At 71.6% G+C, this 56,619-nt stretch carries 50 protein-coding genes and 7 tRNA genes (1 of these 57 running past the window's edge); 14 read left to right on the top strand and 43 right to left on the bottom strand.

The window, feature by feature from the left end; translation table 11 throughout:
• The 12 genes from secD to pgsA all read right to left on the bottom strand — a co-directional run.
• Positions 1-1,299 carry the 5' portion of a protein translocase subunit SecD gene (gene secD / locus ACIQMX_RS27210; protein WP_363072387.1) on the bottom strand. It extends 459 nt beyond the left edge of the window, so 1,299 of the gene's 1,758 nt are visible here — the first part of the coding sequence; its start codon is at positions 1,297-1,299; its stop codon lies beyond the left edge, outside the window.
• A 146-nt stretch (positions 1,300-1,445) separates the two neighbouring features.
• Entirely contained in the window at positions 1,446-1,916 is a 471-nt protein-coding gene (gene yajC, locus ACIQMX_RS27205) for a preprotein translocase subunit YajC (RefSeq protein ID WP_363072385.1), read from the bottom strand.
• Between the two features lie 165 nt (positions 1,917-2,081).
• The gene (gene ruvB, locus ACIQMX_RS27200; RefSeq protein WP_402481866.1) at positions 2,082-3,155 is read right to left on the bottom strand and encodes a Holliday junction branch migration DNA helicase RuvB; all 1,074 of its coding nucleotides are present in this window, start codon (positions 3,153-3,155) and stop codon (positions 2,082-2,084) included.
• 81 nt (positions 3,156-3,236) lie between these two features.
• Positions 3,237-3,863: a Holliday junction branch migration protein RuvA gene (gene ruvA, locus ACIQMX_RS27195; protein ID WP_363072381.1), complete on the bottom strand. Its 627-nt coding sequence runs from the start codon at positions 3,861-3,863 to the stop codon at positions 3,237-3,239.
• Positions 3,860-4,435: a crossover junction endodeoxyribonuclease RuvC gene (gene ruvC / locus ACIQMX_RS27190; RefSeq protein WP_363072379.1), complete on the bottom strand. Its 576-nt coding sequence runs from the start codon at positions 4,433-4,435 to the stop codon at positions 3,860-3,862. The genes ruvA and ruvC overlap by 4 nt, the downstream gene beginning before the upstream one ends.
• Before the next feature lie 134 nt (positions 4,436-4,569).
• Entirely contained in the window at positions 4,570-5,322 is a 753-nt protein-coding gene (locus tag ACIQMX_RS27185) for a YebC/PmpR family DNA-binding transcriptional regulator (RefSeq protein WP_363072377.1), read from the bottom strand.
• A 61-nt stretch (positions 5,323-5,383) separates the two neighbouring features.
• Entirely contained in the window at positions 5,384-5,977 is a 594-nt protein-coding gene (gene pdxT, locus ACIQMX_RS27180; protein WP_363072375.1) for a pyridoxal 5'-phosphate synthase glutaminase subunit PdxT, read from the bottom strand.
• 6 nt (positions 5,978-5,983) lie between these two features.
• Complete coding sequence (gene pdxS, locus ACIQMX_RS27175) at positions 5,984-6,904, bottom strand: pyridoxal 5'-phosphate synthase lyase subunit PdxS (RefSeq protein ID WP_363072373.1); 921 nt, start codon at positions 6,902-6,904, stop codon at positions 5,984-5,986.
• Between the two features lie 296 nt (positions 6,905-7,200).
• Positions 7,201-7,746 (bottom strand): hypothetical protein, encoded by a 546-nt coding sequence (locus ACIQMX_RS27170; RefSeq protein ID WP_363072371.1) that lies wholly within the window; start codon positions 7,744-7,746, stop codon positions 7,201-7,203.
• Between the two features lie 74 nt (positions 7,747-7,820).
• Positions 7,821-8,981, bottom strand: coding sequence for a glycosyltransferase family 4 protein (locus tag ACIQMX_RS27165; RefSeq protein WP_402481862.1), 1,161 nt, complete (start codon positions 8,979-8,981; stop codon positions 7,821-7,823).
• Positions 8,978-9,913, bottom strand: coding sequence for a phosphatidylinositol mannoside acyltransferase (locus ACIQMX_RS27160; RefSeq protein ID WP_363072367.1), 936 nt, complete (start codon positions 9,911-9,913; stop codon positions 8,978-8,980). Before ACIQMX_RS27160 ends, ACIQMX_RS27165 begins: the two co-directional genes overlap by 4 nt.
• Complete coding sequence (gene pgsA / locus ACIQMX_RS27155) at positions 9,910-10,590, bottom strand: phosphatidylinositol phosphate synthase (protein WP_219570313.1); 681 nt, start codon at positions 10,588-10,590, stop codon at positions 9,910-9,912. Before pgsA ends, ACIQMX_RS27160 begins: the two co-directional genes overlap by 4 nt.
• Before the next feature lie 303 nt (positions 10,591-10,893).
• Here pgsA and ACIQMX_RS27150 point away from each other — a divergent pair, with 303 nt between their 5' ends.
• Together ACIQMX_RS27150 and ACIQMX_RS27145 are read left to right on the top strand one after the other, a co-directional pair.
• Entirely contained in the window at positions 10,894-13,119 is a 2,226-nt protein-coding gene (locus tag ACIQMX_RS27150; protein WP_402481859.1) for an elongation factor G-like protein EF-G2, read from the top strand.
• A gap of 159 nt (positions 13,120-13,278) precedes the next feature.
• A complete protein-coding gene (locus ACIQMX_RS27145) occupies positions 13,279-14,949 on the top strand; it encodes a hypothetical protein (protein ID WP_363072363.1) in 1,671 nt (556 codons plus the stop codon).
• A 264-nt stretch (positions 14,950-15,213) separates the two neighbouring features.
• Here the strand turns inward: ACIQMX_RS27145 and ACIQMX_RS27140 are convergent, their stop codons facing one another.
• Positions 15,214-15,777, bottom strand: a complete 564-nt coding sequence (locus ACIQMX_RS27140; protein ID WP_402481856.1) for an HIT family protein — start codon at positions 15,775-15,777, stop codon at positions 15,214-15,216.
• A gap of 66 nt (positions 15,778-15,843) precedes the next feature.
• Between ACIQMX_RS27140 and ACIQMX_RS27135 the strand changes: the two genes are divergently transcribed.
• Entirely contained in the window at positions 15,844-16,521 is a 678-nt protein-coding gene (locus tag ACIQMX_RS27135) for a potassium channel family protein (RefSeq protein ID WP_363072361.1), read from the top strand.
• Positions 16,522-16,548: 27 nt separating this feature from the next.
• On the opposite strand, the gene thrS is transcribed toward ACIQMX_RS27135, so the two are convergent.
• The 3 genes from thrS to ACIQMX_RS27120 form a co-directional block, all read right to left on the bottom strand.
• The gene (gene thrS / locus ACIQMX_RS27130) at positions 16,549-18,525 is read right to left on the bottom strand and encodes a threonine--tRNA ligase (protein ID WP_363072359.1); all 1,977 of its coding nucleotides are present in this window, start codon (positions 18,523-18,525) and stop codon (positions 16,549-16,551) included.
• Positions 18,526-18,630: 105 nt separating this feature from the next.
• Positions 18,631-19,893, bottom strand: a complete 1,263-nt coding sequence (locus tag ACIQMX_RS27125) for a hypothetical protein (protein ID WP_363072357.1) — start codon at positions 19,891-19,893, stop codon at positions 18,631-18,633.
• Positions 19,893-20,459, bottom strand: coding sequence for a DUF4365 domain-containing protein (locus ACIQMX_RS27120; RefSeq protein WP_363072356.1), 567 nt, complete (start codon positions 20,457-20,459; stop codon positions 19,893-19,895). Before ACIQMX_RS27120 ends, ACIQMX_RS27125 begins: the two co-directional genes overlap by 1 nt.
• Positions 20,460-20,648: 189 nt before the next feature.
• Between ACIQMX_RS27120 and ACIQMX_RS27115 the strand changes: the two genes are divergently transcribed.
• Positions 20,649-21,374, top strand: a complete 726-nt coding sequence (locus tag ACIQMX_RS27115) for a 3'-5' exonuclease (protein ID WP_363072354.1) — start codon at positions 20,649-20,651, stop codon at positions 21,372-21,374.
• 178 nt (positions 21,375-21,552) lie between these two features.
• Here the strand turns inward: ACIQMX_RS27115 and ACIQMX_RS27110 are convergent.
• A tRNA-Val gene (locus tag ACIQMX_RS27110) sits at positions 21,553-21,624 on the bottom strand.
• Between the two features lie 215 nt (positions 21,625-21,839).
• Between ACIQMX_RS27110 and ACIQMX_RS27105 the strand changes: the two genes are divergently transcribed.
• Positions 21,840-24,380 (top strand): SCO7613 C-terminal domain-containing membrane protein, encoded by a 2,541-nt coding sequence (locus ACIQMX_RS27105; RefSeq protein ID WP_402481850.1) that lies wholly within the window; start codon positions 21,840-21,842, stop codon positions 24,378-24,380.
• Between the two features lie 33 nt (positions 24,381-24,413).
• Here the strand turns inward: ACIQMX_RS27105 and ACIQMX_RS27100 are convergent, their stop codons facing one another.
• The 7 genes from ACIQMX_RS27100 to ACIQMX_RS27070 form a co-directional block, all read right to left on the bottom strand.
• Positions 24,414-27,158 (bottom strand): Tat pathway signal sequence domain protein, encoded by a 2,745-nt coding sequence (locus ACIQMX_RS27100; protein WP_402481847.1) that lies wholly within the window; start codon positions 27,156-27,158, stop codon positions 24,414-24,416.
• Positions 27,159-27,248: 90 nt separating this feature from the next.
• On the bottom strand, positions 27,249-27,830 hold the full coding sequence (locus ACIQMX_RS27095; RefSeq protein WP_363072348.1) for a hypothetical protein: 582 nt from the start codon (positions 27,828-27,830) through the stop codon (positions 27,249-27,251).
• A 7-nt stretch (positions 27,831-27,837) separates the two neighbouring features.
• Positions 27,838-28,701, bottom strand: coding sequence for a carbohydrate ABC transporter permease (locus ACIQMX_RS27090; RefSeq protein WP_363072346.1), 864 nt, complete (start codon positions 28,699-28,701; stop codon positions 27,838-27,840).
• Positions 28,698-29,630 (bottom strand): sugar ABC transporter permease, encoded by a 933-nt coding sequence (locus ACIQMX_RS27085; protein WP_326666774.1) that lies wholly within the window; start codon positions 29,628-29,630, stop codon positions 28,698-28,700. The genes ACIQMX_RS27090 and ACIQMX_RS27085 overlap by 4 nt, the downstream gene beginning before the upstream one ends.
• A 70-nt stretch (positions 29,631-29,700) precedes the next feature.
• Positions 29,701-30,984: an extracellular solute-binding protein gene (locus ACIQMX_RS27080; RefSeq protein WP_363072344.1), complete on the bottom strand. Its 1,284-nt coding sequence runs from the start codon at positions 30,982-30,984 to the stop codon at positions 29,701-29,703.
• 176 nt (positions 30,985-31,160) lie between these two features.
• A tRNA-Val gene (locus ACIQMX_RS27075) sits at positions 31,161-31,232 on the bottom strand.
• Between the two features lie 54 nt (positions 31,233-31,286).
• Positions 31,287-31,778 carry a TIGR02611 family protein gene (locus tag ACIQMX_RS27070; RefSeq protein WP_402481843.1) on the bottom strand — a complete coding sequence of 164 codons (492 nt, stop codon included), beginning with the start codon at positions 31,776-31,778 and terminating at the stop codon, positions 31,287-31,289.
• A gap of 190 nt (positions 31,779-31,968) precedes the next feature.
• Between ACIQMX_RS27070 and ACIQMX_RS27065 the strand changes: the two genes are divergently transcribed.
• Both ACIQMX_RS27065 and ACIQMX_RS27060 read left to right on the top strand, forming a co-directional pair.
• The gene (locus ACIQMX_RS27065) at positions 31,969-32,382 is read left to right on the top strand and encodes an SsgA family sporulation/cell division regulator (RefSeq protein WP_003959770.1); all 414 of its coding nucleotides are present in this window, start codon (positions 31,969-31,971) and stop codon (positions 32,380-32,382) included.
• Between the two features lie 353 nt (positions 32,383-32,735).
• Positions 32,736-33,311, top strand: coding sequence for a CGNR zinc finger domain-containing protein (locus tag ACIQMX_RS27060; protein ID WP_363072340.1), 576 nt, complete (start codon positions 32,736-32,738; stop codon positions 33,309-33,311).
• 4 nt (positions 33,312-33,315) lie between these two features.
• On the opposite strand, the gene ACIQMX_RS27055 is transcribed toward ACIQMX_RS27060, so the two are convergent.
• From ACIQMX_RS27055 to ACIQMX_RS27040, 4 genes are all read right to left on the bottom strand, one after another.
• Complete coding sequence (locus ACIQMX_RS27055) at positions 33,316-33,540, bottom strand: hypothetical protein (RefSeq protein ID WP_363072402.1); 225 nt, start codon at positions 33,538-33,540, stop codon at positions 33,316-33,318.
• Positions 33,541-33,684: 144 nt separating this feature from the next.
• Positions 33,685-34,656, bottom strand: a complete 972-nt coding sequence (locus ACIQMX_RS27050; RefSeq protein ID WP_402481840.1) for an acetylxylan esterase — start codon at positions 34,654-34,656, stop codon at positions 33,685-33,687.
• A gap of 100 nt (positions 34,657-34,756) precedes the next feature.
• Positions 34,757-35,776, bottom strand: a complete 1,020-nt coding sequence (locus tag ACIQMX_RS27045) for a LacI family DNA-binding transcriptional regulator (protein ID WP_402481838.1) — start codon at positions 35,774-35,776, stop codon at positions 34,757-34,759.
• 380 nt (positions 35,777-36,156) lie between these two features.
• A complete protein-coding gene (locus ACIQMX_RS27040; RefSeq protein ID WP_363072335.1) occupies positions 36,157-36,612 on the bottom strand; it encodes a hypothetical protein in 456 nt (151 codons plus the stop codon).
• A gap of 201 nt (positions 36,613-36,813) precedes the next feature.
• Between ACIQMX_RS27040 and ACIQMX_RS27035 the strand changes: the two genes are divergently transcribed.
• Positions 36,814-37,329, top strand: a complete 516-nt coding sequence (locus ACIQMX_RS27035; RefSeq protein WP_402481836.1) for a DsbA family protein — start codon at positions 36,814-36,816, stop codon at positions 37,327-37,329.
• A gap of 319 nt (positions 37,330-37,648) precedes the next feature.
• Here ACIQMX_RS27035 and ACIQMX_RS27030 read toward each other — a convergent pair whose 3' ends face one another.
• The 3 genes from ACIQMX_RS27030 to ACIQMX_RS27020 form a co-directional block, all read right to left on the bottom strand.
• Positions 37,649-38,485 carry a GNAT family N-acetyltransferase gene (locus tag ACIQMX_RS27030; protein ID WP_402481833.1) on the bottom strand — a complete coding sequence of 279 codons (837 nt, stop codon included), beginning with the start codon at positions 38,483-38,485 and terminating at the stop codon, positions 37,649-37,651.
• Between the two features lie 74 nt (positions 38,486-38,559).
• On the bottom strand, positions 38,560-39,381 hold the full coding sequence (locus tag ACIQMX_RS27025) for an aminodeoxychorismate lyase (RefSeq protein ID WP_363072329.1): 822 nt from the start codon (positions 39,379-39,381) through the stop codon (positions 38,560-38,562).
• Entirely contained in the window at positions 39,378-40,415 is a 1,038-nt protein-coding gene (locus tag ACIQMX_RS27020) for a chorismate-binding protein (RefSeq protein WP_402481936.1), read from the bottom strand. The genes ACIQMX_RS27025 and ACIQMX_RS27020 overlap by 4 nt, the downstream gene beginning before the upstream one ends.
• A gap of 163 nt (positions 40,416-40,578) precedes the next feature.
• On the opposite strand from ACIQMX_RS27020, the gene ACIQMX_RS27015 reads away from it, so the two are divergent.
• From ACIQMX_RS27015 to ACIQMX_RS26995, 5 genes are all read left to right on the top strand, one after another.
• Positions 40,579-40,651: transfer RNA gene (locus tag ACIQMX_RS27015), tRNA-Gly, on the top strand.
• A gap of 38 nt (positions 40,652-40,689) precedes the next feature.
• A tRNA-Cys gene (locus tag ACIQMX_RS27010) sits at positions 40,690-40,763 on the top strand.
• A 1-nt stretch (position 40,764) separates the two neighbouring features.
• Positions 40,765-40,836 (top strand) — tRNA-Val (locus tag ACIQMX_RS27005).
• A 19-nt stretch (positions 40,837-40,855) separates the two neighbouring features.
• Positions 40,856-40,927: transfer RNA gene (locus tag ACIQMX_RS27000), tRNA-Val, on the top strand.
• Positions 40,928-40,950: 23 nt separating this feature from the next.
• Positions 40,951-41,022 (top strand) — tRNA-Val (locus ACIQMX_RS26995).
• A gap of 109 nt (positions 41,023-41,131) precedes the next feature.
• Here the strand turns inward: ACIQMX_RS26995 and ACIQMX_RS26990 are convergent.
• From ACIQMX_RS26990 to ACIQMX_RS26975, 4 genes are all read right to left on the bottom strand, one after another.
• The gene (locus tag ACIQMX_RS26990) at positions 41,132-41,416 is read right to left on the bottom strand and encodes a zf-TFIIB domain-containing protein (protein ID WP_402481831.1); all 285 of its coding nucleotides are present in this window, start codon (positions 41,414-41,416) and stop codon (positions 41,132-41,134) included.
• 68 nt (positions 41,417-41,484) lie between these two features.
• Positions 41,485-42,549, bottom strand: a complete 1,065-nt coding sequence (locus ACIQMX_RS26985; RefSeq protein ID WP_402481828.1) for a phosphotransferase — start codon at positions 42,547-42,549, stop codon at positions 41,485-41,487.
• A 236-nt stretch (positions 42,550-42,785) separates the two neighbouring features.
• Positions 42,786-42,995 (bottom strand): hypothetical protein, encoded by a 210-nt coding sequence (locus ACIQMX_RS26980; RefSeq protein ID WP_363072324.1) that lies wholly within the window; start codon positions 42,993-42,995, stop codon positions 42,786-42,788.
• Between the two features lie 186 nt (positions 42,996-43,181).
• A complete protein-coding gene (locus tag ACIQMX_RS26975; RefSeq protein WP_148016263.1) occupies positions 43,182-43,442 on the bottom strand; it encodes a hypothetical protein in 261 nt (86 codons plus the stop codon).
• A 205-nt stretch (positions 43,443-43,647) separates the two neighbouring features.
• Between ACIQMX_RS26975 and ACIQMX_RS26970 the strand changes: the two genes are divergently transcribed.
• Positions 43,648-44,952 carry a protein kinase gene (locus ACIQMX_RS26970; RefSeq protein WP_402481825.1) on the top strand — a complete coding sequence of 435 codons (1,305 nt, stop codon included), beginning with the start codon at positions 43,648-43,650 and terminating at the stop codon, positions 44,950-44,952.
• A gap of 81 nt (positions 44,953-45,033) precedes the next feature.
• Here ACIQMX_RS26970 and ACIQMX_RS26965 read toward each other — a convergent pair whose 3' ends face one another.
• The 8 genes from ACIQMX_RS26965 to ACIQMX_RS26930 form a co-directional block, all read right to left on the bottom strand.
• Positions 45,034-45,852 (bottom strand): RNA methyltransferase, encoded by an 819-nt coding sequence (locus ACIQMX_RS26965; RefSeq protein WP_363072320.1) that lies wholly within the window; start codon positions 45,850-45,852, stop codon positions 45,034-45,036.
• 64 nt (positions 45,853-45,916) lie between these two features.
• On the bottom strand, positions 45,917-47,170 hold the full coding sequence (cobA, locus tag ACIQMX_RS26960) for a uroporphyrinogen-III C-methyltransferase (RefSeq protein WP_363072318.1): 1,254 nt from the start codon (positions 47,168-47,170) through the stop codon (positions 45,917-45,919).
• 280 nt (positions 47,171-47,450) lie between these two features.
• Complete coding sequence (gene cobT, locus ACIQMX_RS26955; protein ID WP_402481821.1) at positions 47,451-51,002, bottom strand: nicotinate-nucleotide--dimethylbenzimidazole phosphoribosyltransferase; 3,552 nt, start codon at positions 51,000-51,002, stop codon at positions 47,451-47,453.
• Positions 51,003-51,335: 333 nt separating this feature from the next.
• The gene (gene cbiE / locus ACIQMX_RS26950; protein ID WP_363072314.1) at positions 51,336-52,574 is read right to left on the bottom strand and encodes a precorrin-6y C5,15-methyltransferase (decarboxylating) subunit CbiE; all 1,239 of its coding nucleotides are present in this window, start codon (positions 52,572-52,574) and stop codon (positions 51,336-51,338) included.
• 131 nt (positions 52,575-52,705) lie between these two features.
• Positions 52,706-53,383, bottom strand: coding sequence for a GNAT family N-acetyltransferase (locus ACIQMX_RS26945; protein ID WP_363072312.1), 678 nt, complete (start codon positions 53,381-53,383; stop codon positions 52,706-52,708).
• A 101-nt stretch (positions 53,384-53,484) separates the two neighbouring features.
• Positions 53,485-54,351: a MetQ/NlpA family ABC transporter substrate-binding protein gene (locus tag ACIQMX_RS26940; RefSeq protein ID WP_363072310.1), complete on the bottom strand. Its 867-nt coding sequence runs from the start codon at positions 54,349-54,351 to the stop codon at positions 53,485-53,487.
• A 70-nt stretch (positions 54,352-54,421) separates the two neighbouring features.
• Positions 54,422-55,090 carry a methionine ABC transporter permease gene (locus ACIQMX_RS26935; RefSeq protein WP_363072308.1) on the bottom strand — a complete coding sequence of 223 codons (669 nt, stop codon included), beginning with the start codon at positions 55,088-55,090 and terminating at the stop codon, positions 54,422-54,424.
• Positions 55,087-56,145, bottom strand: a complete 1,059-nt coding sequence (locus ACIQMX_RS26930) for a methionine ABC transporter ATP-binding protein (protein ID WP_402481816.1) — start codon at positions 56,143-56,145, stop codon at positions 55,087-55,089. The genes ACIQMX_RS26935 and ACIQMX_RS26930 overlap by 4 nt, the downstream gene beginning before the upstream one ends.
• Positions 56,146-56,619 lie beyond the last annotated feature (474 nt).

Below are 56,619 nucleotides of genomic sequence, written 5' to 3'. Positions count from 1 at the left end.
GAGCGACATGATCGTGTAGGTCAGGATGCCGGAGACCAGGAGGCTGAGCAGCGCGATGAACGCCAGTCCGCGGTAGTAGGCCACCAGGTAGATGACGACCAGGGCCAGGCCGATGGCACCGGCGATGAGGCCGGCTCGGAGCTGCTCGCCACCGAGGGCGGCCGTGACGGTGGTGACGCTCTGCTCCTGGAAGGAGAGCGGCAGCGCGCCGTACGAGAGCACGTTGGCCAGTTCCTCGGCGGACTGCTGGTTGAAGCTGCCGGAGATCTCGGCGTTGGCGCTGAGCGCCTGGCTCACGGAAGGCGCCGAGACGACCTCTCCGTCGAGCGCGATGGCGAACTGGTTCTGCGGCTGCTGCTGCTGGGCCAGCTTGCCGGTGGTCTTCTTGAACTTCTTGGCGCCGCCGTCCGTGAACTCCATCTGGACGATCCACTGACCGGTCTGCTGGTTGATCGCGGCCTTGGCGCTGTCGACGTCCGTGCCGTCGACCTCGGCCGGGCCGAGGACGTACTTGGCGCTGCCGTCCTGCTCACAGGCGACGACCGTGTCGGTGGCCTTGGAACCCTGGCTCGCCTTGGAGCGGGATGCCTTGGTGGAGCAGTCCAGCGCCTCGAACTTCTTCTGCAGATCGGCGGCGGCTGCCTGCTCCTCGGCCGAGGCGGTCGGGGTGGCGCTCGCCTCCGGCGTGGTGCTTGCCTTCGGCGTGGTGCTGGCCGTCGGCGAGGGCGTGGGGTCCGCCTTCAGGGCGCCGGTGACCGCGCGGCCCTGGGTGGTGGCGCCGGCGCTGGGCTTCGCGGACGAGCTCGCCTTGTCCGAGGCCTTGGTGCTCGGCTCGGCGGACGGGCTGGCCTTGTCCGTGGACGAGGCGCTCGGCGCGGGCGTCGGCGTTCCCTGGGCGACGGTCAGCACCGGCCGGAAGTAGAGCTTGGCGGTCGTACCGACCTGCTCACGGGCCTGGGCGGAGTTCGTGCCCTTGGGGATGTTGACGATGATGTTGCTCTCGCCCTGGGTCTGAACCTCGGCCTCGGAGACACCAAGACCGTTGACGCGGCGTTCCATGATCTGGACCGCCGTGTCCATGTTGGTCTTGTTGATCGCCGACTCCTGGCCGGGCTCGGCCTTCGCCTCCAGCGTGATGGACGTGCCACCGGCCAGGTCGATGCCGAGTCGCGGCGTCGGCTGGTCGGCGAGGAACATCCCGCCGGTGAGAGCGACCATGGCGATCAGGATCAGAGCCAGGGAACGCCCCGGCCTGCCCTGACCGCCGGCCGGTCCTCGGCCCTTCTTCGGTGCTGCCACCTTCTCGTTTCTCCCTGTCCAACCGCCCCGCGCCGGGTACGCGCCCGAGCGGCCACGAAGTTTAGTGGGGACCCGCCCCCGCAGAAGACCGCACGGTCCGGGGATGGCTGGATGCCTGTGGGCTCACCGCATCCCCGGGTCGTGTGCTACTTAGCGTCGGCCTCGCCGTCGGCCTTGCCGTCGGACTTCTTGTCGGCCTTGTCGTCGGCCGGCTCCGCGTCGTCCGCCTCGGTCTTCTTGACCAGGTCGGTCTTCGCGTCGTCCGCGTCATCGGCCTCGGTGAGCGAGGAGGCGTCGTCCGGCACGACCGCGCCGTCGACGTCGAGCTCCTCGGTGTCGCCGTGGACGATGCGGTTGTACTCCGCGTCGTCGAGGACGGCGCCGATGGCGTTCTTCGCGTAGATCGCGTGGACGCCGGGGGCGACCTCAAGGAGGACCGTGTCGTCGTGAAGCTCCTTGACGGTGGCGTACATGCCCCCGATCGTCCGGACGCCGGTGCCGGGCTGCATTTCATTGCGCATGGTCGCAGCCGCCGCCTGCTTCTTCTTGGCGGACCGCGTCATCAGGAACATGGCCCCGATGAGCACGATGAAGGGGAGGAGAGTCACGGGATTCACGGGACGATTTTCCTTCGCACGACCGCGCTGGAAGGCGGCCTGGTCTACGGGGGTGGGTACACCGACCCTTTAAGGGCGGCATCGGCGGAGTCTAAGCGAGTCCGCATCGATGGAACAACGCCCAGCATGGCACCGTGGTTCCTCTGTGGGTCAACCTGTGACGCATCACGCCCCGAACAGGCCCTGTTGTCCCTTTCCGCCATGCTGCGGAGGAACGAGTCCGAGGTGGGCCCAGGCCGCCGGCGTCGCGACCCGCCCCCGCGGCGTCCTGGCCAGCAGTCCTTCCCGTACGAGGAAGGGTTCCGCGACCTCCTCGACCGTTTCGCGCTCCTCGCCCACGGCGACCGCGAGCGTGGACAGGCCCACCGGGCCGCCGCCGAAGAGTTTCAGCAGGGCGCCGAGCACGGCCCGGTCCAGCCGGTCCAGGCCCCTGGCGTCGACCTCGTAGACCCGCAGAGCGGCGGCGGCGATCTCCCGGTCGATCTGGCCCTCGGCCTTGACCTGGGCGTAGTCCCGGACGCGGCGCAGCAGCCGGTTGGCGATGCGGGGCGTGCCGCGGGAGCGCCCGGCGATCTCGGCGGCGCCCTCGACGTCTATCGCGACGTCCAGGAGGCCCGCCGAGCGGTGGATCACCCGTTCCAGTTCGGTGGGGGCGTAGAACTCCATGTGCCCGGTGAAGCCGAAGCGGTCGCGCAGCGGGGGCGGCAGCAGCCCGGCCCGGGTGGTCGCGCCGACCAGGGTGAAGGGAGGCAGCTCCAGCGGGATGGCGGTGGCGCCGGGGCCCTTGCCGACGATCACGTCGACCCGGAAGTCCTCCATGGCCATGTAGAGCATCTCCTCGGCGGGCCGGGACATGCGGTGGATCTCGTCGAGGAAGAGGACCTCGCCCTCCTGGAGCGAGGACAGGATCGCGGCCAGGTCCCCCGCGTGCTGGATGGCGGGGCCGGAGGTGATCCGGATCGGTGCGTTCATCTCCGCTGCGATGATCATGGAGAGGGTGGTCTTGCCCAGGCCCGGAGCGCCGGAGAGCAGCACGTGGTCGGCGGTGGCGCCGCGGGCGCGGGCCGCCTTGAGGACCAGGTCGAGCTGTTCGCGCACCTTCTCCTGGCCGACGAACTCGTCGAGGTCCTTGGGGCGCAGCGCCGCCTCGACCGCGGTGTCCTCGCCGTCCGCGCCGGCGTCGACGAGCCGCTCGTCGAGAAGCTCGTCGGTGTCGGGTCCGGTCTCGTCCCAGTTCATCTCGTCAGTCCCGCCTCGGGTGTTTCGGTGCCGTGCCGTGGGATGCCAGGCCGGGCGTCAGGGGTGGTGTCCCGGGTCCGCTCAGCGCGCGCGGTTGAGGGTCTGCAGGGCGGCGCGCAGCAGCTGCGGAACGGGCGGCTGGGCGCCCTCCGCAAGGGCCGCCTCCGCCTGCGGTGCCACGGCGGACACCGCTTCGTCCGCCTCGCGGGTGGCGTAGCCGAGACCGATCAGGGCGGCCTGGAGCTGGTCGCGCCAGGACGAGGTGACCGCGGTGCCGATGCCCTGCTGGCCGATGTGGGCGCCGACGGGCTCGCCGAGTCTGTCCTTCAGTTCGAGCAGGAGCTTCTGGGCGCCCTTCTTGCCGATGCCGGAGACGGCGGTGAGCGCCTTCTCGTCGCCGGTGGCCACGGCGATGCGCAGGGCGTCCGGGCTGTGTGTGGCGAGCATGGCCTGGGCGAGCCGGGGCCCGACTCCGCTGGCGGTCTGGAGGAGCTCGAAGACCTGCCGTTCGTCGTCGTCGGCGAAGCCGTAGAGCGTCAGCGAGTCCTCCCGTACGACGAGGGAGGTCGCGAGCCTGGCCTCCTTGCCGGTACGGAGGCCGGCGAGGGTGTTCGGTGCGCACTGGACGGCCATGCCGATGCCGCCGACCTCGATCACGGCCGTGGTCGGGGTGAGCGCGGCGACGGGGCCGCTGACGAAGGCGATCATCGGGGGACCTTCCGGACGGGGGCTGCTGCGGTGCGCGGGACGCGCGGGATGCGGGCAGCCGCTGCGGCCGCCGCGTGCGCCTGCTGGAGGCGGTTGAGCGCGGGGGCGCGCCAGATGTGGCAGATGGCGAGGGCGAGGGCGTCGGCGGCGTCCGCCGGCTTGGGCGGGGCGTCCAGCCGCAGGAGGCGGGTGACCATGGCGCCGACCTGCGCCTTGTCCGCGCGTCCGCTGCCGGTGACGGCGGCCTTGACCTCGCTGGGCGTGTGCAGGGCGACCGGGATGCCGCGGCGGGAGGCGCAGAGCATGGCGACCGCGCTGGCCTGGGCGGTGCCCATCACCGTACGGACGTTGTGCTGGGCGAACACCCGCTCCACGGCGACGTATTCGGGCCGGTGCTCGTCGAGCCACTCCTCGATGCCGCGCTCGATGGCCACCAGCCGGTGGCCGAGCTCCGCGTCGGCCGCGGTGCGCACGACGCCCACCCCGACCATCGTCAGGGGCCGGCCCGCGACGCCCTCGACGACTCCGACGCCGCACCGGGTGAGCCCGGGGTCCACGCCGAGTACCCGCACGATGCGCCCCCTCCCTGCCGATCGGTCAACTGTTCCCGCAGGCTATCGGCTCGCACTGACAATGCGACGGGCCGACGGGGTGTGTCCCCCGTCGGCCCGTCCGCGGAAAGCCGCGCCGGTCACCCGGCAGCCGTTCAGGCGTCGACCTTCTCCATGACCTCGTCGGAGACGTCGAAGTTGGCGAAGACGTTCTGCACGTCGTCGCTGTCCTCCAGCGCGTCGATCAGCTTGAAGATCTTGCGCGCGCCCTCTTCGTCCAGCTCGACCTGCATGGTCGGGACGAAGTTGGCCTCGGCCGAGTCGTAGTCGATGCCGGCTTCCTGCAGCGCGGTGCGGACCGCGACCATGTCGGTCGCCTCGCTGAGGACCTCGAAGGTGTCACCGAGGTCGTTGACCTCCTCGGCACCGGCCTCGAGCACCGCACCGAGCACGTCGTCCTCGCCCAGCTCGCCCTTGGGGACGATCACGACGCCCTTGCGGTTGAACAGGTACGAGACCGAGCCCGGGTCGGCCATCGAGCCGCCGTTGCGGGTCATGGCGACGCGGACGTCGGACGCGGCACGGTTGCGGTTGTCGGTGAGGCACTCGATGAGCACCGCGACACCGTTCGGACCGTAGCCCTCGTACATGATCGTCTCGTAGTCGGCGCCGCCGGCTTCGAGACCGGCACCGCGCTTGACCGCCGAGTCGATGTTCTTGTTCGGGACCGAGCTCTTCTTGGCCTTCTGGATGGCGTCGAACAGCGTCGGGTTGCCGGACACATCGGCACCGCCGGTACGAGCCGCGACCTCGATGTTCTTGATCATCTTCGCGAAGAGCTTGCCGCGCTTGGCGTCAATCACGGCCTTCTTGTGCTTCGTCGTAGCCCATTTAGAGTGGCCGGACATCTGCCTTCTCCTTCGCGTCACCAAAATCCGTACGAACCCGAGAGATCCTACCGGGGTCGAGTCAGGTGGCCGCGCACACCATGTCGACGAAGTACGCGTGGACCCGGTGGTCCCCGGTCAGTTCCGGGTGGAATGACGTGGCAAGGGCGTTTCCCTGCCGTACCGCCACAATATGCCCGCCGTGCTCGGCCACGACCTTGGCCTGCGCGCCCACGGACTCGACCCAGGGTGCGCGGATGAAGACGCCCTCGACGGGGCCGCCCTCGATCCCGGCGACCTCGACGGCCGCCTCGAACGACTCGTTCTGCCGCCCGAAAGCGTTACGGCGCACGATCATGTCGATGCCGCCGAGCGTCTCCTGGCCCGAGCGCGGGTCGAGGATCTTGTCGGCGAGCAGGATCATCCCGGCGCAGGTGCCGTAGACCGGCATTCCGGCCCGTATCCGCTCGCGGAGCGGTTCCAGCATGCCGAACAGGGCGGCCAGTTTGGACATCGTGGTGGACTCGCCGCCGGGGATGACCAGGCCGTCGACCTCGGCGAGCTCCTCGGGACGCCGGACCGGCCTGGCCAGGGCGTCCGCCGAGGCCAGGGCGATCAGGTGCTCCCGTACGTCGCCCTGGAGAGCCAGGACTCCGATCACAGGGGTGTCGCTCATCAGTGACTACCAGCCGCGGTTGGCGTAGCGCTCGGCCTCGGGCAGCGTGTCGCAGTTGATGCCGACCATCGCCTCGCCCAGGTTGCGGGAGGCGTCCGCGATGATCTTCGGGTCGTCGTAGAAGGTGGTGGCCTTCACGATGGCGGCGGCGCGCTTGGCCGGGTCGCCGGACTTGAAGATGCCGGAGCCGACGAAGACGCCCTCGGCGCCGAGCTGGCGCATCAGCGCGGCGTCGGCCGGGGTGGCGACACCGCCCGCGGAGAAGAGGACGACGGGCAGCTTGCCGAGCTCGGCGACCTCCTTGACCAGCTCGTAGGGGGCACGGAGGTCCTTGGCGGCGGCGTACAGCTCGTTGTTGTCGTAGCCGCGCAGGCGGGCGATCTCGTTCTTGATCTGGCGCAGGTGGCGGACGGCCTCGACGACGTTGCCGGTGCCGGCCTCGCCCTTCGAGCGGATCATGGCCGCACCCTCGGCGATGCGGCGCAGGGCCTCGCCCAGGTTGGTGGCACCGCACACGAACGGGGTGGTGAACGCGAACTTGTCGCTGTGGTTGACCTCGTCGGCCGGGGTGAGGACCTCGGACTCGTCGATGTAGTCGACGCCGAGGGACTGCAGGACCTGGGCCTCGACGAAGTGTCCGATGCGGGACTTCGCCATCACCGGGATGGAGACGGCCTCGATGATCTCCTCGATCATGTTCGGGTCCGACATCCGGGCCACGCCGCCGTCCTTGCGGATGTCGGCCGGAACCCGCTCCAGGGCCATGACGGCCACGGCGCCCGCGTCCTCGGCGATCTTCGCCTGCTCGGCGTTGACGACGTCCATGATCACGCCGCCCTTGAGCTGCTCGGCCATGCCGCGCTTGACGCGGGCGGTGCCGAGGGCGGGGGCGTCGGCGGACTGCGGGGTGGCGGGATTCGTGGACACGGATCGACCTCACTGGGAGAAAGGGCTGCTGAACGTGCAGGACTGATGCACTGCTGAGCAAACGCTCCGGGACCAGTCCACAGCAAGGGCCAATGGAAGGCCGGTGGATCGTTTTGGCCCGGTGGATCGATGTGGTCCGGGGTATCGATGTGGTCCGGTGGATCGCCTCTGGGCACGGGAGATCGGCATTTTCGCCTGCCGACCGGGTCCGGTGCGTCGCAGCACGGCGGCATGGCCCACCCGCACCGCGTCGCGCCCGGTCGCGCCCGTGCGGCCCCGCCCCGTGCCCGCCGCCGTCAGCTGACCGGGCGGTCCGCGAGGGCCACCGGCGGTTCGTCGTCCATCTCGAAGGCCAGCGGGAACGGGGCGTGTCCGGCCAGCCGGAACCAGCGCACGGTGCGGTGGCGGCGCAGCGCCCGCGCCGCCCGCACCGCGTCGTTGTGGAACCTGCGCGCCATCGGGACCCGGCGGACGGCCGCGGCCAGCTCGGAGGCGGCCTCCTCGCCACCCGGGATCTCCTTCACCGCGTCGACCTGTGCCCGCTCACCGAACACCGCGCGCAGGGCGGTGCTCAGCTCGCTCTCGGCGACCTCACGGTGCTCCTCCTCCGACTGCCGGGCGGCGTGTGCCGCCTCGTACAGCACGATGGAGGACGCCGGGTCGAGGACGCCGGACGTGGCGAGTTCCTGGGTGACCGAGGCGCGGCGCAGGAGCTGGGCGTCGAGGGCGGCCCGGGCCGCGTCGATCCGGGTGTGCAGCCGGTCGAGACGGCCCGCGGTCCAGCTGAGGTACAGGCCGATCGCGATGAGCACGACGGCGGTCCAGATGAGGGTTTCGGTCACGGGCGCAAAGGCTACCGGTGAGCGGGCGCCCGGCGGCTTCCCCGGGCGGCGCGGCCACCGACCGGGGAAGGTGCTCAGTCCCGGGCCAGCCCGAACCGGGCCCGCAGCCCGGTGCGTTCGTCCGTCGCCACCGACGCGGCCCCGTCCGCCACCGTCTCGTACACCGCCAGGATGTCCGCCCCGACCGTCGACCAGTCGAAGCGCCGCACGTGCGCACTGCCCCGCTCGCGCAGTTCCGCACGCCGTTCCGGGTCGCCCAGCAGCCGGATCGCCGACGCGGCAAGGGCGTCCGCGTCCTCGTTGGCGAACAGTTCCCCCGCCGCCCCCAGGTCCAGGACCTGCGCGAACGCGTCCAGGTCGCTGGCCAGGACCGGTGCGCCCGCCGACATGGCCTCCACGAGGATGATGCCGAAGCTCTCGCCGCCGGTGTTGGGCGCGACGTACACGTCCACGCTGCGCAGCAGCCGGGCCTTGTCCTCGTCGCTCACCATGCCGAGGAACTCGACCCGTGCGCGCATCTCCCTGGGCAGCGAGGCCACGGCCTCCTCCTCGTCGCCCCGGCCCGCCACGAGCAGCCGGGTGTCCGGGCGTGCCGCGAGGATGGCGGGCAGCGCGCGCATCAGGACGGGCAGGCCCTTGCGCGGCTCGTCGATGCGCCCGATGAACCCGATCGTGCCGCCCTGCCACTCCGGCCTGGGCTCGGCCGCGGCGAAGAACCCGACGTCCACCCCGTTGGGAATGACCACCGCGTCGCCGCCCAGGTGCTCGACCAGGGTGCGGCGCGCGTACTCGCTGACCGCGATGCGCGCGCTGATCTTCTCCAGCGCCGGCTGGAGGATCGGATAGGCGGCGATCATCGCCCGCGAGCGCGGATTGGACGTGTGGAACGTGGCGACGATCGGTCCCTGCGCCGCCCAGCAGGTCAGCAGCCCCAGCGACGGCGAGGTCGGCTCGTGGATGTGGATCACGTCGAACGTGCCTTCGTGGAGCCACCGCCGCACCCGCGCCGCGGACAGGAAGCCGAAGTTCAGCCGGGCGACGGAGCCGTTGTACGGGACGGGCACGGCCCGGCCCGCGGACACCACGTACGGCGGCAGCGGCGTCTCGTCGTCGGCCGGGGCCAGCACGGAGACCTGGTGACCGAGCCGGATCAGATGCTCGGCCAGATCACGGATGTGGAACTGCACGCCGCCGGGGACGTCCCAGGAGTACGGGCAGACGATGCCGATCTTCACTGCTCGTCTCCGCGGGGTTCGAGGTCGGAGAGCCAGAGCCGTTGCAGCATGTGCCAGTCCTCCGGGTGCTCGGCGATGCCCAGGGCGAACGCGTCGGCCAGGGCCTGTGTCATCGAGGACGTCTTCTCGCCGCGGTCGCCTGTGCCGGGCACCTCGACGGGCGGATGGATCCGCGCCTTCATCACCGGCGTGTCGTCGTACGAGAGCGTGACCGGCAGCAGCAGCGCACCGGTCTGCTGAGCCAGCAGCGCCGGCCCGGCGGGCATCCGGGCCGTGTCGCCGAAGAACGTCACCTCGACGCCCGAGGCGGACAGGTCGCGGTCGGCCACCAGGCAGACGAGGCCGCCCTCGCGCAGCCGCCGCGCCAGCGTCCCGAACGCCGTCCCGCCGTTGTGCGCGAGCACCTCCATGCCCAGGCCCTCGCGGTACGCGACGAACCGGTCGTACAGCGACTCGGGCCTGAGCCGCTCGGCGACCGTGGTGAACGGAACCTTCAGGTCCGTGGTGACCCACGCCCCCGCCAGGTCCCAGTTGCCCAGGTGCGGCAGCGCGAGGACGACCCCGCGCCCCGCGTCGAGCCCTTCGGTCAGCCGGTGAGCGTCCGTCACGTCGATGGACGCCTTGATCCGCTCCGGAGTCCAGGTGGGCAGCCGGAACGACTCCATCCAGTAGCGCATGTACGAACGCATGCCGGCCTTGGACAGGGCCGCCAGCCGGGCCGGGCTCGCGTCCGGCACGACCCGCGCCAGATTCGACTCCAGCCGCAGCACACTCTTGCCGCGCCGCTTCCAGACCTGGTCGGCGATGGTGCGGAACAGCGCCTGCGCGGCGGGTTCGGGCAGCTTCTTGACCGCGGCCCAGCCCAGCCCGTACAGGCCGTCGCTCAGCCGCTCACCGGCGCCGGGCTTCGTGGCCCCGGGCGCGCCGCTCACTGCGCGGCCTCGCTCCCCCGGTCCCCCGCAGCCGGCACCGCGGCGGCCGCGTCGGCCTCGGCGGACTCGCGGCGCACGGTCACGACCCGCTGCACCAGCGTCACCAGGCTGCCCACGGCGACGATCCACAGGGCGATCGGGAGGAGGATGTCGATCCCCGGCACACCGAACGCGTGCAGACCCGCCAGACCGGCGGCGACCAGCGAGATCACCAGTCGCTCGGCGCGCTCCACGAGTCCGTTGACCGCCACGGGCAGCCCGATCGACTCACCGCGTGCCTTGGTGTACGAGACCACCTGGCCGCTCGCCAGGCAGAAGATCGCGACCGCGCACAGGACGTTGTCGTCGCCACTGCCCGCGTACCAGAGCGCGAAGCCGGCGAAGATCGCCCCGTCGGCGACGCGGTCGAGCGTCGAGTCGAGGAAGGCGCCCCAGCGGCTGGAGATGCCCGCCTGCCGCGCCATGTTGCCGTCGACGAGGTCGGAGAAGACGAAGATCGTGATGACGATCGTGCCCCAGAAGAACTCCCCCATCGGGAAGAAGACCAGCGCACCTGCCATCACCCCGGCCGTGCCGATCAGAGTGACCGCGTCAGGGCTCACGCCCAGGCGCAGCAGCAGTGCGGCGAACGGCGTGAGGACACGCGTAAAAAATGCACGCGCGTACTTGTTCAGCATGGCCTTCCCGAGGGTCGGTGGGCCGCATGGCCCCATCGGCCACCGGCTGGCCCATCGTAGTCACGACTGCGGGGATCCACTGTCCGGGCACCCTGGAGGACACCGCCGGCCCGCCCCGGAAGCGACCCCCGGTCCCGTACGGCGTGTACGACGTATGGACGCAACCCGGACACAGTGTCAAGCTCGGAACTACCGCGGGCGTCGTCGTAGCCGCCGCGGCGGCTTCCCCGTGCCCGCGCGGCCACTCCCCATCCCGCGCCGGCGGTCCCCCTGCCCGGCGCCCTCACCCGGGAGGCACGCGTCATGGGCGACAAGGCACACACGCACACCGGAGCCGCCACAGGAGCAGCGACGGCCGGCCATCCCTCCGCCATCAGGAACGTGGTGCTGGTCGGCCACAGCGGATCCGGCAAGACCACCCTGGTCGAGGCCCTCGCACAGACCGCGGGCGCGGTCAACCGGGCCGGCCGGGTCGAGGACGGCACCACGGTCTCCGACCACGACGGGATCGAACAGCGCCGACAGCGCTCGATATCACTCACCCTCGTCCCCGTCGAATGGGACGGAATCAGGATCAACCTGCTGGACACCCCCGGATACGCCGACTTCGTCGGGGAACTCAGGGCCGGTCTGCGCGCGGCGGACGCGGCCCTCTTCGTCGTCTCGGCCGCCCAGGAGGCCGACGCCGTCGCCGGCACCACCCGCGCCGTGTGGGACGAGTGCGCGGCGGTCGGCATGCCGCGCGCCATCGTCGTCACCCACCTGGACACCGCCCGTACCTCCTTCGACGCGATGACCCGGATCTGCGGCGAGATCTCCGGCGGCGACGACCCCGACGCCGTACTGCCCCTCTACCTGCCGGTGCACGGCCCCGAGGCCGCGGACGGACACGCACCGCTGACCGGGCTCACGGGACTCCTCTCGCAGCGGATCCTCGACTACTCCGGCGGTGACCGGCAGGAGCATCCGCCGGCCGAGTCCCAGCAGGGGCCACTGGCGGATGCCCGCAGCCGGCTGATCGAAGGGATCATCGCCGAGAGCGAGGACGAGACCCTGATGGACCGCTACCTCGGCGGCGCCGCCATCGACGTCAAGACCCTCGTCGACGACCTCGAACGCGCGGTCGCACGCGGCACCTTCCACCCCGTCCTGACCGCCGCGCCCGCCGCCGCCGGCGCTCGCCAGGGCATCGGCACCGTCGAGCTCCTCGACCTGATCACCCGCGGCTTCCCCACCCCGCTCGAACGCCCGCTGCCCGCCGTCACCACCCTGCACGGCGCCGCGCTCCCCGCCCTGGACTGCGACCCGCAGGGCCCCCTGGCCGCCGAGGTCGTCAAGACGGACTCCGATCCCTACATCGGCCGGCTCTCGCTCGTGCGCGTCTTCTCGGGCACCCTGCGCCCCGACGACACGGTGCACGTCTCCGGCCACGGACTCGACGACCCCGGTCACGAGGCCCGGCCCCTCCACGAGACCGAGATCCGCGTCGGCGCCCTCTCCTCCCCCTTCGGCAAACAGCAGCGGCCCGTCACCGCCTGCGTCGCCGGCGATCTCGCCTGCGTCGCCCGGCTGGACACCGCCGAGACCGGCGACACCCTCTCCGCCCCCGGCCACCCCCTGCTGATGCAGCCGTGGACGATGCCCGACCCCCTGCTGCCGCTCGCCATCGAGGCCCACAGCAAAGCCGATGAGGACAAGCTCTCCCAAGGCCTCGCACGTCTCGTCGCCGAGGACCCGACCATGCGCCTGGAGCAGAACCAGGACACCCACCAGGTCGTCCTGTGGTGCCTGGGGGAAGCCCACCTGGACGTGGCACTGGACCGGCTGCGCACCCGCTACGGCGTCCAGGTCGACGCGGTCCCCCACCGCGTCGCCCTGCGCGAGACGTTCGCCGGGCCGTCCACCGGACGCGGCCGCCACGTCAAACAGTCCGGCGGACACGGCCAGTACGCCATCTGCGAGATCGACGTCGAGCCGCTGCCTCCCGGCTCCGGAATCGAATTCGTCGACAAGGTGGTCGGCGGATCGGTGCCCCGCCAGTTCGTCCCCTCCGTCGAGAAGGGTGTCCGCGCCCAGGCCGCCCGTGGTCTGACCACCGGGCATCCTCTGGTCGACGTGCGCGTCACCCTGCGGGACGGCAAGTCGCACTCCGTGGACTCCTCCGACGCCGCGTTCCAGACCGCGGGCGCCCTGGCCCTGCGCGAGGCCGCCGGTGACGCCCGCATCCAGCTCCTGGAACCCGTCGCCGAGGTCAGCGTCCTGATCCCCGACGACTTCGTCGGCCCGGTGATGAGCGACCTCTCCGGCCGCCGCGGCCGGGTGACCGGTACCGAGCAGTCCGGCACCGGGCGCACCCTCGTACGGGCCGAGGTCCCCGAGCTGGAGATCGGGCGCTACGCGGTCGACCTGCGTTCCCTGTCCCACGGAACGGGCCGGTTCGACCGCTCGTACGCCCGCCACGAGGCGATGCCCCCGCAGCTGGCCGACCGCCTCAACACACAGCAGACGAACGGCACCAAACGCACATAAGCCCCTCGGCCGCTCACCGTCGTCCACAGCGTTGTCCACAGGACCGGACGGGGTACCGATCCGGACGATACGCTGTGCTGCCAGGTCAGAAAGTGTGCCGGGCCCGGCAGTTGGGAAACAGCCGCAGGAGCGGTTCCTCGGTGGCGAGTGGGGGCGACAGTGGCCAGCAACGGATTCGATTTCTCTCCCGGAGCGCAGATTCCGCTCCAGGGGGCGGCAGGAGCGGCGGTGGCGACCAACGCCCTCGCCTCTGCCGCGTACCGGGACAGCCCGGTGGAGGACATCCTCAAAGCCAACAGCGAGTGGCACAAGTCCGAAGTCAAGGCAGGGCGTTCCAAGCTCTTCAAATCCGACTACTTCAAACCCGACCTCGGCGAGGCCTTCTCCCGCGCCGTCCAGGAACGCATGCTGGGCGGCGCCCGGAAGGCGCTCATCCAGTCCTTCGGCAGCGACCCCCAGACCGTCGTCGAGCACTGCCTCTCCGCGAGCCGTCTGCGCAAGGCCCGCGACACCAAACTCACCGCGGTGACCGCCCTGTTCGGCTTCGTCTTCCTGCCCGGCATGCTGCTGTGGGTCATCACGTTCCGCCTGCGCGACGGCCTCGCCAACACCAAGGACAAGGGCCTCGCCGCCCTCGGCAACGCGCTGCTGCCCATCGTCGGCATCGGGGCCCTGTTCCTCCTGGTCGCCATGCCCCTCAACGGGCTCCTGGCGCTGTACCTGCGCGCGATGATCGTGGCGCCCGTCATCGGCTGGCTGATCGCCAAGCGGATCGCCGAGAAGTCCGCCCAGGACATGCGCGCCCGCTGGGAAGGGCTCCTCTCCGGCGGCGGCGTCATCGCGAAGATCCCCGAAGCCGTGCCGAAGAACCCCAACGAGACCGCCCGCGAGGCGCTCCGCCAAGGCCTGGAGAAGCTCTCCGCCGAGCAGCAGTCCAACTCCGTCTTCTACGCCGGCCCCAAGGGCATCCTCGGCATGGGCACCCGCTGGGGCAGCTGGCAGCTCGCCGAGGACCTCGTCCCCAAGGAGCCCGCCAAGGAGTTCCACCAGTTCCGCAGCTGGGACCTGATCCGCGTCATCCACGACCAGCTCAAGATGCTGGAACGCGGCCCCCTGAACACCGGTGGGTTCCCCACCCCGTCCGTCACCCACTGGATCGTGTCGCCCGTCGGGGAGAACACCGACGAGGTGTCACGCCCCGCGGGCGAGGACGTCGCCACCTTCCAGGTCAAACCCCACGAGATCCAGCGGATCTGCAACCACCAGCAGTTCGGCGGCGGCGACCGCCACTACCTGGGCGTCCAGTTCACCCTCTGGGACGGCCAGCTGGTCATCACCATGATGATCAGCGTCACGGTGCTCTTCGAGACCCTGCGCATCGAGGTCACCGGACACGCGCTCGGCCCCGTCCACTCCCTGTTCACCAGCAAGCCCGCCGCCAAGAAGAAGACAGTCAACAAGACCGTCAAGTTCTGGGAGACCCGCGACATCGCGCTGGCCCTGGTCGAGTCGAAGGAGGTCGTCCGCCTCGCGCTGCGCGCCCCCTTCACCTGGTACCCGCCGCTCCTCGACTACCTCGGCGGCAAGATCGCCCTGCCCGAACCCTTCGGGCTGCGGCACGCCTGGGCCGAGAAGCCGTGGCGCCACCGCTTCATGGCCGACGACGCGATGCGGGCCGCCACACCCGTCCTGCGCGTCGTGCACAGCGCCGCCATGAAGGTCCTGGCGGAGAACGGCGTCGACACCGACCGCTTCGACAACCGCTCGTCGATACTGAGCGGACTCGTCCAGGACCCCAGCCCGCGCAAGGCCGACCTCTACGACGCCTAGTGCCGCGGCGGGCAGCGTTTGCCCGTGGAGGAGCGGCGTCCGGTGCGTGCTCCCGGCGTGCAGGCCGGAAGCCCTCGTACGGGACGCACTCGGGCTTTCGGCCGGTGCGGCGAAGACGCGCACCGGACGCCGCGACGGGGCAACCGTTGCCTGCCACGGCACCAGCACCGCGACCGGCAGCCTCACGGAGGCACTGACGACGGCGCGAGGGGCGCCCCGGAAGACCGGGGCGCCCCTCGCGGTACAGCGGGAAGACAGCCGGAATCAGACGCCGCGCGGCCAGGCGTCGGCCAGCATCGCGCGGGTGTCGGCCAGCAGCTGCGGCAGCACCTTGGTGTGACCCACCACCGGCATGAAGTTGGTGTCGCCACCCCACCGCGGCACCAGATGCTGATGCAGATGCGCGGCAATACCCGCACCCGCCACAGCACCCTGGTTCATCCCGATGTTGAAACCGTGCGCGCCCGACGCGCCACGCAACGCGGCCATCGCACGCTTGGTGAAATCGGCGAGCTCCACCGTCTCCGGGCCGTCCAGCTCCGTGTAGTCCGCGACATGCCGGTACGGCACCACCATCAGGTGCCCACCGTTGTACGGATACAGATTCAGCACCGCGTAGACCTTCTCGCCACGCGCGACGACAAGCCCGTCCTCGTCCGACTTCGAGGGGATCTCACAGAACGGGCAGCCGTCACCGGCCTCCGGGCCGGTCGGCTTGTTCTCGCCCTGGATGTAGGCCATCCGGTGGGGCGTCCACAGGCGCTGAAACGCGTCGGGCGTCCCCACTCCGATCTGCTGCTCCGGCTCACTCGTCATGCCGATCAGCATATTGCGTACCCCACGCGAAGCGTGTCGCCGGGGCCGATCCCGTCCACTCGGCGCGATGCTGGCCCGATGAGCGACCGCACCCCGGCCCGGCCCTCACCCGCTCTGACCTCCTGGGAGCAGCGCACCGAGCTACCGCTCTTCGCCGCCTCGCTGCTCTTCCTCCTCGGCTACGCGGTCCGTGTCCTCGCCCCGGACGACGCCGAGCCGTGGCACGACATCTCCCTCGCCCTCGTCGCCGCCACCTGGCTCCTCTTCGTCATCGACTACGCCGTACGGGTCCGCCTCAGCGGACTGGGCCACCGCTTCCTCCGGGTCCGCTGGCTCGACACGCTCGTGCTCCTGCTGCCGCTGCTGCGCCCGCTGCGGCTGGTCAAGGTCTACACGGCCATCCAGAAGCGCCACGACGAGCCACGGCTGAGCCTGTACGCACGGGTCATGTCGTACGCCGGCCTGTCGGCCCTGCTGCTGGGCTTCTCGGCGGCTCTCGCGGTCTACAACCAGGAACACGACGCGCCGGGCGCCTCGATCCGGACGTTCGGCGACTCGGTCTGGTGGGCGTGCGCGACGCTCACCACGGTGGGGTACGGCGACGCCGTGCCGGTGACGCCGTGGGGCCGGGTGGTCGCGGCGTTCCTGATGGCCTGCGGGCTGGCGCTGCTGGGGGCGGTGACGGGTTCGTTCTCGTCGTGGCTGATCCAGGTGTTCCGGCGGGAGGACGAGAAAGGGCCCCCGGTGGGCGGGTAGCTCACCGGGGGCCCTTCCTGGCACGCATCAGACCTGGACGCGGTCCTCGACGGCCTTGGCGATCTTCGCGATCGCGTCCTCGACCGGGATGCCGTTCTCCTGTGAACCGTCGCGGTAGCGGAACGAGACGGCGCCGTTGGCCATGTCCTCGTCCCCCGCGATGATCATGAAGGGCACCTTGGCCTTCTGCTGGTTGCGGATCTTCTTCTGCATCCGGTCCGACGAGGCGTCCACGTCGACCCGCAGCCCCTGCTTGCGGGCCTTGGCGGCGAACTCCTGGAGGTACGGGATGTGCGCGTCGCCGATCGGGATGCCGACCGCCTGGACGGGCGCCAGCCACACCGGGAACGCACCCGCGTAGTGCTCCAGGAGCACGGCGAAGAAGCGCTCGATGGAGCCGAACAGGGCGCGGTGGATCATGACCGGGCGCTGCTTGGTGCCGTCGGGGCCGGTGTACTCCAGGTCGAAGCGCTCCGGCAGGTTGAAGTCGAGCTGCACGGTCGACATCTGCCAGGTCCGGCCGATGGCGTCCTTGCACTGGACCGAGATCTTCGGGCCGTAGAACGCGGCGCCGCCCGGGTCCGGGACCAGGGGCAGGCCCTGCTTCTCGGCGACCAGACGCAGCGTCTCGGTGGCCTCTTCCCAGACCTCGTCGCTGCCGACGAACTTCTCCGGGTCCTTGGTGGACAGCTCCAGGTAGAAGTCGGTCAGGCCGTAGTCGCGGAGCAGATTCAGGACGAAGGTCAGCGTCCGGTCGAGCTCCTGCGCCATCTGCTCCTTGGTGCAGTAGATGTGCGCGTCGTCCTGCGTGAAGCCGCGCGAGCGGGTCAGACCGTGCACGACGCCCGACTTCTCGTACCGGTACACCGTGCCGAACTCGAAGAGCCGCAGGGGCAGTTCACGGTAGGAACGGCCGCGCGCGTCGAAGATCAGGTTGTGCATCGGGCAGTTCATCGGCTTGAGGTAGTAGTCCACCCCGTCGTCGAGCTGCATGGGCGGGTACATGCCGTCGGCGTACCAGTCCAGGTGGCCGGACTTCTCGAAGAGCTTGCCCTTGGTGGCGTGCGGCGAGTAGACGAACTCGTAGCCCTCCTCCTCGTGGCGGCGCCGCGAGTAGTCCTCCATGGCCCGGCGGATGACGCCGCCCTTGGGGTGGAAGACGGCGAGGCCGGGGCCGATCTCGTCGGGGAAGGAGAAGAGGTCCAGCTCGTTGCCGAGCTTGCGGTGGTCGCGCTTGGCGGCCTCCTCCAGGAACTCCAGGTGCGCCTTCAGCTCGTCCTTGGTCGGCCAGGCGGTCCCGTAGATGCGCTGGAGCATCGGGTTCTTCTCGCTGCCGCGCCAGTACGCCGCCGCGTTCCGCATGAGCTTGAACGCCGGGATGAACCGGGTGGTCGGCAGGTGCGGACCCCGGCAGAGGTCCTTCCAGCACAGCTCGCCGGTCTTCGCGTCGAGGTTGTCGTAGATGGTCAGCTCGCCGCCGCCCACCTCGACGTCCGCGCCGTCGTCCGAGGAGGCGGAACCCTTGATGCCGATGAGCTCCAGCTTGTACGGCTCGTCGGCGAGCTCCTCGCGGGCCGCCTCGTCCGTCACGACCCGGCGGGAGAACCGCTGGCCCCGCTTCTGGATCTCCTGCATCTTCTTCTCGATGGCCTTGAGGTCCTCGGGCGTGAACGGCTTCTCGACGTCGAAGTCGTAGTAGAAGCCGTCCTTGACCGGCGGGCCGATGCCGAGCTTGGCCTCCGGGTGGAGCTCCTGCACGGCCTGCGCCATCACGTGCGCGGTGGAGTGCCGGAGGATGTTGAGGCCGTCCTCGGAGGAGATCAGGACCGGCTCGACACTCTCGCCGTCGGCGACGACGTACGCGAGGTCCTTCAGCTCACCGGCGACGCGGACGGCGACGACGGTGCGCTCGCCGGGGAAGAGCTCGGCTGCCGTAGTGCCCGTCGTCACCACGCGCTCTTCCCGCTCGGAATCGCGTTGGATGGTCACACGGACGTCTGACACCGGTCTCTCCTGACTGAGGGGGCGCACCCGCATTCCCATGGCGGACGCAAGGAGAATCGTACCGAGCCGACGGCCCCCTTAGCGAAATGGGCCGCCTGCGACCCGCTACTCCCCCGTGCACGCCTCCTCGAAGTAGTCGACGTTCTCCTGGAGCGACTTCATCAGCCGGTCCCGCTCCTCCTCGTCGACCTGGACCGGAACCACCTGCGAGGCTCTGGTCAGACGCCGGAAGCCGCCCCGGCTCTCCAGCCTTCCCTCGACCCGCACGGGCAGCCCCACCAGATGGGCCTGGCCCGCGATCCGGTACGCCTCCTCGTCGAGCTCCAGCCGTACGTGCGGCACCTCGGCGCCCGCCAGGACCCGCAGCCGTACGATTCCGGCCCCGCGCGGCCCCGAGCGGCGCAGGCGCACGACGGCCCCGGTGATCCGTACGGCCACCGCGGGCTCGTCCCTGAGGTAGCGGGCACCCGCCCGGCGCAGGGCCGGCAGGTCGCCCGGGGAGAACTCGACGGGTTCGGGACGTGCCGGGCAGCCCTCGGGGGCCCCCGCGGCCGGCGCCCAGTCCAGTGCGATGCCGGCCCCCTCCGAGCCCCGGACGAGCGCGATGACCGCCTCGGTCAGCTCCCGGCTGACGCCCGCCTCGACGGCGGAGTCGAAGGCCTCCATGCCGCCGGTGGCCCGTTGGTAGTCGACGGCCTCCCGGGCGGCGTGCAGGGCGTGGTGGAGCCGTACGGCGAGGGGGCGGCCCGCCTCGACGGGGACGAACGCCGTGAGGTCGCGGCCACCGGGTGCGGGGCCGATGAGGACGGAGCCGAGCGTCGCCAGGGCGCGGCGGCGGTGGCGGGCGCCGTGGTATCCGGCCCGGCCGCGGACGGCGAGTGCTCCGGCCAGCAGGATCTGGCGGGCGGCGCCGTGCAGCTGCTCCGCCCCGGTCCAGCCGGACGCTCCGGCGGTCCCGCCCATGGGGTCGGGCACCTCGCGCCACCAGCGGATCTCGTCGCTGGGGACGGCGAGGGCGACCAGGACCTCGCGGGCGGAGGGCGCGGCGCTGCGGCTGAGGGCGGTCAGGGCCTCCGCCAGCAGGTCCTCGCTGTCCGGGAACGCCGTGGTGTCCGGCACGAGCAGGCTGGTGGAACGGCCGGGCGGCCCGGGCGGGGTCCAGCGGCTGTACCGGCCGGCCGCACCGCCGCGCCGGTGCCAGCCGTGGCGGGCGAGCAGGGCCCCGAGGACCGCGGGGTCGGTCCGGGCGGGGTCGGGGAGGCCGAGGGCCGGTGGGTCGGTGGGCCAGGGGCCCGCCTGTTCGGCGGGGTGGGGCCGGACGGCTGACGGGAACACTTCGTGGACGGGCTCGTTCATCGGCCGGTGCATCAGGGTCTCCCTCCCGCCCCGACACGGGTCATGATCTCGCAGAGCGCCCGGTCGTCGAAGATGCGCGAGGTCGGGATCCGCACGGTCGTCCGGTGCCTGCCGGTCACGGCGTGACCGGCCAGGTTGGTCCAGTAGCAGCAGTGCCGCAGGTCGAGGCGGTCGTGTCCGGCGCGGAGCCAGTCGTCCTGGCTGCGGGGCACGAGCATCACGACGAGGATCTTGTGCACGGACACGGGGGTCCGGGCGAGCTTCACGAGGTGGGCGTTGTCGAGCGTGAAGGCGAAGGTCGGGCCGGGCGGCCCGGGCGGTATCTGGTAGGTGCATTTCAGCTGGACCTTGATGGTCACCTCGTCGTCGACGACGTGACCGGGGGCTCCGTGGCTGACGTGCCAGTCGATGCCGTTGTCGGGGAAGGGCTGCGACAGGGAGCACCCCGCCGCCGCCGCGACCGCGTGCAGGTAGCCCACCTGGAGGGTCTCCATGCAGGCGGTGGTGGCGAGTGCGCCGCGCAGCGGTGCGGTCCGCTGGGGCAGCAGCCCACTCGGGTCGGGCTGCGCGAGCGCCATGGCTCCGTATGCCTTCCGGGCTGTGCCGATGGGTGTGGGACGTGGCGGTGTTTCAACTTCCGGCCCCGTCACCTGTGTTGTCACCGCACAGGACCGCCCTCAAACGGCGTATCAGGCAAAGGGTGCGGGTATCACCGAACCGGGCAGAGGAATCTCACCATCTGCCGCTCGGGCGCGAGGAGTTCGGGGATGACTCATTGGTATGAGGGGCCACTGGCCGCTTTCGACACCGAGACGACGGGAGTGGACGTCGAGCAGGACCGGATCGTTTCGGCCGCGCTCGTCGTCCAGGACAGTGCCGGCGGGCGGATGCGCGTCACCCGCTGGCTGGTGAATCCGGGGATTCCGGTGCCCGTGGGGGCGACGGAGATCCACGGTCTGACCGACGACCATCTCCAGCGCAACGGGCGGTGGCCCGCTCCGGTGATGGAGGAGATGGCCAGGGCGCTGGCCGAGCAGAGCGCGGCGGGCCGGCCGCTGGTCGTGATGAACGCGCCGTTCGACCTGACGCTGCTGGACCGGGAGCTGAGGCGGCACCGGACGTCGTCGCTGGGCAGCTACCTGGAGAACGCGTCCCTGTGCGTGCTGGACCCGCGGGTGCTGGACAAGCACCTGGACCGCTACCGCAAGGGCCGTCGCACGCTCACGGATCTCTGCGAGCTGTACGGGGTGGTGCTGGACGGGGCTCATGACGCGGCGGCCGACGCGGCGGCGTCACTGGAACTGGTCCGGGCGGTGGGGCGGCGGTTCGCCACGCGTCTTGAACGGCTGACTCCGGCGGAGCTGCACACGCTCCAGGCGGTGTGGCACGCGGCCCAGGCGCGGGGCCTGCAGGCCTGGTTCGCCAAGAGCGGCACTCCGGAGACGGTCGATCCGGCCTGGCCGCTGCGCCCGGAGTTCCGCGCCGCGGCGTGAGCGGATGCGGCTCGGACACACAGATGGGTTCCGTCCCGCGGCGTGAGCGGCTGCGGGGCTCGGCCCCCGGACACACAGGAAGGGTTCCGTACCGCGGCGTGGGCGGATACGACGCTCGGCCGCCGGACACGCAGAAGCCGGTCCGTCGTTGTTGCTGACGGACCGGCCTCTCCCGGGGTGGGCGATACTGGGTTCGAACCAGTGACCTCTTCGGTGTGAACGAAGCGCTCTCCCACTGAGCTAATCGCCCGGGAACGGGTTGAACCATACAGGGCTCGGCGGGTGTGGTTCAAACCGCTTCCGGCCGAGCCGCGGATCCACGTCGCCCGGGCCCGGCAACCAGGTCCCCCATACGGACACATGGGCAGCCGTTCCGGTCCATGTCCCCGCCGGGCGCGTACTCAGCCGGGTATCTGAGTACCTGTGCGCATGCCCGGTCGCGTGGCCCGCACCACACTCGCCTGCATGGAACATGTGCCGCCACCCGCCGAGGAACTGGTCATCCTCGACCGTGAGCTCGCCCGGCTCGATCTGCGCCGGTCCGAGCTGCTGACCCGCCGCACCTGGCTGCTGAGCGTGCTGCAGACACCCGGTCACCGGCCGGCCGCTGCTCACACGCCGCAGTTCCCGCTGCCCGCCGCGCGTCCCGCTGCCTGGGGTGCGGGCTGGATCGGGGCTCCGGCCTCCTCCGGTTCGCCGTCCGCGCCGGCCGCTCGCCCGGTCCGTACCCGCAGTGCGCAGAACGTGCTGCTCACGCTCGGCGGTCTGCTGCTGGCGATCGCCGCCATCGCCTTCACCCTGGTGAGCTGGGGTCAGATGGGGATCGGCGGGCGCTCGGCCGTCCTGACCGCCGTCACGGTGGCGGCGCTGTCCGCGCCCGCGGTGCTGCTGCGACGCGGTCTGTCCTCGACGGCGGAGGCGCTCGGGGCGCTGGCGTCGGTGCTGATGGTGCTGGACGCCGTCGCCCTGTACCTGGTCGCGGTTCCGGACACCGGCGGTCTCGGCTACGCGGCCGTGGCCTCGGCCGTGCTCGCGGCGCTCTGGGCCGCCTACGGCCTGCTGCTCGACCGGTTGCGGCTCCCGCTGCCGCTGGCCGTGGTCAGCGCGCAGCTGCCGCTGGTTCTGTGGGCGTGGGCCGCGGAGGCGGACGCCCCGGTGTTCTCCGTCGCGCTCCTGGCGACGGCGGCGCTGGACTGCGCGATCGCCGTGCGGTTCAAGGGAGTCGCGGTGCGGATCACGGCCTGTGCCGGGCTCTGCGTCACCGGCGGCGCGGGTCTGCTGGTGGCTCTGGTGAAGTCGCTGTCGGCCAGTGGTCCGGCCGCCGCGGTGGTGCCCGGGGTGCTGCTCCTGGCCGGTGCGGCGATCGCTCTCGTGGGGGCCCGCCGGGCACCGGTGCCGGGCGCGGTGGCCGCGGGCACGGTGGCCGGACTGGCCGCGGTCGCCGCGGTGGGCGGGGTCGCGGCGGCCGGGGTGCCCGGCGGCTGGGCGGTGCAGGTGTATCTGGTGTGCGGGGGCCTGGTCCTGCTGGGCGTACGGGCTCCGCTGGGGCGTCCGGCCGGGCAGGGTCTGGTGTGGGCCGCGGGTGCGGTGGCGGCCATGTCGGTGCTGTACTCGGCCGCCCCGGTCGCGGTGGTCCTGGTGGGTCCGGCGGCTCAGCTGGGGCGGCTGTGGGCGGGTGCGCCGGAGGGCGGGGTCCGCGGAGCGGTGGGGGCCACGGACCTGCCGTGGCAGGACATGGCGGTGGCTCCGGTGGTGCTGCTGTCGGTGGCCGTGGCGCTCGGGGCGGCGTACCGGTCGTGGGAGGGTCTGATGCGGTGGGCCGGGCCGGTACCGGCGCCCCGTCCCGGGTGGCGGACGGCCGTCGGTGCGTCGGCCGTGGTGCTCGGGTGGGCGGGGCTCACCGTGCTGCCGCCCGCGCTCGATGTCTCCTTCACGGCGGCGGTCGCCTCGCAGTCGATGCTGGTCGCGGGGGTTCTGACCGTTGCGGTGGGCGCGCTGCGCCGCGGGACGACGGGGACGGCGGTGGCCGCGGGGGTGTGCGGCTCGGTCGGTGCGCTGGGTGTCGGGTTGCTGTCGCTGGGCTCGGAGCCGGCCACCTACGCGGTGTTCGGTGCGCTGCTGCTGATGTTCGCGGGTGCCGCTACGGCGCTGGACGCGCCCGAGGACCCGTCGCGTGCGCCGGTGCTGGTGACCGTGCAGGCGGGGGTGGTGTGCGCGGCGGTGGTGTGCGCCGGCGTTCTCGCGCTCGCCTTCGGTGCGTCGCTGGGGCTCGCGTCGTACGAGGCAGCGCCTGTGATGCTCGCCGTTCCCGCGGTGACGGCAGGTCTGGGCGCACGGCTGCGGGGGCACGCGGTGGCGCTGCCGCTCGAACTGACCGGCGGCGCGGTGGGCCTGGCCGCGATCGTGGCGGCGGTGGAGGACCCGCCGTTCCTGGCGCTGGTGCTGGCACTGTGCGGGGTGCTGGCCGCGGCGACGGCGTTGCGTACGGACCGGCGGGAGGTGGCCGGCTATCTGGCGACGGCGCTCTTCGTGCTGGCGTCCTGGGTGCGGCTGTCGGCGTCCGGGGTGTCGTCCCCGGAGGCGTACACGCTGCCGGTGACCGTGCCGGCCCTCGTGATCGGTGTGCTGCGCCGCCGTCGTGATCCCGCGGCGTCGTCGTGGACGGCGTACGGGGCGGGCCTGGCGGTGACACTGGTGCCGGCGCTCCTCGCCGCCTGGGGCGATCCGCACTGGCTGCGGCCGTTGTCGCTGGGGGTGGCGGCGCTGGTGATCACGCTGCTGGGGGCGCGGCTGCGGCTCCAGGCGCTGCTGGTGCTGGGCGGCGGGGTGCTGGCGCTGGACGCGTTGCACGAGCTGGCGCCGTACGTGGTGCAGGTGGTGGGCGCGATGCCGCGCTGGGTCGCGCCGGCGCTGGCCGGGGTGCTGCTGCTGGCGGTGGGGGCGACGTACGAGAAGCGGCTGCGGGATGCCCGGCGGCTGAGGGACGCCCTGGGCCGGATGCGGTGACCCGCAGGCCGGCCTGGGGCGCCCGCGCGTGCCTCAGGCCGGCATGCGGTCGCCGACGAGGGCGAGGTTCTCGATGGCGGCGAGTCCGTACAGCGCGGTGTCGTTGGTGTAGACCCAGTTGGCCTCGCTGCCCGGGACGGTGGTGACCGGGCCGCTCACCTTCTCGGTCTTCCAGGGGGCGGATTCCTTGTAGCCGTCGCTGTTGTAGAACTTCTCCCAAGCACGGGCGGCGAGCTTCTCGTCGCCCGTCTGCACGGCCGCGTAGGCGTCCATGCGGGAGTGGCCCTGGAAGAGGAGCAGGGTGCCGAAGTTGGAGCCGTAGCGGGCGGCCTGCTCGGCCTTGCTGGCGTTGAAGTAGCGGCAGTAGTCGAGGTACGCCTCCTTGAACTTCGGCATGTCGATCAGGCCGATGAGTTCGGCGCACAGTTCGTTGAGTCCGAAGACCCCGGACAGGTGGGAGACGCTGACGACGGGTTCGGTGGCGACGGCGAAACGCCCGGTGTCCAGGTCGTAGAGGCCGCTGCCCTGGACGAATCCGTTGGGCTGGGCGGCGATGGTCTCCATGGTGCCGAGCACCCGGGCCTTCGCCTTCTCGGCCTGCGGACCGCCGCGCTCCCATTCGGTGAGCCAGGCGGAGACGAGTCCGCTCCAGTCGGTGCCGAAGCCGACGGACAGGGCGTGCCGGTCGGGGGTGTAGGGCTCGGTACGGATCTTGCGGAGCGGGTCGAGGCCGAGGAAGGTCTCGTCGGAGTCGACGTTGGCCCGCATCAGGTCGCCGACGCGTTCGTCCGCGGTGAGGAAGTAGTAGAAGCGCCGGTAGGTGGTGTTGGCGATGCGCTGCTGCTTGGCGCTGTCCGCGTAGTGCTGGACGCCGTGGCGGGTGCCGAGTCCGGCCCAGTCGCCGAGGTGGTAGACGTCGACCTCGCCGGTGTGGCGGGTCATGGCCTCGGCGAAGCGGAAGATGTCGGCGCGTCCGGAGCGCAGGTAGGCGTACCAGAGCCAGAGGTCGGGCGAGAGTTCGGAGTTGTCCCAGGCGTAGCCGCCGACGTCGTAGCGCCACTGGTGCCGGGCGGGGTCGTAGGAGTGCATGATGTCGCCGTAGTCCCAGAAGCCGTACCAGCGGCGCATCTCGACCTGGTCCTTGTAGTACGTGAACAGGAAGTCCAGGTGGTCCTCGATCTTCGCCTTGGCGGGCGTGGAGCGGTCGACCGGTGAGAAGAGTCCGCCGAAGACGCCCGCGCCGACGAGCTGGGAGGGCGGGGCGACGAGCTGCGGGAGGGTGCGCACGGTGCGGGTCTGCTGGGCGAGGGCCTCGGCGCTGGGGGTCGAGTCGTTGGCCCAGAAGACGAGTTCGCTGGTGCGGGCGATGCCGTACGGGGTACCGAAGCCGGGCTCGTAGTCCTCGTAGGTGATGTTGAGGCCTTCGAGCTGTTCGGCGAAGGTGTCCTGGCCCAGGCCGTCGTGGTAGAAGCGCAGGTCCATCGGCTCGGCCTCGGGCGACCAGAGCCAGAGGGTGACCTCGGCGGCGTCCGTGTCGGCGCCGCGGATGTCGAGCTGGGCGGGGAACTTCTCCCAGAAGTCGCGCAGCCCGAAGGAGAGTCCGCCGCTCGCGCCGCCCACGTAACCGAAGCCGGAGGCGCGCCGGCCGCCGCCCGCGGCGATCCAGCCGTGGCCCTTCTTGGTGCGCTTGCGCAGCGAGAAGCCGTCGGCGGAGAGCTGGCTGAGCGTGTAGTCGCCCCAGGTGGGGATGAGCGGGAGGCGGGTGGTGACGCGCTGGTCCCAGGTGGCCGGGTCCGGCAGTTTCGTGCCCTCGAACTGGGCGGCCTGGACGGCAGCCCCCGGGTCCCGGCGCAGTCCGGTGATGCCCTTGACGGCTTCGCGGAGCATGCCGGTCTCGTCGCCGCCGATGCGGATGTGGCGGTCGTACGTCTCGTCGCGCATGGGGACGGTGAAGCGGACGCCGAGGCCGCGGATGAAGTCGCCGCTCGCCTTGCCGGGTTCCTGGGTGCCGTCGAAGGTGATGGTGTGCATCATGCGGAACGATTCGGCACCGGCGTAGAAGTAGAGCCGGACGGAGAACGGGAGCCAGGAGCGGTTGCCGTGGCGGTGCTTGCCGTCGATGCGCACGACGGCGCGGACGGGCCCGCTCTGTTCGACCTCGGCCTTGCTGATGGCGCTCTCGAAGCGTTCGTACTTCTCCTGCCCCTGGTCGCCGTCCTCGATCTCGCCCTGCCGGATGAGGACGAGGCGGCCGTTCTTCGCGATCTCGGTGGAGCCTCGGGTGAGGGAGCTGACGAGCGAGGAGCCGGTCTTGCCGATCTTCGCGGTGATGACTCCGGTGGAGACGGTGATCGAGCCGCCGCTGTTCTTCACCGTGACCTTGTGGGCGGCGGTGGCGGGTTCGCCGGTGGTGAGGGCGAACTTCTTGGCGCCGCCGGCTTCGGGGCCGACCGCGTGGGCCGTCCACTTCAGTGAGCCGTCGGGCCACTTGGCGGTGGCCCAGGTCTGGACGGGGATGTCCTTGCCGTCGGCGGTGGCGAGCGCGAACTTCTGGTCGGCCGGGTAGCGCCCCTTGGCCCAGGGGACGCCGAAGGTGGATCCGGGTGCGGCGCCGAGGCCGTCCTCCTCCAGCCAGCTGATCTCGACGGGGCCTTCGCCGGCCTTGCCGGTGGCTGCGGCCGCCTGCTGGGCGGTGTCGTTCAGCGCCCAGGAAAAGGTGCTGGCGGCGCCGGCGACGGCGGCGGCCTTGAGGACGGTACGGCGGGGGATCGGGGACATCACGACTCCAATTCGTGGCGAAAAAGGGCATGACTGATCGCACGCTGACGCGTGGTGGGACGTGGTGCGGTAGGTGGGGCCGGCCGTCGGTCAGCGGCGGTCGGCGGCGACCGCCGCCGCGGCGAGGCAGCCGAGGGCGGGCGCGGCCAGGGGTGGGATCTGCCAGGCGGCGAGGGCCAGGGCGACGAATCCGCCCACGAGCAGCAGTGAGCCTGCCGGGTCGGTGAGGGTCCGGCGGCCGGCGGCCCGGGCGGCGGCCGCCCAGGGCGTGGCGGGCTGCCAGGCGGCGGCCGTGCGCAGCCCCCAGACGGCCACGGCCGGCAGGCCGAGCAGGCTCACCGCGATGAGCGGACGGCCGCCCGGCAGCAGGCCGGACCGGGCGACCTGCCAGTCGAAGGCGAGCAGGGCGAGCGCCGCCCACCACAGCAGGGAGATGCGCCAGCCGCTGCGGAACGCCTCCCGTACGTCGGCGGCGAACTCCCGTACTCCGCCCGCCTCCCCGGCCAGGTACCGGCGCAGGTGCCGGCTCCCCGCGGCGAAGGCCGCGGGGAACGTGACGAGCGGCAGCGCGGCGACGGTGATCCACACGCCGGTGAGCAGGCATTCGGAGAAGACGCTGAATCGCTCCCGGACGAAGGAGGTCCTGGGTGCGGCGGGGGATTTCGTCGCCACGGGGTGCTCAGCCCTTCAGGCCGGAGGTGGCCATGCCGTCGATGAGGTAGCGCTGGAAGGCCAGGAAGAAGGCGAGGACCGGCAGCAGGGCCACCAGTGACATCGCGATCATGCCGCCGTAGTCGGCGACGGCGTCCTGGTCGATGAACATCCGCAGCCCCATCGAGACGGTGTACTTGTCCGGCTCGTTGAGGTACAGCAGGGGGCCCATGAAGTCGTTCCAGGCCTGGATGAAGGTGAAGATGGCGCTGGTGATGAGCGCGGGCCGGCACAGCGGCATCACGATCGACCAGTAGATCCGCAGGTGTCCGCAGCCGTCCAGCCGCGCGGCCTCGTCGAGTTCCTTGGGCAGTCCGCGCATGAACTGGACCATGAGGAAGACGAAGAAGGCGTCGGTGGCGAGGTACTTGCCGATCAGCAGCGGAGTGAAGGTGTTGATCAGCTCCAGCTTCTGGAACATCACGTACTGCGGAATGATCAGTACGTGGTACGGGAGCAGCAGCGTCCCGATCATGATGGCGAACATGATGTTGCGCCCGGCGAAGCGGACCTTGGTGAAGGCGTAGGCCGTGAGCGAGCAGGAGAGCACGACGCCGATCACGGAACCGACGGAGACGTAGGCCGAGTTCAGGAAGAACTTCCAGATCGGGATGTCGGCGATGCCGTCGGCGAGCCGCCGGTAGTTGTCGGTGATCGGGTCGGTCGGCAGGAGGTTCAGCGCGCCGACGATGTCCCCGCTCGGCTTGAACGAGGCGCCGATCGTCCACACGACCGGGTAGAGGACCACCGCGAGGATGGCGAGGGCGCCGATGTGCCAGGCGAGGGAGCCGGGAAGCCGGCGTCGTACGGCGGTGGTGTCCATCGGGGTCATCGGCCCCCCTCCTCGTAGTGCACCCAGCGCTTCTGGGACCAGAACAGCACGGCGGTGACCAGGCCCACGGCGACGAGCAGCAGCCATGCCATGGCGGAGGCGAAGCCCATCCGGCTGTTCGCGAAGCCCTGGTCGTACAGGTAACAGGTGTAGACGAGCGTCGCGTCGGCCGGGCCGCAGCTGCCGTTGCTGACGATGTAGGCCGATCCGAAGATCTGGAAGGAGTGGATGGTCTCCAGCAGGACGTTGAAGAACAGCACCGGCGAGATCATCGGCAGGGTGATGCTCCAGAACTTCCGCCAGGCACTGGCCCCGTCCACGTTCGCCGCTTCGTACAGCTCTCTGGGGACCTGCTTGAGACCGGCCAGGAAGATCACCATGGGGGCGCCGAACTGCCAGACCGTGAGGCCCACCAGCGCGTAGATGATCATGTTCGGATCGCCGATCCAGCCGCCCGCGTCGATCCCGAACAGCTGCTGTCCCCGGTCGACGACGGCATCGTCGGAGAACAGCGCGCGCCAGACGATGGCGGCCGAGACGCTCGCGCCGATCAGCGACGGCGCGTAGAACGCGGCCCGGTAGAAGGACTGGCCCCAGCGCTTCTGGGCCAGCAGCATCGCCACGGCGAGCGCGGCGGCCAGCTTGATCGGGGTGCCGATCACCACGTACCAGGAGGTCACCTTGACCGACTGGCGCCAGCGGGGGTCGGCGAACATGTCGGTGAAGTTCTTCAGGCCGACCCACTTCGGGGCGTCGAAGAGGTTGTAGTCGGTGAACGCGAGGTACAGCGAGAAGACCATGGGGCCGGCGATCAGGAACAGGAAGCCCGCGATCCAGGGCGACATGAAGAGATAGCCGGTCAGATTCTCGCGGTGGCCCCGCGGTCGCGGAGCGGGGCGGGTCTTGCGTCCCGGGCCGCTCCGCTCCACGGTGGCGAGGTCCTTGTCGAGGACCGGGCCGCTCGTGGAGGTCTGGATGTGAGTCACCGCGTCATTCCTCTCAGTTCGAGGCGAGGGCGGTCTTCGCCTCGGAGAAGAACTGCTTGACGGAGTCCTCCGGCGAGGCCTTGCCCAGGGACATGTCGCCGGCGATGCGCAGGAACGCCGCCTCGACGACGTCGGCACCGGCCGGGTGCGGCGTGATGGGCTCCAGCACGCCGGCCTTGGCGATCTCGGTCTCGTACGCGCCGATCGCCTTGCTCGGGGCGTCGGTGGGCTGGAAGGCCTCGAACTGCGCGGTGGTGGCGGGGACTCCGCGGTCGTAGCCCATGATGCGGGCGACGGCGGGGTCGTGGGTCATGAAGCTGATGAAGGTGGCGACCTCGGCGGGGTGCTTGGTACGGGCGGTGCCGCTCAGCATCAGGGAGCCGAGGTACTGGCCGGTCTTCTTGCCGTCGGTGCTCGGGATGGGCGCGAGGCTGTAGCTGCTCTTGCCCTCCGCGCTGTAGCGGACGGAGAAGTTGTCCCAGGTGAACTCGCCGGCCGAGAGGCCCTTGGCGAGCGCGGAGGCCGGCTTGATCTGCTCGACCTTCTTCTGGTCGGCGTAGACGCCGGACTTGACCCGGGCCAGCGCCTCGGTCCAGTACGGCAGCAGTTCGTTCTCGCCGAAGCCCATGCCCTCCTCGGTGAAGAACGCCTTGCCGTTCTGCCGCAGGACCAGGTCGTAGAGGTACATGACGCCGTGGGGACCGGAGTCGCCGGCTATGCCCTGGCCGGACTTGATCTTCTGCAGGCCCGCGTACCAGTCGTCCCAGGTCCAGCCGAGGCCGTGGTCGACGCCCGCCTTCTCGAAGACCTTCTCGTCGATGACGAGGGCCATCGAGTTGCTCCCGACCGGGACGCCGAGCAGCTTGCCGTCGATCTCGGCGAACTTCTCGAGGCCTGCGCGGAAGCCGTCCAGCTGGAGGTTGCCCTTCTTCGCCTGCGGATTGAGGTCGAGCAGGACGTTCTTGGCCTCGTACTTGCGCAGGAACGTCACCGCGTTCTGGATGACGTCCGGCGGGTTGCCGCCGGCGGCCTGGGTGTTGAACTTCTTCCAGAAGTCCGGGTACTGCTGGAAGTCCGTCTTCACCTTGATCTTCGGGTGCTTCTTCTCGAAGAGCTTGACGCACTCCTGGACCTTCTTCGCCCGGTCGTCGGCGCCCCACCAGGCGTGCCGGATGGTGACCGGCCCGTTCGAGCCACCGCCCGAGCCGCAGCCGGCCGCGGTCAGCCCGAGACCGGCAGCCGAGAAGCCCGCGAGCTTCAGCATCTGCCGCCGGTCCATGCCCTGGTTCCGAGACATAGTTCGCCCCTACGCTTGATTGAATCGTTTTAGAAAGCGCTTGCCGGGTCAAAGTAAGGAGCGGCACCGGCGACGTCAATGGCTGGGACGAAAATCGATCGAAGCGCTTGAACGGGATACCCGGAAACGCCGACGGCCCGGAAGCTTCTGGAAGCTTCCGGGCCGTCGGTCCGGGGTGGGCGATACTGGGTTCGAACCAGTGACCTCTTCGGTGTGAACGAAGCGCTCTCCCACTGAGCTAATCGCCCGGGCGCACGCCAAACATTACCCCATGTCAGCGGTGCTCCCCGACCACCCGGAGGTCACTCGTCGATCTTCCACGGCATGACGATTCCGAACTTCCACACATAGATCCCCACCAGCACCGCGATGATCACGAGCCCGAGCACCGTGAGAGCGATGTTGCGCCGCCGCACCTTGGGATCGAGCGCGCGCTGGGCGGCCTCGGTGACCTTCCGGCGCGTCCAGCGCAGCACGAGCTGGGCCCAGACGAACTCGGTCGCCCAGATCGCCATGCCGCCGAAGATCACCAGCCAGCCGGGGCCCGGCAACGGCAGCATCACGATGCCCGCCGCGACCACGGCCAGACCGACCACGAACACGCCGACCTGCCAGCTCAGGTGCAGCGTCCTGGACGCCTTGATGAACCCGGGCGCCCTGGAGCCGAGCTCCCGGTCCTCCTTGGCCACATCCTCCGTGACGTCCCCCGTCACGCTCTCGCGCTCTTCCCGCGCCGCGGGCGCCGGATCCGCCGGTGCGGCAGTCCCGTCCCGCTCGTCACTCTCCGCATTCATGGGGGTCAACCTACCGGAACGCTCCTGTTCACCGGAATGGCCGCATGACTCAAAGTTACACACCCCTGTACGAGCTACCTGAAGGATCACAAAACGGTCAGAGGGGTTTACAACGCCACCGTAGGTGGCATGTCGATTTCGCCGACGTGCGAATCCCCGAGCGCACACTGAGCGAAAGGCCCTGGCGCTTATGAACACCACGGTCAGCTGCGAGCTGCACCTGCGCCTCGTTGTGTCGAGCGAGTCCTCACTGCCTGTACCCGCGGGCCTGCGGTATGACACGGCCGATCCGTATGCCGTGCACGCCACCTTCCACACCGGAGCGGAGGAGACGGTCGAGTGGGTTTTCGCCCGTGACCTCCTTGCCGAGGGGCTGCACAGGCCCACCGGCACCGGAGACGTCCGCGTCTGGCCATCCCGAAGTCACGGCCAGGGCGTCGTCTGTATCGCACTGAGCTCCCCAGAGGGCGAAGCCCTGCTGGAGGCCCCCGCGCGTGCCCTGGAGTCGTTCCTGAAGAGGACCGACGCCGCGGTTCCGCCGGGGACCGAGCATCGTCACTTCGATCTCGATACGGAGCTCTCACACATCCTGGCCGAGAGCTGAGCCAGGCCGAGAGCCGCACGACGCCGTCCGACTCGGGGAGACGGCGCCGCACGGACAACCTCATACGGCTGACACCGGCGCCGTCCTCACGGAATCCACCGTGGGGACGGCGCCGGTCCGCGTTCCACCGCCCGCGCCGGTGCCCTCACACACCCGCACGGTGCCCCCGCACGCCCGCCAGGCGCCCGCCAGAGCCGCTCCCGCGCCCCGGAGGCCGTATGCGTGCCCAGGGGTCGTACGCATGCCCCAGGAGCCGCGGAGGCCCCTCACGCCCCGGTGCGGCCGGCCCGAGCCAGTAGAGTCAGCCGCCATCGGCGGGTGCCCCGGCCCGCCGGAGGCCAGGGAGCGGAAGCGTGCTGATCCCCCACGACACCCGGATCGCCCTCGACGTGGTGGTCGATCTGGTGAACACCGCGCCGGAGAGCGAGCCGCCCGAGGGCGGCGAGCCCGTGGACGGGCTCGCCGACACCGAGGCGCTGTACGCGTTCGCCGGGCGCCACCGGGTGAGCGGGGTGGGCGCACTCGACGAGAAGGACCTGCGCGCCGTGCACGACGTGCGGGCACGGTTCGCCGAGGTCTTCGCCGCAGCCGACGCACAGGTCGCCGCCTCGCTCGTCAACGCGCTGGTGGCCGCTGCGGGCACCACGCCGCACCTCAGCAACCACGACGGCTACGACTGGCACGTGCACTACTTCGCACCGGACGCCTCGCTCGCCGACCACCTGGCGGCCGACTGCGGGATGGCCCTCGCGTTCATCATCGTGGCGGGCGAGACGGAGCGGCTGCGCCGCTGCGAGGCGCCGGACTGCCGGCACGCCTTCGTCGACCTCTCGCGCAACCGCTCCCGCCGCTACTGCTCCAGCCGCACGTGCGGTAACCGGTTGCACGTGGCCGCGTACCGGGCGCGCCGCAGGGAAGCGGCCGGCTGACGGCTCACAGCACGAAGAGATCATGCAACGCGGCCATCAGCAGCAGGCCGCCGATCACCGTGAGGAAGATCATCAGAGGGGGCTGGGAAAGCGCGAAGAGGCAGCCACGCGGCTCTTCGGCTGGGGGTGCGGGGGCATCGCCCCGGGAGGTGTCCACCATCTCGGGACGATCATGACGCAGTCCGGCACCGATTGGCGGCCAACCCACCTTTTCACGACGGGAGTTCACCCCCCGCACGGTGGGCATATCGCTCCGGCGTCCGATCACCCGTCAGGCTTTCGGGGTCCCGCCCCGTGGCGGTGCCGGTGGAACTCCGCCGCCCGGTCGGGCAGTCGGAGCTCCACTCCCCCGCATCCCCGGCCCCGCGCCCGGTCAGCCCAGGTCGCGCAGCATGCGCAGCTGTACGGTGCGGTGGGCCGAGGTGCCGCCCTCATGTCCGTTCCAGGGGTACACCTCGATCTCCTTGGGGCCGGCCCAGTTGTTGTAGGCGGCGAAGACCGTGGACGGCGGGCAGATGGGGTCCATCAGGGCCACGGAGTACAGGGCCGGCATCTGCGCCCGGGCCGCGAAGCTGATGCCGTCGAAGTAGGAGAGCGTCCGGAACACCTGGTCGGCGTGGCCGTGCTGGGTGGCCAGGTAGCGCACGATCTCCTGGTACGGGTCCTTGTCCGTGATCTCGACGGCCCGCCGGTAGTGCGTCAGGAACGGTACGTCGATGAACGCCGCCCTGACGTGGGGGCTGAGGCCGGCGACGGCCTGGGCGATGCCGCCGCCCTGGCTGCCGCCGTACACGACGATCCGGTCCGGGTCGATGGACGGGTGGGCGCGGGCCACCTCGACGGCGCGCACCGCGTCGGTGAACACCCGGCGGTAGTAGTAGTCGTCGGGGTCCAGGATCCCGCGCGTCATGAAGCCCGGGGACTGCGGTCCGGCGCCGCCGTGCGGGTCGGCGGTGGAACCCGCCGAGTGGCTGTTGACGGCGCCCTGGCCGCGGGTGTCCACGACCAGGGTCGCCCAGCCCGCCGCGGGCCAGACCAGGTGGTCGACAGGCAGTCCGCGCCCGCTGCCGTAGCCGAGGTAGTTGACGACGACGGGCAGGGGGCCCTCGGCCCCGGCCGGCACGTTCAGCCAGGCGCGTATGCGGTGTCCGCCCCAGCCGGCGAACGACACGTCGTGCACGTCGACGTTGCTCAACGCGGCGTCGTAGGAGACGAATTCGGCATCCAGCGGGTGCTCGGCGGCCTCGTCCAGGGTGCGGCGCCAGAAGGCGTCGAAGTCGTCGGGCTCACCGGACTCCGGACGGTAGGCACGGAGTTGGTCCAGAGGAAGGTCGAACAGGGACACGGCGTCTCCATTTCGGGCATGCGGAAGGGAACGGCGGAGAGTGGCAGGAGGGGAAGGGCCGGACGGGACGGGGCGGGCGGGTAGGGCCGGACGGCGTGGCTCAGCGCGGCGTGGAGCTGGACGCGCGTACGACGAGTTCCGGCTGGAGCACGACGCTGCGGTGCTCGTGGGTGCCGCCCTCGTCGTCCGCCTCCTCCAGCAGGAGCTCGGCGGCCATCCGGCCCATCACGACCGCCGGCTGGCGGACCGAGGTGAGCGGTACGGCAGCGGCGGCGGCGAACTCGATGTCGTCGTACCCGACGATGGCGATGTCCTGCGGGACTCGCACTCCCGCCGCGTACAGGGCCTGGAGCACGCCCAGGGCGAGCAGGTCGTTGGCGCAGAACACAGCGGTGGGGCGCGGGACGAGCCCGAGCAGCCGGGCCCCGGCGTCCCGGCCCGCTGCCACGTCGAGGCGGTCGGAGGGAATCTCGACGAGTGCCCCGGCCGGCAGCCCCGCCTCGGCGAGCGCGGACAGCGCGCCCTCACGACGGTCCCGGATCTGGTGCAGGTCGCCGGGGCCGCTGACGTAGGCGACCGAGCGGTGCCCGGCCGAGATCAGGTGGCCGACGGCCAGGGCGCCGCCCCGCACGTCGTCGACGGAGACCGCGCAGCTGCCCGCCCCCGAGGCGACCCGGTCCACCAGGACATAGGGAATCCGGTGACGGCTGAAGGAATCGAGATTGCGGCCGGTCGCGTCGGCCGGGGTGATCAGTACGCCGCAGACGCGCTGCTCCGCGAAGAGACCGAGGTACTCGGCCTCCTCCGCGGGACTCTGGCCGCTGTTGCAGACCATGACACCGAGGCCCGCCTGGCGGGCGGCGCGTTCGGCCCCGCGGGCCACGTCGACGAAGAAGGGGTTGCCCATGTCCAGGACGAGGAGCGCCATGATCCGGCTGCGGCCGGCCCTGAGCTGGCGGGCCGACTCGCTGCGGACGTATCCGAGCTCCTCGATCGCGGCCAGCACCCGGGCCCGGGTCTCGGGCAGCACGGCCTCGGGGCGGTTGATCACATTGGACACCGTGCCCACGGAGACCCCGGCCTGCCGGGCCACATCCTTGATGCCTGCCACACGCGCCACTAGTCCTGCCCCACTGCCCTTGGCCGCGCTCGTCCAGCGGCGTCACCCCATCGTACGGACGGTGGTGAATGAATTGTTTCAATCCGGGTGGGACGCTAACCCGCTCGCCGAATGCCGTCAAGGATCATGGGTGAATCGATTCATGGGAGCGCTGTCCGTGCGGTGTCATCAGCCTGCTCGGAAGCAGGCCGGGGAGCCGGCCGGAAGCAGTCCGGAAGCAGGTCCCAGCGGGCCCGGATGCAGGTCGGGCAGCGACGGCCCGGGAGCACGTCGGGCAGCGGGCCCGGGCGCCCGTCGGACAGCGGGCCCGAAAGGGCCTTGGCTCTCGGAGGGCGGTTCGCGAACCTCGGCTCTCGGAGGGTGACTCGCGATCTGCCCTCTCAGATGCCGTGCTTCTTCAGGATGGCCTCGATGTCGCTGAAGTCGTCGCCCGGACCCGCCTCGGCGGACTGCTTCTTCGGCCTCTGCCGCGGCTCGGCAGCCCGTGCACCCGTCCCCAGCGAGGGCGCCGAGGCCGCGGGCGCGATCGCACCGGACTGCGCTGCCCGGGCCGCCGCCTTGCGTTCCTTGCGGGTTCCCCCGCCGCGGCGCTCGATCGCACGAGTGGTCATGAACAGCAGCCAGGCCACCCCCAGCACCCCGAAGCCGAGCCAGACGCTCGGGTTGAAGGCGATGTCCGACACCCACTCGACGACGCCGGTCAGCACCAGCCCGATCGGGACCAGCGAGTAGGCGGCGATCCGGGTCGCCGTGAGGAACCGCTTCCGGTACGCCGTGACGGCGGCGATGCCCAGGCCCGCCGCGGACACCGCGGAGCAAATGGTCTCGGCAAGCATCGGAGCCTCCAGGCGCAGGGGAAACGTCCCTTCCATCCTGCACCGGTGACCGGGCGCGCGGCCATGCTCCGAGCCCACATCAGGGACATTTCAGGGCCGGGATCCTCCCCAGGTGCCGCACGGACCACGATCGGACCGGGTGCCGTCCGGTCCTCCCGAGGCCTGTCGTGGCGCCTCCTCGCACCCTGGGAGACTGGACCCATGAGCGATTCCACCCCCGCAGCACCGGTCGTCCTCGACGTCTGGTGCGAGCTCCAGTGCCCCGACTGCCACCACGCCCTCACCGATGTACACGCCCTCCGCGCCCGCTACGGCGACCGGATCGAGATCCGGCTCCGGCACTTCCCGCTGGAGAAGCACAAGCACGCCTACGCCGCCGCGCAGGCTGCCGAGGAGGCCGCGGCGCAGGGCAAGGACTGGCCGTACATCGAGGCGGTGCTCGCCCGCACCGCCGAGCTCGACCGCGCCGGCGAGCCGCTGCTGATCGAAGTGGCGGGGGAACTCGGTCTGGACACGGAGGAGTTCGACACCGCCCTGATCGACGGCCGGCACATGCTGATCGTGGACGCCGACCAGGCCGAGGGCAAGGCGATCGGCGTCACCGGCACTCCCACCTACGTGATCGACGGCGAGCGGCTGGACGGCGGCAAGAGCCAGGAAGGACTTCGCGAGCGGATCGAGGCCATCGCCGACCGGCTGCTCGCCGAACAGGGCTGAGGCCGGGCAGCGGACCACGGGCGCCGGACGCGCTCCGGAGCTGCCGGCGCGGCCGGCGCTGCCGATGGGAGAAGCGGCCGACGCGGCCGGAGCCGACGACCAGAAGGACCCGGCCGACGAAGGCCGCAGTTGAAGACCGGGAGGACCCGGGCCGGCAGAGGCCGCAGCTGACGACCGGGCCGGCAGGGGTCCGAGCTGCGGGCGAGCCCCCGGAGCGCCGCGTCTCGCACGCCCGCACGCCCGCTCCCCCTGTCCCTTGCCCCACCCCGCCCCGCCCCCGAGACTCGGCGGCAGCCGTGCGACAGATCGGAACAGCAGGTCAGAGCGGCTTGGCCAGGTTGTACCGGGTCGGCTCGTAGCCCAGCGACTCGTACAGCCGCAGTGCGGGCGTGTTGGCCGTGACGACGTGCAGGCCAAGCCTCGTCTCCCCGGCCGAGAGCGCGACGGCTTCGGCCTGGAGCATCAGCGCCCGGCCGTACCCCTGCCCGCGGAAGCGCTCGTCCACCTCGACGTCGAAGACGTAGCCGACCACCTGGCCGGGGTGCATCTCGAACCGCGCCACCCAGAGGAACCCGACCTTCTCGTCCTCGCGGACGAGATGGCTCAGCCAGGCGCCCTCGGTGGCGAGGCCCTGCGGCAGATGTCCGGCGTGCGAGGCGCGGGCCGCCCGCAGCGCCGACTCCCTCGGGGTGCCGCGTGTCACCAGGCTCTCCGCGTACCCGGCGATCGCGCCGCCCTCCCAGGCCGCATACTCCTCGGGCGTCATCGGCCGTGCGCTCAGCCCGTCGGGCAGCTTCGGAGGGTCGGCGGGCAGCTGCTTGATCATGTTCCGGCTGCGTTCGGTGTAGCCGAGTGCGGCGGTCAGCCGCTGTCCCGCAAGGTCGTCGGCGGCGACGCTCGTCCGCACCTGCGTGCAGCCCCAGCCCCGCAGCACTTCCTCGGCCGCCAGTGCCGCGATCGTGCCCCGGCCGCGCCGCCGCACCGGTTCGTCGACGCGCAGGGACCGCAGCACTCCTGTCGCGCCGTCCGAACCCGGCTCGGTGCCGATCTCGACGGCGCCGACGGGGCGCCCGTTGTCGCACACGTCGTACGCGCGGCTCTGTGCGCCGTCGGCGCCTGGCTGGATCGGCCCGGACGGCCGGAGTGTCGTGGTCATCAGAGGATTTCTATCCCCTGCCGCGGTACGCGTCATCCGCTTTTGCCGCGACGGACGCCGGGCGCCTCACGTGCTCACGGGTCCAGGTCGTCGCCGGCCCGCTCATCGAAGACGCGCATGGCCTTGGCGGTCACCGGACCCGGCCCGCCGGGCAGCTCCCGTCCGTCGACCCGGTGGACGGCCTGGATGTCGCGGAGGGTGGAGGTCAGGAAGATCTCCTCGGCACGGTCCAGGACGTCGAAAGGCAGGTCCGTCTCGTGCGCCCCGGTCCACTCCACCGCCAGGGCGCGGGTGATCCCGGCCAGGCAGCCGGAGGCGACCGGCGGCGTGTGCAGCTGTCCGTCGAGGACGACGAAGACATTGGAGCCGGTGCCTTCGCAGAGACGTCCGACGGTGTTGGCGAACAGCGCCTCGGAGGCGCCGTGCTCGTGGGCGCGGGCGAGGGCGACGACGTTCTCGGCGTACGAAGTGGTCTTGAGCCCGGTGAGCGCGCCGCGCTCGTTGCGCGTCCAGGGAACGGTGATGACCGCGGTGGTGTCCGGGCGGCGCTTCACCTCGCCGAGGGCGACGACGAGGCCGGGGCCCGCGGTGCCGCGGTCGGAGCCGAGCGGCGAGATCCCGCCGGTGTAGGTGATGCGGAGCCTGCCGAGCGCGGCCGGATTGGCCTCGATGACGGCGGCGCAGGCGCGGCGCACCTCGTCCAGGTCGGGCGCGGGCAGCCCGAGGCCCAGGGCGGACCGGGTCAGCCGGTCGAGATGGCGCGTGAGCGCGAAGGGCCTGCCTTCGGCGGTCCTCACCGTCTCGAAGATGCCGTCGCCCACGGTCAGCCCGTGGTCGAGCACGGACACGCGGGCGTCATCGGCGGTCCGCAGTCCCCCGTTGACCCAGATCTTCATGGTGCGGTCCTTCCGGTTGCTTCGTATGCGCCCGACGCTACCGCGAGCAGCCTGGACGCCTTCAGTTCGGTCTCGGCCCACTCACGTTCCGGATCGGAGCCCCAGGTGATCCCGGCCCCGGTGCCGAACCGCAGCAGCGGAACGCCGCCCGTGCGGTCGGTCCAGAAGGTGCGGATCCCCACGGCGAGGGAGGCGGTGGCCCGGTCGGCGTCCACCCAGCCGATGCCTCCGCAGTACGGGCCGCGCGGGGCGGTCTCCAGTTCCTCGATGATCCTCAGCGCGCTGGACTTGGGTGCCCCGGTCACCGATCCGGGCGGGAAGGCCGCGGCGAACAGTTCCGGCCAGCCGGCGCCCTCGGCGAGCCGGCCGCGCACGGTGGAGACGAGGTGGACGAGGCCCGGGTGCTTCTCGACGGCGCAGAGGTCGGGGACGGTGACCGATCCGGTGGCGCAGACCCGGCCCAGGTCGTTGCGGACCAGGTCGACGATCATCACGTTCTCGGCATGATCCTTCTCCAGGAGGTCGGCCTCCGTGCGCCCGGTGCCCTTGATCGGTCCGGACTCGACCGTGCGGCCGTCCCTGCGCAGGAACAGCTCCGGCGAGGCGGTGGCGATCTCCACCCCGTGGCCGGGAAGCCGAATCGTTCCTGCGTACGGGGCCGGGTTGCCGCGCGCCAGCAGTGCGGTGAGGGCGTCCACGTCCGCCGCGGCCGGATCGGGCAGCGTCGCGGTCATCACCCGGCAGAGATTGGCCTGGTAGACCTCGCCCGTGGCGATGTACGCGCGAATGCGCCGTACGCCCTCCGTGTACGCGGCGCGGTCGAGGGACGAGGTCCAGTCCCCGGCGGCGGGGCCGCGCCAGGCGCCGCGCACGGGTGCGGGAACGGCCGCGGTCCGCACGGTGGCGAAGCGGGCACAGACGAGTCGGCCCTCGAAATCAGCTGATACCGCCCAGAATCCGGACGAGTCGAGGGCTGCGGGATCACGGGTCACATCCTGCAGATCGGAGGCGACGAGGCCGCCGAAGCGGGCCATTGGAGCGAGGTCGTGCACGTTCGTGAGTCTAGGACGGCACGCGGTGACCTGCGCCGGGGCGAGCGCACCTCAGCACGCTGCACAAACGCGTTTTTGTACTGGCCCCGGAATCCGCTAGAGTTCAACACGTCGCCGGGACGCGCAAGCGAAACGGAACCGACAAGCGGACGTAGCTCAGTTGGTAGAGCGCAACCTTGCCAAGGTTGAGGTCGCCAGTTCGAACCTGGTCGTCCGCTCGCAGAAGGTGGGGGATCCTTCCCGAACCCCCACCCCTGGTGGAGTGGCCGAGAGGCGAGGCAACGGCCTGCAAAGCCGTCTACACGGGTTCAAATCCCGTCTCCACCTCCAAGGACGATTAGCTCAGCGGGAGAGCACTTCCCTGACACGGAAGGGGTCACTGGTTCAATCCCAGTATCGTCCACCGGTCCGCAAGGACCCCCGCGCGATTAGCTCAGCGGGAGAGCGCTTCCCTGACACGGAAGAGGTCACTGGTTCAATCCCAGTATCGCGCACGCAGTACACGCAGGTTCACCCTGCGCGATTAGCTCAGCGGGAGAGCGCTTCCCTGACACGGAAGAGGTCACTGGTTCAATCCCAGTATCGCGCACCGTCCGAAGCCCCGGTCGTCTCGACGACCGGGGCTTCGCCGTTGTCCCGCAGAGCGTCTCCGCGGCCCGGACGCGCTCGGTCCTGACCGCGGATACGGGTGTGCCGGGTCAGGACGAGAACAGCATCCGGCCGAAGCTCTTCTGCCGGTAGTGGCCCTGGTGGTGTCCACCGTGGTGCTGCGGGGCGCCCCAGGCCGGCGCGGGAGCCGCGGGGTAGGCCTGCGGGGCGGGCGGGGCCGGCGGAGCCTGCTGCGTCCACTGCGCCTCCACGCGGGTCAGGGACTCCAGCTCGCCGTAGTCCAGGAATATCCCCCGGCAGCCGCTGCACTGCTCGATCTGAACGCCGTTGCGGTTGTATGTCTGCATCTGTGCGTGGCACTTGGGACACTGCATCTGCGGGCTCACTCCTCGCCGTCGGTTAGCCGTCGCCGGAATGCATGCCCGGCGGCGGTCGGTTCACCCTACGACGAGTGTTCGGCGGTCAACTCGGGCGGGAGAGCGGCAATTCGGGCGCAGGCGTCGATCATCACCTGTTCCACCTCATCCGGAGCCCGGTCCTCCGCAGCGGACTTGGCGAGGGCCAGCGCCGCGGTCTGGACGGTCAGGGCGCGGGCCGCGACGTCCAGCTCGGGCCACGGATCACCGTCGGCGCGTACCGCGGGGCCACCCGCTGTCCGGTAGGCGCCCAGGAAGCGGAACCACACCTCGGGGGGCAGCAGGCCGGCCGCGTACCAGGCGGCGGGCCGCGCGAGGTCCCACGCGGGATCGCCCGCCCCCGTGTCGTCGACGTCGATCAGCAGCCACGGGCCGTGCGGTGCGGGGTGCCGGACCAGCTGGCCCAGGTGCAGGTCTCCGTGGCAGAGGGCGCGCACCCGGTGCGCGGGAGCGGGTGTCTCGTCCCGGGCCCAGGGCGGCAGCCCGCTCCAGGCCGCGAGCACGGGTGCGGTGACCGGTTCGCCGGGCCGGGCCGCGCGCATCCGGGCCACGGCGAGCGCGGCCTTCGCGGGGCCGCGCATCGCGGGCGACGCGGGTACGTCCATGACGGGCGGGCGCATGGCGGGCACCGCCGGCGGCCCGGGCGGCTGTCCCGGTACGGCGTGGCCGATCCCCGTGCGGTGGAGACGGGCCAGGAGGACGGCCGTCGCCTCCCAGGGCGCCTCGTCCGGGTCGCCGGGGTCCACGGGCTCCCCGTAGGGCCACAGGGTGACCGGGCGGCCGAGCAGTTCCGTGAGGTACGGCGAGGCCGCACCGCGCCCCGCCAGGTCGTCGGTGGGCGGCACGGGGAGGGGCCCCAGGAGGACATCCGCGAGACCGGGGCCGGCGGCCAGGGCGAGACGGGCCGAGAGAGCGACGGTGTCCGTACCGGCGGCATGGGCCTTGGCGACGACGGAACCGCAGCGGACGACGGTGCCGTCCGCCCGGTCCGCGAGGACGGCCGGCGCCGGGCAGGCGCAGCGGGGCCCCGTGCGGGCATGGGCCGTTTCGTGGGCGAGGGCGCCCAGCGCGCGTACGACTGCGGTGGTCACGGACTCCCCCGGATGGCACAGGATCGGCGGACCCGGCCGGCGCCGCGCCCGCCGGAGAGCGTACGCGGATCGCCCGGCCGGCCGGTGCGGGGGACGCGCACGGCCCCGGACAGCGCGATGTCCGGTCAGCTCCCCAGCTGACCGGACAAACGCTGCCGTCCGCCGCACCCCCGTCCCCACGGGGTTGTTGGCCGGATGTCCCGGTCCGGACCGCTCTTCCGGACCCGGGGCGCCGCTCAGCGCCCCAGCATCACGCCCACGGACGACGCCTGTGTGACCACCGCTTCCCAGCCGCCGAAGACGACCACGAGCAGGGTCGCCAGAGGAAGAACCATGGCCGTCGCCACCAGCGGGTGGCGTGTGCCGGACGACGGGCGGCTGCCGAACGAGGCATGGGCCTTGCGTCCCTGCGTACGGACCATCGTCCGCGCTGCCGTGTCCGCCATGGTTCCTCTCCTGACCTGATGTGGGGCGGCGGGCGTTTGACCTCGGGGGACGAGTGCGACGCCCGCCGCTTGACTTCAACATTAGGGATCCGGGACGCGGGCGGCGTCATGCCCGCGTACCGAATGCCGGGCCTCCCGGAGGATGAGCCGTGGGTGGTCGGCGTACTCCCCTGGGTGGAGACGGGTCTACCTGACGTTGGGGTCATCCCGGAGGGGGCGCTCGGAGGCGTCCTCCCTGGGTACCGGTTGTTCGACCAGGGCGAGGACCCTGGTCGCCATGAAGCGGGCGGTGCGCACCACGGAGCCGTTCCTCGTGACTTCACTCACTTCGACCACCCCTCGGCGGACCGCTGTCTCCACCCTGCGCCCTGCCCTGGAGGCCACCATTTCGTAGGTACGGGTCGTGTCTCCGGCGTCCACGACTATCTCGACTCGATCGCCCTTCATTGATCCAATCCCCCTTCTGCGACTGACCCTTGAGATCTCGCACGGGTCGGGGAGCGTGGATCCGCGGCTCCCTGACCACTCCTCAAGTTTCCCACCCGGCACTGACAATCGATTCTCCGGCGAGGGCGCGGCCTCTGAGCGCCCCGGGCGGCGGGTACGTAAGCTGTGCCTCGTCAGGCGGACCAGGCAGCGGGGATGGGCAGACATGGCGATGATGCGGCTCCGGCGCGAGGACCCGCGTGTCGTCGGCTCGTTCAGACTGCACCGGCGGCTCGGGGCGGGCGGCATGGGTGTCGTCTACCTGGGCTCGGACCGGCGGGGCCAGCGGGTGGCGCTGAAGGTGATCCGCCCCGACCTGGCGGAGGATCAGGAGTTCCGCTCACGGTTCGCCCGCGAGGTGTCCGCCGCCCGGCGGATCCGCGGCGGCTGTACGGCACGGCTGGTCGCCGCCGACCTGGAGGCGGACCGTCCGTGGTTCGCCACGCAGTACGTTCCGGGCCCCTCGCTGCACGACAAGGTGGCCGAGGAGGGCCCGTTGTCGGCTGCCGAGGTGGCCTCCATCGGGGCCGCGCTCTCCGAGGGCCTGGTGGCTGTGCACGAGGCCGGTGTCGTCCACCGGGACCTGAAGCCGTCGAACATCCTGCTGTCCCCCAAGGGGCCGCGGATCATCGACTTCGGGATCGCCTGGGCGACCGGCGCCTCCACGCTCACGCACGTCGGTACGGCGGTCGGTTCGCCCGGCTTCCTCGCTCCCGAGCAGGTGCGGGGCGCGGCGGTGACGCCCGCGACGGACGTCTTCTCGCTCGGGGCCACGCTGGCCTACGCGGCCATGGCCGACTCGCCCTTCGGGCACGGCAGTTCCGAGGTGATGCTGTACCGCGTGGTGCACGAGGAGCCTCAGCTGTACGACGTGCACGACGCGCTCGCTCCCTTGGTGAGCGCCTGCCTGGCGAAGGACCCGGAGGAGCGGCCCAGCACGCTGCAACTCTCCATGCGGCTCAAGGAGATCGCGGCGCGGGAGGCCCAGGGGCTGCACGAGAGCCGCCCGCCCGCCCAGCGTTCGGCACAGGAGGCGGACCGGCCGACCGGCCGTCTGGACGGCCCGTACACCGAGCAGCAGACCCGTCGCGCGCCCGGCCCCGCTCCGGCCTCGCGGCCGCAGAGCCGGCAGGCTGCGTCACCGCGGCCGGTGTCGCCCCGCACCGGGGGTTCGCGCCCCGCGCAGCAGCAGCCACGCAACACGACGCGTCCGGGCAAGCGGCCGCAGGGCGCGGCAGGGACGAACGGCCGGCCGGGAACCCGGCCCGGCACGCGCTCGACCTCGACAGGCCGGCGTCCCGCGAATCCGCGGCTGCTGCGGCAGCGGCTGGTGGTCTTCGTCGTGGTGACGCTGCTGGTGGCGCTGGGCATCGCGGCGGCCCAGGGCTGCCAGGGCCCGGCCCGTGGGCTCGGGGCGGGGCAGAGTCAGGGGCAGGGGCAGGGGCAGGGGCAGGGGCAGAACGAGCAGTAGGCCGCCGAGGCGCCTGCCAGGGCGCTTTCGTTCGGATCATGCCGGACCCGGCGGGCCCCGGCATGGTCCGGACGCGAGGCCCTAGTTCTCCGGGCGGCCGGTCGCGACGGCGTAGAAGGCGACCGCGGCGGCGGCACCGACGTTCAGCGAGTCGACTCCGTGGGCCATCGGGATGCGCACCCATTCGTCGGCGGCGACGAGGGCCTGGGTGGACAGCCCGTCGCCCTCGGCTCCGAGCATCAGGGCCACCTGGTCCATCCGGTGCGGCGCGGCCTCCTCGATGCTGCTGGCCTTCTCGTCGGGCGTCAGCGCGAGCAGCTTGAAGCCCGCTTCGCGTACGGTCTCCAGGGCTTTGGGCCAGGTCTCGAGGCGGGCGTAGGGCACGGAGAAGACGGCGCCCATCGAGACCTTGACCGAGCGCCGGTAGAGCGGATCCGCGCAGTCCGGGGAGAGCAGCACCGCGTCCATGCCGAGTGCGGCGGCGCTGCGGAAGATCGCGCCGATGTTCGTGTGGTCGTTGACGGCCTCCATGACGACCACACGACGGGTCGTACGGAGCAGCTCGTCCGCGGTGGGCAGCGGCTTGCGCTGCATGGAGGCGAGCGCGCCGCGGTGCACGTGGTAGCCGGTGACGCGTTCGGCGAGCTCGGGGCTGACCGCGTAGACGGGCGCCGGGACCTCGTCGATGACGTCGCGCATCAGGTCGACCCACTTCGCCGAGAGCAGCATGGACCGCATCTCGTACCCGGCGTGCCTGGCGCGTCTGATCACCTTCTCCCCCTCGGCGATGAAGAGGCCCTCCGCGGGCTCTCGCCTGCGCCGGAGCTCGACGTCGGTCAGACCGATGTAGTCGCTCAGGCGGGGGTCGTCGGGGTCGTCGACGGTGATGAGATCAGCCACAGGTTGATACTGCCTTGTCCGGTGTGTGGTGCCAACGGTCTGGAGGAAGATCCGTTACCGATGGTTACTCTGCGGTGGGTGCGGCCGGTTCCGGGCCGACCGCGACAACATCGCCGATGACGATGACGGCGGGCGGGCGGACGTCCTCGGCCACGGCCCTTTCACCGACCGTGGCGAGCGTCGCGTCGACGCGGCGCTGGGCGGCCGTGGTCCCTTCCTGGACCAGTGCGACCGGCGTCAGGGGGGACTTGCCGTGGGCGATGAGCGTACGGGCGATGGCGCCGATCTTGTCGACGGCCATCAACAGCACGAGGGTGCCGCGCAGCCGGGCGAGGGCTTCCCAGTCGACCAGTGAACGCTCGTCGTCGGGGGCGACATGGCCGCTGACGACGGTGAACTCGTGGGCGACACCGCGGTGGGTGACGGGAATGCCGGCCGCGCCGGGGACCGAGATCGAGCTGGAGATGCCGGGCACGACGGTGCAGGGAATGCCTTCGGCGGCGAGTGCCTGCGCCTCTTCCATGCCGCGCCCGAAGACGAACGGGTCGCCGCCCTTGAGCCGGACGACGGCCTTGCCCGCCTTGGCGTGCTCGATCAGCGCGTTGTTGATCGCCTCCTGCGCCATGTAGCGGCCGTACGGGATCTTGGCGGCGTCGATCACCTCGACGTGCGGCGGCAGTTCGTCCAGCAGGTCGCGCGGGCCGAGCCGGTCCGCTATGACGACGTCGGCCTCGGCGAGGAGGCGACGGCCGCGGACGGTGATCAGGTCGGGGTCGCCGGGGCCCCCGCCGACCAGGGCGACGCCGGGGGTGCGGGTGCGGTGGTGGGGGGCGGCGAGGGTTCCGTCGCGCAGCCCCTCGACGATGGCGTCGCGGACGGCGGCGGAGTGGCGCGGGTCGCGGCCGTGCGCGTCCGTGGTCAGGACGGCGACCGTCACGCCCTCGCTGCGGCCGGTGGCCGGAGTCCAGGCGGTGGCCGCGTCCGCGTTGTCGCTGCGCACGCACCAGGTCCGGGTGCGCTCGGCCTCGGCGGAGGCGGCGTCGTTGGCCGCCGTGTCGTCGGACGCGATGAGGGCGTACCAGGTGTCGGCCAGGTCCCCGTCGGCGTACGGGCGGCGCTCCCAGCGGATCTCGCCGGCGTCCGCCATCGCCTCGACGGACGGGGTGGCGGACGGCGATACGAGGACGATGTCGGCGCCGGCCGCGATGAGGGCGGGCAGGCGGCGCTGCGCGACCTGGCCGCCGCCGACGACGACTGCACGGCGCCCGCTCAGGCGCAGTCCGACGGGGTAGGCGGGGTGATCGGCGTGCTCGGCCATGGCGGTGCGGGCTCCTCGTGCGATGCGAAGGCTGCGGGCCGCTGCGGCGGTGGAGCGGCTGTGACGTGCGATGTTGTGGGGCTGGGTTCACGATACGGGGTGCGGTGGGCGGGGGCCGGGGTGCGGTGACGGGGGTGAGGGCTGCGGCGGGGCTGTCCCCCTGCCCGTACCTTCCCGTAACCGGGCTCCGGCCCCCGGACCCTGCGCCTCGAACGCCGGTGGGACTGGACCTGCGACTGCGGGGGCCCGGGGCGGCGCCCCGGGCCCCCGCGGTCGCGGACTACTTCTCCGTGACGCCCGCCGAGTCGAACGTGGCCACTTCGTGCATCGCGCGCGCCGCGCTCTGCACGATCGGCAGGGCCAGCAGCGCGCCCGTACCCTCGCCGAGGCGGAGGTCCAGGTCGACCAGCGGGCGCAGGCCCAGCTTGTTGAGCGCGGCGACATGGCCGGGCTCGGCACTGCGGTGGCCTGCGATGCAGGCGGCGAGCGCCTCCGGCGCGATGGCGCGTGCGACCAGGGCCGCGGCCCCCGCACTCACACCGTCGAGGATGACCGGCGTACGGAGCGACGCCCCACCGAGCAGGAACCCGGCCATCGCGGCGTGCTCCAGGCCGCCCACGGCCGCCAGCACGCCGACCGGGTCGGCCGGGTCCGGCTGGTGCAGGTCGAGGGCGCGGCGCACCACGTCGACCTTGCGGGCGTGCATCTCGTCGTTGATACCGGTGCCACGCCCGGTGACCTCGGCCGGGTCCATCCCCGTGTACACACAGATCAGGGCGGCCGACGCCGTGGTGTTGGCGATGCCCATCTCGCCGGTGAGCAGGCCCTTGTTGCCCGCGGCCACCAGGTCGCGGGCGGTCTCGATGCCGACCTCGATCGCGGCGAGGACCTCCTCGCGGGTGAGCGCGGGGCCGGTCGTGAAGTCCGCGGTCCCGGCACGCACCTTGCGGGGCAGCAGACCGGGCTGCGCGGGCAGCTCCGTGGCCACACCGACGTCGACGACGCACACCTCGGCACCGACCTGGCCCGCGAAGGCGTTGCAGACCGCGCCGCCGCCGAGGAAGTTGGCGACCATCTGGCCGGTGACCTCCTGCGGCCAGGCCGTGACGCCCTGGGCGTGCACTCCGTGGTCGCCCGCGAAGATCGCGACGGCCGCGGGCTCCGGGATCGGCGGCGGGCACATCCGGGAGAGCCCGGACAGCTGCGCCGAGATGATCTCCAGCATGCCGAGCGCACCGGCCGGCTTGGTCATCCGCTTCTGGCGCTCCCAGGCCTCGCCGAGCGCCTTGGCGTCCAGCGGCCGGATGCTGGAGATCGTCTCCTGGAGCAGGTCGTGCGGCTCCTCGCCGGGCAGGGCGCGGCGGCCGTACGTCTCCTCGTGGACGACCCAGGACAGCGGGCGGCGCTTGGACCAGCCCGCCTGCATCAGTTCGGGCTCCTCCGGGAACTCGTCGACGTAACCGACACAGAGGTACGCCACGACTTCCAGGTGCTCGGGCAGGCCCAGGGCACGGACCATCTCGCGCTCGTCGAAGAAGCTGACCCAGCCGACGCCGAGGCCTTCGGCCCGGGCGGCGAGCCACAGGTTCTCGACGGCGAGCGCCGAGGAGTACGGGGCCATCTGCGGCTGGGTGTGCCGGCCGAGCGTGTGGCGGCCGCCGCGCGTGGGGTCCGCCGTGACGACGATGTTGACCGGGGTGTCGACGATCGCCTCGATCTTCAGTTCCTTGAACTGCTTCGCCCGTGCCTTGGGAAGCGACTTCGCGTACGCCTCACGCTGGCGCTGCGCCAGTTCGTGCATGGAACGGCGGGTCTCCGCGGAACGGATGACGACGAAGTCCCAGGGCTGGGAGTGCCCGACGCTGGGCGCCGTGTGGGCGGCCTCCAGGACCCGCAGCAGCACCTCGTGCGGGATCGGGTCGCTGCGGAAACCGTTGCGGATGTCGCGGCGCTCACGCATGACGCGCAGCACGGCCTCGCGCTCGGCGTCGTCGTAGCCGGGGGCGGGGGGCGCGACCGGGGGCGCCTCTTCGGCCTCGGGGGCCGGAGCGTCCGTGTCCTGCGGGGCCTCGGGCTCCTCGGCGGTCACCGCGGGCTCAGCGGCCGGGGTCGCCGGCTCGGGCTCGGGCACCGGCTCGGTGGCCCGCGTCGCCGGTTCCGGCTCGGTGGCCCGCGGGCTGACGTGCTCCGGCTCGGTGACGGCTCGTACGGGCTCCTGCCGGCCGGCCGTCAGGTCCGGGGTCTCGATGATTTCGGGGCCCGTCTCGGGCCCGGGGGCCGGCTCGACGGCAGGGTCCGGCGCGACGGCCTCGACGACCGCAGCCGCCTCCGCAGTCCCGGCCGGTCCGGACTCCACGACGACGGCGGACTCCGCCACCGCCCGGGGAGCCGCCTCCGCCGGCTGCTCGGCCACGGGAGCCGTGTGCGCCACGGGCGCGAACCGGCCCAGGGCCGATCCGTCGGGAACCGGCTCCACGGGCGGCCGCACGGCTTCCGGGGCCTCGGCCGGAATGTCTTCCGCCGCGGCGTCCGCGGCGGGTGCGGTCCCGACGGGCACGGCCTGGGCCGGCGGCGCGTCGACGGTTACGGCTACGGCCTCGGCGTCCTGCTGCTCAGCGGGTGCGGCCTGCATCTCGACCGGGGCCACGGGCTCTGCGGGTGCGACGGCCTCGACCGGTACGGCTACCGGTGCCGCGTGCGCGGGTGCGCTGTCTGCCGGCGTCCCGGGCCGTGCGGCCTCCTCGGGCGCCTCGGCCGCTGCGGCTGCGGGCAGCGGGACAGCGGGCTGCGCGGGAGCGTCCGTGGCTGCCTCCGCGTGCGTCTCGGCCACGGGTTCGGCCACGGGCTCTTCGGCGGCCGGCTCCGGAACGACTGCCTCCGGAGGAGCGGCGTCCAGAACAGCGGTGGCCGGAACAGCAGCGTCCGGGACGACCGTTTCTGCTGCCGGCACCTCAAGGGCTGCCGGCGCCTCAGCGGTCGCCTGCACCGCAGCAGTTGCCTGCGCCTCAGGGGCTGCCTGCGCATCAGGGGCTGCCGGTTCCGCCTCCGCCGCGATCGGCGGGGCGGGCTGCTGCTGCGGCTGGGCCGTCCACTGGCCCGTACCCTGCGGCGGGATCTCGCCGAGCTGCGGACCGGGGAGCGCGGCCACCTCGTCGGCGGGCAGCTCGAAGTACTCGGGTTCGGCGGTCGCCGGACCGGCATGTCGTGCCGGTGTCTGCACGGCTGCCTGCATCTGCGGCTGGACCTGCGGCTGCGGCGCACCCGCCGGACCGCGGTCGGCCAGCGAACGGACCACGCCGCCGCCGGACGTACCGCCGTAGGAGGGGCCTGAATCCGGGGAGGCCGGACCGCGGTGGAGCGGGCGGCGCACCGGCGCCTGGGCCACCGGAACCTGGGCCTGGACCTGGGCCGCTGCCGGGACCGGCGACGGGATGCGCACGCCGCTGAGGTCGACATGACCGGAGTCCCGGCCGCCGGTCTCATGAGTGCCCTGGAGCGCCGCGGCGGCCTGCTGCATGGCGTACGCCGGGGCCTGGGCCTGCTCCTGGAACTGGACCGGGCCCTGTGCGCCGGCGTCGCCCTGGGGCACGGCCTGCGGCTGGGGCGCCGGAGCGGCGTGGTACCCGCCCTGCTCGGGCAGCGGTGCCTGTCCCGTGTGCGGTTCGCTCCAAGCGCCCTGGGGGCTCGGCATCAGCAGGAGATCGTCGTCCTCGGGCGTGTGCTCGGAGGGGTCGAGGAAGGTGTAGGCGTCCGGGGCGGGGGCGCCCGGCTGCTCCACCATGCCTGCGTTCTCCGGCAGTCCCTCGCCCGGGATCTGGCCGGTGTCACTCATGCGTACCCCTCGCCCATCGTCAGTGCTCCTTCGGCCCTTCGCCCGGGACGCCCCGACACGGCACGCCGGTGCTCGTCCCATGGAACGAGCGGGCGCGCCGCGCGGCACGAGTCGGTCGCGGACATACTGCATTCTCGCGGCCGTTCGCCGCCGCGGCAGTTCATTTCGCCACGGCTCGCTGTGGACTGCGCCACGTTGCGCATCCCCCGGTTCTGCCGTACCACAACGGGGGCCAAAACGGTCCCCTTTTCCGGACATTGACGAACGAAGCGACGAACGTCCGGGCGCGGTGCAACAATCGGCCAGCCTACCTCGCGCCGTGTGCCGACCGGGTCAGGGGGCAAGGTCCGAACGCAGTGCGGACAGCAGAAAGACGACCGTGCGTTCGCGCTCCGCCCATGCGGCCGTGTCCAGTTCGACGGACTGGAGGAGCGAGCAGGCGACCGTGTAGCCGTTCTCGGTGAGGGCCGCGCCCAGGATCTCGGCCTCGTCCCGGGTCGACGCGTGCGTCACGATCCGCTCGGGCCGGCGGTCGGCGACGGCGGTGACGACGGGGGCTCCGCCGCCCCCGATCCGTACGACATCGGGCTCGGGCAGCCGTTCCAGGACATGCGGAGCCCGTCCCTGGACGACCTGGAGCTGGACTCCGAAGGCCCGGGCCGCCGCGGTCGTGCGGGCGCAGGCGTCGGGGTCGCTGTCGACGGCCAGGACGGCGGCGCCGAAGCGGGCCGCCTCCACGGCCAGGGCCCCGCTGCCGGAGCCGATGTCCCAGAGCAGGTCGCCGGTCCGGGGTCCAAGGTGGGCGAGTTGGGCCGCGCGGAGTCCGGGTGCCTCGCCCTCGCCGCTCCGGCCGTGGGTGTCCGCGGCGGCGCCGCGGTAGGCGTCGGCGGGCAGTGCCCAGCCGCGTACGCCCTGGGGGTAGGCGGGGTGGCGCCCTGCGATCCAGGCTCCTTCGGCCCGCTGCTCGGGGCCTCCTCCGATGACGATGACGACGTTGGGGTCGCGCCAGACGTGGTCGGCGGCGGCGTCCGAGGTGACGACGGTGACCTGCTCGCGATCGGTGCCGAGCTCCTCGCAGATGACGAAGGTGCGGTGGACGCCTTCGAGCAGCAGGGCCAGTTCGGCGGGGCCCGCACCGGGCGAGGTGAGGACGGCGACCTTGTGGTGGGCGCGGCACACGTTCACCGCGCGGCGCAGGGTGCGGGGGTGGGCGACGACGGTCTGAGCGTCCTCCCACGGCATCCCGGCGCGGGCGAAGGCGGTGGCGACGGAGGAGACGGCGGGCACCACTTCCACTTCGAGGCCGTGCTCGGGGGCGCGCAGGGTGCGGACGACGCCGAAGAATCCGGGATCTCCGTCGGCGAGGACCACGGCGCTGCCGCGGTGGCCGGCGACGCGACGGGCCGCGAGGTCGACGGAGCCGAGCCGGATCCGCTCGGCGCCGTGCGGGACTTCGGGCAGGGCGAGGTGGTGGGCGGCTCCGGCGACGAGGGTGGCGGCCGAGAGCGCGGCCGTGGCCACTCTGGTCAGTGGCGAGCCGTCCCAGCCGATCACTGTGACCCGGTCGGCCATCTGTCGTCAGTCTCCTGGAGTCGTCGCAGGTGGGGCTGGTTGCCCGGGGTGGGGGCAGGGTGAGGCTACCCGGTCCGGACCGGTGCGGCGCCGGGTGGCCCGGAAATGCCGGAGCGTGTGCCGGGCGGCGCTCAGTTCCAGTCGTTGTAGGTGCCGTAGCCGCCCGCGTCGGCGAGCTCTTCGGCGACCCCTTCGAGGTCTTCGGGGAGCAGGCCCCAGACGATCAGATCGGTCCTGATGTCGGTCCATCCTCCGTCCTCGGTCTGCGAGCGGGCTATGCGGGCGTTGCGCAGGACTCCCTCGCTGATGCAGCCGAGCTTCTGCGCGACCTGCTGGGAGGCGGTGTTGTCGGCGGCGGTACGCAGTTCGATGCGCTCGAAGGCCTGGTCGCGGAAGAGCCACTGGGCCAGGGCCAGGACCGACTCGGTGGCATAGCCCTCGCCGCGCGCCCACGGGGCGGTGATGTAGGCGGCCTCGGTGGCGCGGGTACGCCAGTCGGTGTTGCGCAGCCGGACCGAGCCGACGAGGCGCTGGGTGAGGAACTCGGTGACGGCGAAAACGATCCCGTCTCCCTTGGTGCGCTGTGCAGGAGCGATCCTGCGGACCCAGCGTTCGGCGTCGACCTGGGTGTAGGGGTGGGGGGCCTCGGTCCAGGCGACGACGAGTTCGTCGTTCATCATCTCGATGTACGCGGGAATGTCCGCCATGTCGAACGGGCGCAGCACCAACCGGTCCGTGCTGATGGAGATGTCCGGAAAGGTGGAAGTCATGCGCAGCTCCATGCCGAAGACCGTGTAAAGGCACAGCATGCAGCATCGGGCGGACCTTGTGCATGGCCGGGTCGGCACGGCGGAGCCCCGCACACCCGGGCGGGGTGTGCGGGGCTCTGTGGGCAAGTGCTGTGCCGGGGTCAGGACTTGGCAGCGGTCCCGAAGGCCGGGATGACCGAGCCCTGGTAGGTGTCCTCGATGAACTTCTTGACCTCGTCGGAGTGGAGGAGCTTCACGAGCTTCTCGACGCGGGCGTCCTTCTCGTTGCCCTTCTTCACGGCGATGATGTTGGCGTAGGGGTTGCCGTCGGCCTTCTCCAGCACCAGGGCGTCCGTGGCGGGCTTGAGGTCGGCCTCGATGGCGTAGTTGCCGTTGATGACGGCGGCGTCCACGTCGTTCAGGGCGCGGGGGACGGTTGCGGCCTCCAGCTCCTTGAACTTCAGGCCCTTCTTGTCGGTGATGTCGCTCAGCTTGGCGCTGGTGCCGACGCCGTCCTTGAGGGTGATCAGGCCGTTCTCGGCGAGGAGCTGGAGCGCGCGGCCCTCGTTGGTGGTGTCGTTGGGTACGGCGATGGTCTGGCCGGACTTGATGTCGCCGAGGTCCTTGACCTTCTTGGAGTAGAGGCCGAGGGGCTCCAGGTGCACGGTGCCGACGGAGACCAGGTGGGTGTCGTTCTTCTTGTTGAAGTCGTCCAGGTAGGGCTGGTGCTGGAAGAAGTTGGCGTCGACCTGGCCGGTCTCGGTGGCGGTGTTCGGCAGGACGTAGTCCGTGAACTCCTTGACCTCCAGCTTGAGGCCCGCCTTCTCTGCCAGGTTCTTCTTGACGAAGCCCAGGATGTCGGCGTGCGGCGTCGGGGACGCGGCGACGACCAGGGCCTTGGAGGTGTCGGCAGCCGCGCCGGTCCCGGACTTGGACGCCGGGTCGGAGTCCGTACCGCAGGCGGTGAGGCCGAAGGCGAGGGCGGCGGTGGCGGCGGCAGCTGCGGTGATCTTGATGTTCCTACGCACGAAGAGTGCCTCTTTCAGGTGGTGATGGTGGTACGCCCGGACAAGGAGTGCGGGCTCGGAGAAAGGAAGTTCAGGTGGTGCGGCCGCGGCGGGCCAGCAGGCGTACGGCTCCGTCGCCGATCAGCTGGATCACGGTCACGATGACGACCAGGAGCACGACGGTGATGAGCATGAACCGGTTGTCGAAGCGCTGGAATCCGTAGGTGACGGCCTTGGAGCCGAGACCTTCGCCGCCGACCGCTCCGGCCATCGCCGAGTAGCCGATGAGCACGATCACGGTGGTGGTGACGCCGGAGACGAGGGACGGCAGGGCTTGCGGGAGGAGGACCTTGCGGACGATCGTCGGGATGGAGCCGCCCATGGACTGGACCGCTTCGACGAGCCCGTGGTCGACCTCGCGGACCGCCGTCTCGACGAGGCGCGCGAAGAACGGGATGGCGCCGACGGCGAGCGGCACGATCATCGCGGTCGGGCCGATGAAGGTACCGACGACCCAGGTGGTGAAGGGGATCAGGGCGATCAGCAGGATGATGAACGGCAGCGAGCGGCCGATGTTCACGATCACGCCGATGACCTTGTTCACCGGGGTGTTCTGCAGCAGTCCGCCCTTGTCGGTGAGGACGAGCAGGACACCGAGCGGCAGTCCGGCCAGGACGGTGACGACGGCGGACCACAGGACCATGTAGAGGGTGTCGACGGTGCCCTGCGTCAGCAGCGGCTGCATTTCGGACCAGGTCACTTCGCCACCTCCTTGGTGAGCGGTGCGGGGATGGTGACGGATTCGGCCGCGGTGCCGTCGACGAGCTCGGCCTGCAGCCCCTGCTCGCGCAGGAAGCCGATCGGGACGACGTTGTCCTCGAACCGGCCGGGCAGCTCGATGCGCATCCGGCCGATCTGCCTGCCGCCGACGGTGTCCATGGCGGCGCCCAGGATCGAGATGTCGATGTTGTACGTACGGGAGAGCTGCGAGATCACCGGCCGGCCTGCCGCGTCACCGTGGAAGGTGACGTCGACGACCGTGCGGTCCGGGCCGGAGGCGCTGCCGCCGACCGGGAACAGCTCGTGGGCGAGGGCGGAGCCCGGAGTGGCGAGGAGGTCGCCGACGGTGCCGGACTCGACGATCCGTCCCTTCTGCATCAGCGCGGCGGAGTCGCAGATCGTCTTGACGACGTCCATCTCGTGCGTGATGAGCAGGACGGTGAGGCCGAGCTGCTGGTTGAGGTCGCGCAGCAGCTGGAGGATGGAGCGGGTCGTCTCGGGGTCCAGCGCCGAGGTCGCCTCGTCGGAGAGCAGCACCTTGGGGTCGCCCGCGAGTGCGCGGGCGATGCCGACACGCTGCTTCTGGCCGCCGGAGAGCTGGCCCGGGTAGGCCTTGGCCTTGTCGGCGAGGCCGACCAGGCCGAGGAGTTCGACCGCCTTGCGGGACCGTTCGCGGCCGGTGATTCCGAGGATCTCCAGCGGGAGTTCCACATTGCCCTGGACGGTGCGGGAGGCCAGCAGGTTGAAGTGCTGGAAGACCATGCCGATGCGGCTGCGCGCCTCGCGCAGTTCCTTGCCGGCCCGGCGGCCGCGGCCGGCGAGCGCGGTGAGGTCCTGGCCGGCGACGGTCACGGTGCCGGAGGTGGGCCGCTCCAGCAGGTTGACGCAGCGGATGAGGGAGGACTTGCCGGCGCCGCTCTGCCCGATGACGCCGTACACCTCGCCCTCGCGGACGTGCAGGTCGACGCCGTCCAGAGCGGTGACCTCACGGCCGCGCGACTGGTAGACCTTCGTGAGGCCCGTAGTGGTGATCACAGGGTTTCCGTCACTGTCGAGTGCGCGGCGCGGTGTCCGCCGGGCACGGGGAAGTCGTCCGATGAGGCTGTCCGGACGTTTCGATCGGACGTGGCGAGCGGGGTCCCGGCACGGCCGGGCGCGGCGGTGGCCGCGGGGCAACGTGCTGGAAGGGCGCGTTCCGCTGGGTGCGGACGGCTCCGGCTCGGTCTCGCTTCGGGGCGCGAGGCTCGGTCGTGGGCCCTCAGAAGGCGCGCATTCGACACATACAACGAGCACCGGGCGTCGTGATCGCCTCGGTCGCAAGGATGCGGCTGCTCGTCGTGGTCATGGGCCAAGTAAAACAGACGTGCGGTTCCCACCGAACCGGGCGTCCGGATAGCGGACAGCCGTGGATGGTGCGCCGCCACCGCCCGGCGGGCCGGGGCGCGTCCCGGCCTCAAGGCTGTGACCTGCACGGACGCAAGGGTGCGGCCTGGCCCGGGGCCGTCCTTC

Source organism: Streptomyces sp. NPDC091416, from assembly GCF_044756845.1.
GTDB lineage: Bacteria > Actinomycetota > Actinomycetes > Streptomycetales > Streptomycetaceae > Streptomyces.
This window is presented reverse-complemented; position numbering and strand designations above follow the sequence as displayed.

Excerpts from the sequence above, each read along its gene's own strand:
- ACIQMX_RS27120 (WP_363072356.1), bottom strand. The coding sequence starts at position 20,459 with ATGGCGCTCGCGCAGCCCGACCCGAGTGGGCTGCTGCCCCAGCGGACC.
- ACIQMX_RS27080 (WP_363072344.1), bottom strand. The coding sequence starts at position 30,984 with ATGTCTCGGAACCAGGGCATGGACCGGCGGCAGATGCTGAAGCTCGCG.
- ACIQMX_RS27100 (WP_402481847.1), bottom strand. The coding sequence starts at position 27,158 with ATGTCCCCGATCCCCCGCCGTACCGTCCTCAAGGCCGCCGCCGTCGCC.
- ACIQMX_RS27070 (WP_402481843.1), bottom strand. The coding sequence starts at position 31,778 with ATGAATGCGGAGAGTGACGAGCGGGACGGGACTGCCGCACCGGCGGAT.
- ACIQMX_RS26980 (WP_363072324.1), bottom strand. The coding sequence starts at position 42,995 with ATGGCGGACACGGCAGCGCGGACGATGGTCCGTACGCAGGGACGCAAG.
- ruvA (WP_363072381.1), bottom strand. The coding sequence starts at position 3,863 with ATGATCGCCTTCGTCAGCGGCCCCGTCGCCGCGCTCACCCCGACCACG.
- pdxT (WP_363072375.1), bottom strand. The coding sequence starts at position 5,977 with ATGAGCGACACCCCTGTGATCGGAGTCCTGGCTCTCCAGGGCGACGTA.
- ACIQMX_RS27020 (WP_402481936.1), bottom strand. The coding sequence starts at position 40,415 with ATGGCCCGCTTCGGCGGCCTCGTCGCCTCCGATCTGCAGGATGTGACC.
- cbiE (WP_363072314.1), bottom strand. The coding sequence starts at position 52,574 with ATGGCCGACCGGGTCACAGTGATCGGCTGGGACGGCTCGCCACTGACC.
- ACIQMX_RS26990 (WP_402481831.1), bottom strand. The coding sequence starts at position 41,416 with ATGCAGTGTCCCAAGTGCCACGCACAGATGCAGACATACAACCGCAAC.
- ACIQMX_RS27035 (WP_402481836.1), top strand. The coding sequence starts at position 36,814 with ATGAGCGATTCCACCCCCGCAGCACCGGTCGTCCTCGACGTCTGGTGC.
- ACIQMX_RS27040 (WP_363072335.1), bottom strand. The coding sequence starts at position 36,612 with ATGCTTGCCGAGACCATTTGCTCCGCGGTGTCCGCGGCGGGCCTGGGC.
- ACIQMX_RS27115 (WP_363072354.1), top strand. The coding sequence starts at position 20,649 with ATGACTCATTGGTATGAGGGGCCACTGGCCGCTTTCGACACCGAGACG.
- cobA (WP_363072318.1), bottom strand. The coding sequence starts at position 47,170 with ATGGCCGAGCACGCCGATCACCCCGCCTACCCCGTCGGACTGCGCCTG.
- ACIQMX_RS27150 (WP_402481859.1), top strand. The coding sequence starts at position 10,894 with ATGGGCGACAAGGCACACACGCACACCGGAGCCGCCACAGGAGCAGCG.
- ACIQMX_RS27135 (WP_363072361.1), top strand. The coding sequence starts at position 15,844 with ATGAGCGACCGCACCCCGGCCCGGCCCTCACCCGCTCTGACCTCCTGG.
- ACIQMX_RS26970 (WP_402481825.1), top strand. The coding sequence starts at position 43,648 with ATGGCGATGATGCGGCTCCGGCGCGAGGACCCGCGTGTCGTCGGCTCG.
- cobT (WP_402481821.1), bottom strand. The coding sequence starts at position 51,002 with ATGAGTGACACCGGCCAGATCCCGGGCGAGGGACTGCCGGAGAACGCA.
- ACIQMX_RS27125 (WP_363072357.1), bottom strand. The coding sequence starts at position 19,893 with ATGCACCGGCCGATGAACGAGCCCGTCCACGAAGTGTTCCCGTCAGCC.
- ACIQMX_RS27030 (WP_402481833.1), bottom strand. The coding sequence starts at position 38,485 with ATGACCACGACACTCCGGCCGTCCGGGCCGATCCAGCCAGGCGCCGAC.
- ACIQMX_RS26975 (WP_148016263.1), bottom strand. The coding sequence starts at position 43,442 with ATGAAGGGCGATCGAGTCGAGATAGTCGTGGACGCCGGAGACACGACC.
- ACIQMX_RS26945 (WP_363072312.1), bottom strand. The coding sequence starts at position 53,383 with ATGCTGTGCCTTTACACGGTCTTCGGCATGGAGCTGCGCATGACTTCC.
- ACIQMX_RS27090 (WP_363072346.1), bottom strand. The coding sequence starts at position 28,701 with ATGACCCCGATGGACACCACCGCCGTACGACGCCGGCTTCCCGGCTCC.
- ruvB (WP_402481866.1), bottom strand. The coding sequence starts at position 3,155 with ATGAACTGGGACGAGACCGGACCCGACACCGACGAGCTTCTCGACGAG.
- ACIQMX_RS27025 (WP_363072329.1), bottom strand. The coding sequence starts at position 39,381 with ATGAAGATCTGGGTCAACGGGGGACTGCGGACCGCCGATGACGCCCGC.
- ACIQMX_RS27185 (WP_363072377.1), bottom strand. The coding sequence starts at position 5,322 with ATGTCCGGCCACTCTAAATGGGCTACGACGAAGCACAAGAAGGCCGTG.
- ACIQMX_RS27065 (WP_003959770.1), top strand. The coding sequence starts at position 31,969 with ATGAACACCACGGTCAGCTGCGAGCTGCACCTGCGCCTCGTTGTGTCG.
- pgsA (WP_219570313.1), bottom strand. The coding sequence starts at position 10,590 with ATGCTGAACAAGTACGCGCGTGCATTTTTTACGCGTGTCCTCACGCCG.
- ACIQMX_RS27140 (WP_402481856.1), bottom strand. The coding sequence starts at position 15,777 with ATGCTGATCGGCATGACGAGTGAGCCGGAGCAGCAGATCGGAGTGGGG.
- ACIQMX_RS27105 (WP_402481850.1), top strand. The coding sequence starts at position 21,840 with ATGGAACATGTGCCGCCACCCGCCGAGGAACTGGTCATCCTCGACCGT.